This is a genomic window from Brucella gallinifaecis, from assembly GCF_006476605.1.
GTDB lineage: Bacteria > Pseudomonadota > Alphaproteobacteria > Rhizobiales > Rhizobiaceae > Brucella > Brucella gallinifaecis.
Genome location: NZ_ML636800.1, coordinates 115,343 through 173,013 on the forward strand (window position 1 = coordinate 115,343; position 57,671 = coordinate 173,013).

Genomic DNA, 57,671 nt, shown 5'->3' on the forward strand with positions numbered 1-57,671 from the left:
CTTCAAGGAATTCTTCCTTGCTGATTTCGCCTGCTGCATATTTGCGGCGCGATTGCCATATCACTGTTCCAGAGCCGACGAGCTTACCTTCATGCCAGCCATCGAGCATTGGGCCGCCTGAAAATACGATTGCAGGTATATCGACGGTTGAAGCTGCCATTAACGCAGATGGTGTAGTCTTGTCGCAGCCTGTTGTGAGTACAACGCCATCAAGCGGATATCCGTAGAGGATTTCAACCAGCGTCATATAGGCCAGATTTCGGTCAAGCGCTGCTGTGGGTCGTTTGCAGTTTTCAAACAAAGGATGACTGGGAAACTCAATGACAATGCCGCCAGCATCACGGATACCGTCGCGGATCCGCTTGGCCAGATCGAGATGATGGCGATTGCAGGGGTTGAGATCACTTCCAGACTGGGCAATGCCGATGATCGGTTTACCAGAGCGCAATTCTTCTGGAGTGGTGCCGTAGTTCATGAAACGCTCAAGATAAAGCGCTGTCAGATCCAGATGATCGGGATTATCAAACCAATCCTGCGAGCGTAACCGGCGCTGCGTTTTTTGATCATCTTTCATTGCGCTTCCTCATTGCCATGATTGTTGAGCCTCTCCAGATATAGCAACAAGCCTGAATGGTCTTTTTCCCCATCACCGGCATCAACGAAAGCCTGATACTCATTACGAATGTCTTCCGTTAATGGCAGTTTCAGGGAAAATTTTTCAGCCATTGCGACTACGGCATCCAGATCTTTGAGTTGCAAACGTGAAGGTCCGCCCGGCTCAAAATTACGCTCTACCATGCGTTTTCCATGCAGATCCAGAATGCGGCTTTCTGCAAAACCACCGCGAATTGCATCGCGAAATTTGCCCCGATTCGCGCCACCGGCTTCTACCAGCATCATGGCTTCGGCAATGGCTCCAATTGTAATCGCAACAATCTGCTGGTTCGCAAGCTTGCAAATCTGCCCGGCGCCCGATGGTCCTACATGCGTAACACGGCCAAGAGCTGCAAACACATCTGCCAGTTCTTCAATAAGTGCTTCTTCGCCACCTGCCATAAGCGCAAGGGTTCCAGCTTCTGCCCCTACGGTCCCGCCAGAGACGGGGCAGTCGATATAATGAATACCCATTTCATGCAGTCGCTTTGCATGTTCACGCGCAATCGGCGGAGCGATAGACGACGTATCGATAACAACTGCACCCGCTTTAAGCGCGGCTGCAACACCCCCGTCAAACAAAACAGAGTTTACAGCCTTGCCATCGGAAAGCATGGTGAAAATGATATCGGCGTCCTGGATCGCCTGAACAGCGCTCGCAGCGATAATCGCGCCATTCTTGGCCAATGGTACTGCCTTGGCAGGGTCTCTATTCCAGACTGAAACACTAAAACCTGCCTCCAGCAGACGCCGTACCATTGGTCCGCCCATAAGTCCTGTACCCAGGAAAGCAATTGCGCGTGTCAAAGGGAGCCTCCAAGCTCATCTTCAATATGAGCATGAATGATCTGGTCAAATGAGGTTTCTGCCTTAAAACCGAGTTCGCGTGCGCGTGTGGCTTCAAAACCGGGTGCCCATCCCGCACACATTCTTATGATCATTTCATCCGGTTCTTTCCGAATAAGCGCAACGGCCTTTTCGCCAGCGATACGTCGCAAGGCGTCGATCTGCTCTCCTACGGTTACGGAAAGACCTGGCATAAATAGATTGCGGCGCGGACCGAGATTTTGAAGATTCATCGTTGCAGCATGGATCAGGAAGCCAACGGCAGAGCGTGGCGACGTATGCCAGTGACGAACGTCTTCAGATACTGGCAAAACGGCTTCCTGTCCGATCAGCGGTTCACGCAAGATATTGGAGAAAAAGCCTGATGCAGCAGCATTTGGTTTGCCAGGGCGAATACAGATTGTGGGCAAACGTATGCCGATGCCATCGAAAAAGCCGCGCCGCGTGTAATCAGACAGCAGTAATTCACAAATTGCCTTCTGCGTGCCGTAGCTGGTCAGGGGCGTAAGATGGAAATCATCCGGGATAGGGAAGGGTAGCGGAGCGCCGACAACTGCAATTGATGATGTAAAGACGATGCGAGGATAATATCCGTCTTTATTATGGGCATGACGAACTGCATCAAACAAAAGGCGCGTACCGTCAAGATTGATCAGATATCCTTTGTCAAAATCAAGCTCTGCTTCGCCTGAAACAATGGCGGCCACATGGAAGATAATATCTGGACGGGTTGCGATCAGTTTTTCAGCCGTTCCATGAGCAGAAAAATCAACGCTTTCAAGTTTCGCTTCGCCGCTAAAACCTGCCGGTGCTTCCGGTTTTATAACATCGACCAGTGTCAGTGTTTTGATAGGCTTTCCATCAAGGCCACCATCTTTGACAAGTCGCTGTGATAGTTTGCGGCCAACCATACCGGCTGCACCAATGATCATAATATGCATTGTCTACTCCTCCACTACATATCTTATTCGATTCTGCTGATACGAGAACAACAAGAACGAAAAATATTTGTAGGGTTGTCTGATAACCTTATATCGTGCAATTGAAAACTAAAATAATGAAATTGCTATCTGCTTTATCAGTCAAGGCGGGATGGCGGCAGGAGAAATGATGCAACAGGAAGTCAGAAGTGCAAGTGCCGCAAATAAAGTGTCAGACCATGTGCAGGCGTTGATTATTGAGCTTGGAGCGGACCTTGTTCTTGCCGGTGATGATATGGATCGCTATTGCCGTGACTGGCATGGGGATGTGAGTAGCAGCGCTGTTGCGGTACTGCGTCCTCGTTCCACAAAAGATGTGTCTGCTTGTGTAAAAGCTGCCATAAATCGCGGGCTTTCTATTGTCCCTCAAGGTGGCAATACAGGTCTTGTGCTTGGCGCAATACCGGATAGCCCTGAAACGCAAGTTGTGATCAGTCTGGAACGAATGACAGCTATACGACGGATTGAGGTTGATGACTTCTCTGCTGTGGTGGAAGCTGGTTGCCTTCTGTCTGAATTCAAGGACAAAGTTGAGGCGGCCGGGATGTTCTTTCCGCTTGCCCTGGGTGCACAAGGTTCTTGTCGTATTGGTGGCAATGTATCCACCAATGCAGGCGGTATCAACGTCTTGCGCTATGGCATGACGCGCGAACTTGTACTTGGTGTGGAGGTCGTGCTGCCGGATGGTTCAATTTTTGATGGTCTTTCGACTTTGCGTAAGGACAATCGCGGCATAGATGTAAAACAGCTGTTTATTGGTGCTGAAGGAACCTTGGGTATCATTACGGCTGTTTCCGTTAAGCTTATGCCTTATCCTGCACAGGTTGCAACAGCATTACTCGGTCTGAACTCTCTTGAGGAGGCCATAACGTTATATCGTCGTGCGCGATATGATTGCTGTGACTTGATGTCGGCTTTTGAATTTATGCCGCCCATTGCTTTCACTTTGGCACGTGAAGCGATGCCTGATTTGGCCATGCCATTGGACGGAAACTATCCAGCCTATGTGTTGATGGAAATTTCTGGTTCTGGCCTGATCAATATCGAGGAACTTATGCAGCGTTTCCTTGAAAACGTCATGCAGGATGGTCTTGTCGTTGACGGGGTAATCGCAACCTCTCATGAGCAGTCCCGCAAATTATGGCTGTTTCGTGAAGGCATGAATGAAGGGCAGGCCAAGCGGGGCTCTCATTTGCGTACTGATGTTTCTGTGCCTTTGTCGCGTCTGGCGGAATTTGTTCGTGAAGCAGAACTCGCAATTCATGCCGGTCTTCCAGATTGTGTTTGCGTGTCTTACGGCCATGTCGGTGATGGCAACGTGCATCTTAATGTATTGCCACCTGAGACGCTGGATCGTGAAGAAAGCGATGCTTGTATTTATGCTGCAAAAAAAATCATCAATGACGTACTGGATGGTTATGATGGCTCAATCAGTGCAGAGCATGGAATTGGCCGTTTGAAGCGTTCTGACTTTGAGAAGTGGCTGCCGGATATTCGCAGACAGTTATTAAACAGAATCAAGACTGCAATTGACCCGAAATTTGTGATGAATCCAGGCTGTCAGTTGAGCTTTCCATTGAATTTGGACATTGGAGGAGGAAGACAGACATAAAAACCGTACGTATGGAAGAATACTTCTAGTTACTTGCACCACAATCAATGTGCTTTGGTGCAGAGTGCACAAGCTTGGAATGATAGAGCGTTTTCTGTTTGATTTGAGTAACCGGAAATGCTCTATTTATTTGTTATTAAAAGAAAAAACATATGCATCGTATAGTTGCTTCATGGGCCTATGGTGCATCGGCAAAATCCAGATATTCTATTTTTGAAACAGAAATGTGAATCCTGTTTCCTGAGCCATTTAAATAGGCCTGCCTGATCTTTTCTGAGCCAGAATAATCTCTTCATCGTCTGATGTTGAAGATTATTGCTTTACGTACCTCAAAGTGAACGCTAAGGTTGAGCTGCAAGACTTTGGGAGGAGTTAAGTGCTAACTAATAATCCAGTATACAGAAACGCGAATGCGCACGAGTGTGTCTGCACTGTGTTGAGTGTAACCGCATGAATACAGTTCCATCAGAAAATCCTGCGCCACTCCTTGAGGCCGTGGCATTGTCAAAATCCTTTGGGCCGGTTCAGGTTCTTAAAGGTATTAATCTGAGCATTTATGGCGGCGAAGTTCATGCAATTATCGGTGAAAATGGTGCTGGAAAATCAACATTGATGAAACTGCTTGCCGGTAATGAACGTCCGACAAGCGGTGAAATTCATATTGATGGAAAACCTGTCACCTTTTCCGGGCCGGTCGAAGCTGAAGCACAGGGAATTGTACTTGTGCATCAGGAAATTCTGTTGGCACCGGATCTGAGTGTTGCGCAGAACATTTATCTTGTTCGCGAACTCTCAAACGGCATTGTTGTCGATGATAAATCAATGCGTGAAGGTGCGCGGGAGGCAATTCGCAATCTTGGCGCAGACATCGATCCCGATGCAATTGTTGGCAATCTTTCGATAGCCCAGCGGCAGCTCGTACAGATTGCACGTGTATTGCTCGTTCCGCATCGTGTGGTCATTTTTGACGAACCGACAGCATCACTGACACCGGTGGAAACCGAAGCCTTGTTAAAAGTGATCTGCGATATTCGCGCCAAGGGCGTTGCAGTTCTTTATATCTCTCATCGTTTACCGGAAGTGAAAGAGATTTCGGATCGCGTAACGGTTTTGCGTGATGGAACACTTGTTGCAGCACATATGGCTTCAGAGCTTCAGCCCAATGATATGGCCCGTCTGATGGTTGGGCGTGATGTGGCAAAACTTTATCCTGATCGTGCAACGGAGCGTGGCCAGGATCAGGTGCTTGAAGTGCAGGATTTTACAGTGCCGGGCTTTGTTAAAACCGCAAGCTTTAGCTTGAAAAGAGGAGAAATCCTTGGTTTTGCCGGACTTGTTGGTGCCGGACGTACGGAGCTTATGGAGGGAATTGTCGGACTTCGTCCCGGTAAGGGTCAAGTTCGACACAATGGCAAGCCAGTCAATTTCCATAATGCGCATGAAAGCCTTTCGGCAGGAATCGCCTATCTCAGCGAGGACAGGAAAGGCAAGGGTTTGCTGCTTGGCAAAGATCTGGGCATCAATCTGACCCTTGCATCGATCACCAAATTTGTCCGCGGCTTGCAGATTGACCGACGCAAAGAACGCGCGGCACTTGATGATGCGATCAAGGAATTTGATATCCGCACAGGCCGCAAGGATATTCTTGCAGGGCAGCTCTCTGGCGGAAATCAGCAAAAGCTGTTGCTTGCAAAAATGATGTTGCTCAACCCGTCGATCGTTATCATTGACGAACCAACGCGCGGTATTGATGTGGGCACAAAAGAACAGATTTATCAATTCATTGCCAATCTGGCTGATGAGGGCAAATCAATCATTGTCGTATCATCTGAAATGCCGGAACTGATCGGGATATGTGATCGAATTGTCATCATGCGCGAAGGACGGATAGCGGGAGAAGTGATCGGAGAAAAGATGACCGAGCATGACATCGTTGTCCTTGCAACAGGCGTCAGCAAAGAAGCCGCATAAAGGTAGAAGGGGAACGAATGACTGACGTATTAACTGATAAGAGCAAAACGCCAAAGACGTCTAAAGACTGGGATCTGAGGGCGATTGCGCCTTTTATCGCGCTCATTCTGCTGCTTATTCTTGGAACGATTGCCAATCCAAATTTCATCAGCATTGATAATCTGCTCAATGTTGCAACACGCAGTGCCTTTATTGCCATTATCGCACTGGGTGCTACTTATGTAATATCGTCTGGCGGGCTTGATCTTTCGGTTGGTGCTATGGCGGCATTTGTCGGCAGCATCATGATCATGTTCATGAACAGCGGTGTCATCGCCGATCCGGTCATGATGCTGATAGCGGCAGTCTTACTGGCCGTTGTAGTGGGTGCACTTTGTGGTTTGACCAACGGGCTGATCACAACGCTTGGCGGGATAGAACCGTTTATTGCAACCCTTGGAACTATGGGGATTTACCGTGGTCTGACGACCTGGCTGTCGCAGGGCGGGGCTATTACGCTGCGCAATCCAGATATTCAGGCGCTTTACCGCCCTGTTTATTTCGGTGATATATTCGGTGTTCCCATTCCGGTCATCGTGATTTTTGTGACAGCCGCGATCGCTGCTTTCGTTCTTTACCGCACCCGTTATGGGCGGCATGTAATTGCTGTTGGCTCCAGTGAAGATGTTGCGCGCTATTCAGGTATTTCGGTTAAACGGATTCGCACCATTGCCTATGTTGTACAGGGACTTTGCGTGGCTGTTGCCGTGTTGCTTTATGTGCCGCGATTAGGCTCGACATCGGCCACAACCGGAATGCTGTGGGAATTGCAGGCAATTACAGCCGTTGTTGTCGGCGGCACGGCATTGCGTGGTGGCATAGGACGTGTCTGGGGAACGATCTGCGGTGCGTTTATTCTTGAAATTGTCGGCAATATCATGCTGCTTTCCAACTTCATCAGTGAATATCTGATCGGCGCTATCCAGGGAGCAATTATCATCATTGCCATGCTGGTGCAGCGTTCACTCTCACGACGATGATAGGAACTGGTTGCTGACTTGGGACTACAGGTTTGACAGGATTGATGGGGCGGTCCGGTCACTCAGTGATAAAGCCCCCGAACAGTTGGGAGGATGGAATGAAAGGGAAATTTTTAAGCGTTGCTTTTGCAGCTCTCGCTGCCGGAGCACTTGCTATCGGAACAATGGCCTTTACTGGCATTGCAAACGCGCAGGATAAAAAAGTCACGATCGGTGTATCGATCCCGGCTGCAGATCATGGCTGGACAGCTGGTGTCGTTTATCATGCTGAGCGTGTGGCAAAACTTCTGATGCAGGAGCATCCTGGTCTTAACGTCATCGTCAAGACCTCACCGGATGCAGCCAATCAGGCCAATGCATTGCAGGATCTTGCCGTGCAGGGACTTGACGGGCTTGTCGTATTGCCGACGGATCCCGATCCACTGGTCAATGCGATCAAGGAAATCAAGGATAAGGGTACTTTTGTAGCGCTTGTTGACCGTGCACCGAGCAACAATGACAATTCCATCCGCGATCTTTATATAGCGGGCAACAATCCGGCTCTCGGTCAGGTCGCAGGTGAATATATTGCGAAAAACACCCCTGATGCTCAGGTTGTCGTTATTCGTGGCATGCCTATCCCCATCGATCAGCAGCGCCAGGATGGTTTCGACAAGGGTATTGAAGGCACAAACGTCAAGATTCTTGATCGTCAATATGGCAACTGGAACCGTGATGATGCCTTCCGCGTCATGCAGGACTTCCTGACCAAATATCCGAAGATCGATGTTGTCTGGTGTCAGGATGACGATATGGCGGTTGGTGTGCTGGAAGCTATCAAACAGGCAAACCGCGATGATATCCAGTATGTTATCGGCGGTGCTGGCTCCAAGGACATGATCAAAAAGGTCATGGATGGCGACAAGCTTATGCCTGTTGATGTACTCTATCCGCCTGCAATGGTGTCAACAGCAATGGAACTGGCTGCCAGCCACTTCTATGATCAGGTGCCTGTAAGCGGCGAATATATTCTTGATGCAACCTTGATCACCAAAGACAACGCTGAAGAGTTCTATTTCCCGGATTCTCCGTTTTGATCTTGAAATACGCGCCTGCTTTGTCGGGCGCGTATTTGCTTAAGCAATATAAGTTACAGTTTCATTTGGAGAGTTTTTGATGAAAACGATCAAAGGCCCCGGGATTTTCCTCGGGCAGTTTGCGGGCGATGAAGCACCATTCAATACATGGGAGGGCATTACCAAATGGGCAGCAGAAAAAGGCTATGCTGGCGTACAGGTGCCGACCTGGGCAAGCCAGTTGATCGATCTGAAGAAGGCTTCCGAATCTAAAGATTATTGTGATGAATTTGCCGGTGTTGCGCGTGAAAACGGTGTAGAAGTTACCGAGCTTTCGACGCATTTGCAGGGCCAGCTTATTGCGGTTCATCCAGCCTATGATGAAGCTTTCGACGGCTTTGCTGTGCCGGAAGTGCGCGGCAATCCAAAAGCGCGTCAGGCATGGGCTGTCGAGCAGGTGAAAATGGCCATCCGCGCCTCCCGCAATCTTGGAATTGGCGCACACGCAACCTTCTCAGGTGCCTTAGCTTGGCCGTTTGTCTATCCATGGCCGCAACGCCCTGCCGGTCTGGTCGAGGCTGCCTTTGATGAATTGGCGCGTCGCTGGCTGCCAATCCTTGATCATGCAGAAGAACATGGCGTGGATATCTGCTATGAAATCCATCCGGGTGAAGACCTGCATGATGGTGTGACATTCGAGATGTTTCTTGAGCGTGTGAAGAATCATGCGCGTGCGAATATGCTCTATGATCCATCGCACTACGTGCTGCAATGTCTCGATTATCTCGACAATATCGACATCTATAAAGACCGGATCAGGATGTTTCACGTCAAGGATGCCGAGTTTAATCCGACAGGACGTCAGGGTGTTTATGGCGGCTATCAGGGCTGGGTCAATCGCGCTGGCCGTTTCCGCTCGCTTGGCGATGGCCAGGTCGATTTCGGTGCTGTGTTTTCGAAAATGGCTGCCAATGATTTTGATGGATGGGCTGTTGTCGAATGGGAATGCGCACTCAAACACCCCGAAGACGGTGCGCGTGAGGGGGCCGAATTCGTTAAACATCATATCATTCGCGTGACTGAAAAAGCATTCGATGATTTCGCCGCTGGCGGCACGGATGATGCTGCCAATCGTCGTATGCTGGGATTATAAGGTACTCCAATGACCATTGAAGCAAAAAACAAGGAAACAGCCCATCCTCGCATACGGCTTGGAATGGTTGGCGGTGGTGCAGGCGCGTTTATCGGCGGCGTGCATCGCATGGCATCGCGTCTCGATAATCGCTTTGAGCTGGTGGCAGGCGCACTCTCGTCCTCAGCCGAAAAAGCGCAGGCGTCCGGACGTGAACTTGGACTGGCCGAAGATCGTATTTATTCAAGCTATAAAGAAATGGCGATCCGCGAAGCGCGGCTTAAGAATGGCATTGAAGCAGTAGCGATCGTCACGCCAAATCATGTGCATTATGATGCAGCTAAGGAATTTCTGCGCCGTGGTATTCATGTGATCTGTGACAAGCCCCTGACCTCCACTTTAGCGGATGCAAAGAAGCTTAAGAAAGTGGCCGATGAGAGCGGGGCACTGTTCGTCCTGACTCACAACTACACCGGCTATCCAATGGTGCGTCAGGCCCGCGAAATGATTGCTAATGGCGAACTGGGTGATTTACGTGTTGTTCAGGTAGAATATGCGCAGGATTGGCTCACTGAAGCCGTGGAGGAAACCGGAGCAAAGGGTGCTGTATGGCGCACGGACCCGGCACAATCAGGCCTTGGTGGAGCAACGGGCGATATTGGCACCCATGCCTTTAATCTTGCATCCTTCGTTACCGGCCTGACGCTTGAAAGCCTGGCGGCGGACCTTGACAGTTTTGTTGAAGGCCGTCGCCTTGATGATAATGCGCATGTCATGCTGCGTTTTGCCGGTGGGGCCAAGGGTATGCTCTGGTGCAGTCAGGTGGCACCGGGTAATGAAAATGCGCTGCGTCTTCGTGTTTATGGGACCAAAGGCGGCATTGAATGGGCTCAGGAAGATCCAAACCGGCTGTGGTTCACACCGTTTGGTGAACAAAAGCGGCTGATTACCCGTGGCGGCGCGGGTGTAGGCGCCTCTGCAACACGTGTAACGCGTATCCCGAGCGGCCACCCTGAAGGTTATCTTGAAGCATTCGCAACAATTTACACGGAAGCAGCTAATGCTATTGAGGCCAAACGTGACAATAGAAGTCTCGACAGCGCGGTTATTTATCCAACCGTCGATGATGGCGTCAAAGGCGTTGCATTCATTGATGCCTGTGTCCGATCATCGAACAAAAATGGCGGATGGGTCAACCTGATCTGACCTCAGGAAGGATGCAAATAATTTCGATCAGAGCATTTCCAATGCTTCGCTTTCACTGGGAAATGCTCTAACCAATTACTCTAACAACGCAATCAGCAAGCACTTGGATGTCCTTGATGCCTTGAGGATGGCGGATTGAAATTGTGCAGTCCGATCCACCTTTGATTGTCAGCAAGGTGATCGTTCTGTCGCTCCATTCCATATCTATTACATGCCCACCTCTTACACGAATACCGCTCACACGGCCTTCTGACCATTTTTCCGGCAGTGCAGGCAACAGGCGTATTTCTCCCGGTCTCGATTGTACCAGCATTTCCAGAATCCCGGCCGCACCGCCAAAATTTCCATCAATTTGAAACGGAGGATGTGCATCCATGAGATTTGGATAGGTACGTTCCGGCGATAACAGGAGATTGAGAACTTGCTGCGCCTTTGCACCATTTCCAAGTCGTGCCCATAGATTAAGCCGCCAGCCAATTCCCCAGCCAGTGGCTTCATCGCCGCGACGTTCAAGTGCAACTTGTGCTGCTTTTGCCAGCTCAGCTGTCTCCAGCGGGTCAATTTGCAAACTTGGATACAATGCATAAAGATGTGAAACATGACGATGGTCTTGTTCAGGCGCTTCGACATCCCAGTCTTCCAGCCATTCCTGCAACTGTCCGGCCTGCCCAATACGATCTGCCGGAAGGCGATTGCGAGCAGCCATGACCGCAGAACGCAGATCGACATCACATTCTAACAGAACCGATGCTTCTGCTACTGCGTCAAAAAGATCGCGCAGAATCTGTCGGTCCATGGCGGGACCTGCGCATAGCGACGAACCAAAGGGGTGGGAGTTTTCTGGAGAAAGGGATGGACAGGTAACGAGATAGTCACTTCCAGGTAAAGTAATTAATGTGTCTAAAGCAAATTCTGCCGCACCTTTGAGGATCGGGTAGATGCGTGAAAGAAGTTTCAGGTTGGGGTTAAAGCGGTAGTGATCATAAAGCTGAACGCTCAGCCATGCACCACCCATTGGCCAAAGTCCCCAATGTGGTCCATCGATTGGGCCAGTAGCACGCCACAGATCCGTGTTATGATGCAGAACAAAACCGCGTGCTCCATAGTGAACGCGAGCCATTTCTTGGCCTGTTTGCGCAATATCCTCCATCATTTCCAGAAGCGGTAGAAATGTTTCAGAGAGATTTGCAGGATCGGCTAGCCAGTAGTTCATCTCTGTATTGATATTGACAGTATATTTGCTGTTCCAGGCTGGCAGAATGTCTTCATTCCAGATGCCCTGCAAGTTAGCCGGCTGCGTACCCGGGCGCGAGCACGAAATTCCAAGATATCGCCCATATTGAACGTAAAGCGCTGCGAGGGAAGGATCATCGCCCTGCATATAATTAGCGATACGCTTGTCTGTTGTCAGCGCAGGCTCTGCCCTGGTAGATAATGAAATGGACATCGTATCAAACAGACGTTTGTGTTCGGCTATATGCGCTGCCAGCAGGGTATCATAGGGTATTTTTGCAGCGGCATCGAGCCGTGCCAGCACATCGGCTTGCGGGTTTCCGCTGACATCGTCATAACGTCGGAAGTTGGTGCCTGCATCTATGAGCAAAATAACACTATCGGCTTCCAGCACACGAACGGTTTCCGGGCCGGTATCGATTAGCCCGCCATCCGCTAACACTCTAACCCGGAACGCAAAATTCAGTGCACCTTGAATACCGTTTTGCCGACGGTTATGCCCATCATAACCAAGCGTCGCATTCACAACATCGACAGGTTCACCATTTTGTGGACTGCTTAGCAGAACACTCATCGATAAAGCACCCGGGCGATCGGCACTAAGACGGCACACCAGCACATTATGAATAGCGGTGGCAAAAACTTCGCGTCGAAACGTTATTCCCTGGCATTGATATTGCGTTTCAGCAACCGCTGTACTGAGATCAAGTTTACGGCGATAACCAGTAATGTTCATATCGTGATGCATACTGAAACGAACATCGCCGATTGGCTGATATGATGTCTGAAGGTCGGGATCAGCCATCGCGCTCTGAGTGGCCAGGCGCTCGGCATCTTGATATTTACCTTCAAGGATCAGGCGCCGAACTTCTGGCAGCGTTTCAGATGCTGAATGATTGACGGGCTGGTAAGGGCCACCATTCCAGAAAGTGCTTTCGTTGATCTGAAGCCGTTCACTCCAGTCACCACCAAACACCATGGCCCCCAGCCTGCCATTGCCAACGGGCAGGGCCTCCGTCCATATGGCAGCGGGGCGATCATACCATAGCTGGTTGGCTGTCATTGATAGAATTCCTTGCGAAAAATAAGAGGATTAAGCAACACATCTCATCTTGCCTATCGTTCTCATGCGTCTGTGATGAGGGTGTTAAGCGCGGAAAACGGGCATAAGACGTGGCAATGTCGGCTGTGATATCGAGTGTCAGCGTAGGCGGGCACCGGATTGGGGATCAAAAAGGAAAGCTTTTTCAGGCTCAAATCCAGTTTGAATGATATCTCCTGCGTTGACTGTGCGGTTGTCGCCAAGATTGACAGTCAATGCTTCATCACGGCTGATGCCTGCATAACCGTAAGAGCTGCCGCCCAGACTTTCAACGACATCAATCCTGATTGGAAAGCTGGTTTCAGCATCAGTTGAAAAATGTTCCGGGCGAATGCCGATCGTAACGGGGCTGCCTGCCTTGACGGGCGCATTGACTGGCATTTTGAGTTCAACATTGTCGAATTCATCAAGACGGATTGTGACATGGTTCTGTGCTTTTGCGATAATATGGCCGGGCAGAAAGTTCATGCGTGGCGAGCCAATGAAACCAGCCACAAACATGTTGTCTGGATCATCATAGAGCTGCATGGGTGAGCCGGATTGTTCGACGCGGCCAGCTCTTAGAACCACGATCCGGTCGGCAAGTGTCATCGCTTCCACCTGATCATGCGTTACATAGATCATGGTTGAAGACAGTGATCTGTGCAGTTCTGCAATTTCCAGTCGCATCTTGACACGTAACTCGGCATCCAGATTGGACAAAGGTTCATCGAACAGAAATACAGAAGGATCCCGGACGATCGAGCGGCCAATAGCAACGCGTTGGCGCTGCCCGCCGGAAAGCGCTGCAGGTTTGCGGTCCAGCAAAGATTCTATACGCAGGCGCTTCGCCGCATTGTTAACACGCTCGGTGATTTCAGCCCGCTTCATGTTTGCCATGCGTAACGGAAATCCGATATTATCGCGGACGCTCATATGCGGATATAATGCATAATTCTGAAACACCATGGCCACACCGCGTTCCGTTGGCGTGGCATCATTGATGCGGCGGCCATCGATGCATATGTCACCTTTGGTGATTGGCTCAAGCCCTGCGATCATGCGCAGCAGGGTTGACTTGCCGCAACCAGACGGACCAACGAAAACCGTCAGCGAGCCGTCATCAAGGGCAAGGTCAACACTGTCAATGACCTTAACAGTTCCATATTGTTTTCCTACACTCTTCAGCTCAACCGTAGCCATATTTTTCTCCTCTGATCACCCTCTGGATGAATATGCCCTTCATTCCTGATTACGGGCTATTGGCTTACCGCTTGAACCACGCAGAATGATATCGCAGTCGAGTGTTCGGGATCGTATGTCCGGTACATCGCCTCCCAGTAAGCGTGACATGACGTAGGATTTAATCGAATTGGCAATCTGGGGGACAGGCTGTGCTACAGCCGTGACGCCGCCATCATAAAGACGAAACAATTCGACATCATCGAAACTGACAATCGCCAGGTCATCAGGTGTTGATAATCGATGCTCGCGCATCCATTCCAAAACCCCCATAGTCATCTGGTAGTTGGCGCAATAGACCGCAGTTGGTGGTTCTGAAAGAGACATAAGTGTCTGTACGGCGTCGTAGCCGCTTTCCAAAGACCAGTTGCTTTGTTGCAGATATTCTCCGCGCAATGCGATACCATGCGCTTGCAGCGCCCGTTCATATCCTTCCCGGCGTTGAACACCTGATGAATCTGTGGATGCACCACTTATATGAGCAATCCTTTTATGCCCTGTTTCAATCAGGTGGCTAACTGCCCGGAAACTTGCATTCGCATTATCAACGAACACGCGATCAACTTTTGGTCCTGCTACATCATTATTATAAATGACGACTGGAATGTTCAGGTCGATTAGATGTGCAACGGATTGTGCAGCATCCGGTGAGCCGGCCATAATGAGTGCGTCAATCCGCTGGCCTGCAAAAAAGTCTATTGCATTTCGTAAAAGTCCGGCATCGCTATCGTGGCAATAGGTGATTATCGAGCAGTTTTCCTGACGGAAGACGCGAACAAGATGATTGAGCAATTCCGCATGAAATTCATCAAAAACCGGTACCAGCAAGCCAATCAAACCAGTCCGTACATTTTTCATGGCGGCGGCGATAGCATTGCGCTGAAAGCCCAGTGTTTCAATGGCGCGTTCTATTTCCTGCCGGTTGGATTTGCGAATTTCCATATTATTCAAATAACGTGACACAGTGCCAACAGCGACGCCAGCCAACTCGGCTACATCATTTATTGTTGCGCGTTTTTTACGTTCGTCAGATGCCATATGCCTGCTTCCACAATTGTCGTTCTGCTTCATTCTTTGCCGCCTGAGCGGTTTTTAGCATCAGCGTTAAAAAACTTCTGGAATAGGATGAACACAACCAGCGGAACAGCCATGGTAACAATTGCAGCAACAGATTGTTGATCAAGATTAGGTTCAAAAGAACCAGCAATGCGTGCCAGCAAAACCGTCAGCGGTATTTCTGTTCGAAGATAGAGCATAGGCAGCAGCATCGAATTCCAGCACCAGAGGAATTGAAGAATGCCAACTGTTGCCAGCGGAGTAATCGAATTGGGCAACACAACATGAAAGAATGTGCCAATGGGCGAGCATCCATCGACCTTTGCAGCTTCTACAAGCTCTTTGGGAAATTCCTGCATAAAGCTTTGAACGAGGAAAATCGACCAGGCAAAAGACAGGCCAACGAATGGGATGAGCACAGCCCAGACATTATCAATCATGCCAAGTTCGCGCCATAGCGTAAAAAGCGGTATGATGACGACCTGTTGCGGTAGAACAAATGAATTCACGATGAGCAGCAGCAACAAACGCCGCCCTGGGAAGCGTAAAAACTGAAAGGCATAAGCCGCAGCCGGTGCAAGAAGCAGAGTGAGCACTGTCGCAAGGCCAGTCAGTTTAAGAGACGACCAAAAGGCCGAGGCAAGTGGATATTTTGTCCATACCGTATGCCAGGCATCAAACGTGAAACGAACGTTATGAAGCGACCACCAGCCGCCCGCTGCGATGTCAGCCGCGGGGCGTAACGAAGTCATCACCAGACCGATCACCGGAATTATCCAAAGGAATGCCATTGTGCCAACAAGAAGTGGCACCCACCAGGGAGCACGTATATTCATTTCGCCTCTCTGGTGCGCTGACGCACTAATGGAATGGAAACGAAGAGTACTGAAGCCAGCAAGATTACGGTTGCCGCTGCACCATAACCGAGTTTGAACTGCATCATTGACTCACGGAACATAAAATAGCCCACGGTTTCAGTCGAGCGGACGGGGCCGCCTCCGGTGAGGACGAAGATCATATCGAAGGCTCTCAGAGAGCCTAGCAGATTAATGAATATTGCAACCTTGAGACCGGGCATCGAGAGAGGCAATATGATATGACGCATCATTGAGACCGGTTTGGCGCCATCAATATATGCCGCTTCCAGAACGCTTTTCGATATTGTCTGAATGGATGCAAAACACGTCATGAGTGGCAGACCGACCTGTGTCCAGGCATAGGCAACAATCACGCCACCCAGTGCGGTCGATACGTCTCCCAGCCAGGCACGTGTCAGTGTTTCAAGCCCGATGGCGTTCAGGATTGCATTCAGCATTCCACTTTCGCCGGGACGATATATACCAAGCCAGATGAAACCACTTACAGCCTCAGCGATCCCGTAGGTCATGAAGATCATGACCCGGAATGGTAACGTTATCCGCGGTGCAAGCGAACACATCACAGCCAGTCCCCAGCCAATGCCCACTGAAAGGACCGTGGTCGCCACGGTCCAGATCAGTGTCGTCCATAAAGCCATACGAAAGCTGGCATCTCCGGCGAGCATCACATAGTTCTTCAACCCTGCCCATTTTGCAGGTGACAAACCACGAATCTCATAAAAGGAAAGACGTATGGTTTCAAAAAGCGGGTAGACTACCGCCCATGTGAACAGGATGACTACAGGCGCGAGAAGGATAAAGGCTGCCCCTCTCTCCGTGTGCAGGATGTGCCTGATCCTGCTGCTCCACGGTTTAACGGTCAAGGCGCTCATCAATACAGCCCTTTAGCCTTTTCTTCGATTGCTGCCGTTACGATATCAATATTGGCATCACTCGGGTCCTGAAGAAAGCGCTGCAATTGAACACGATATTCGTCACCAAGATCACCCGGCAGGCTGTCGCCCAGCACAAAAGCCGCTTCGGCACCAGACACAAAGCTATTGGAGGCCTGCACTGCGGGAAGATATAGTGTTGTGTCCGTGGCCTTGGACGGAGATGCCAGTCCTGCCTTGGCAATAATTGCGCTGCCTTCTTCGCTGAGTGTAAAATCTATGAAAGCATCGGCAGTTTCAGGATTGCTTCCGGTAGAAAGCGAAACAAATTCCTTGGCATCTACGCTGGTGGCATTGTCGTGACCAAGCCCCATGGCCGGGAATTGGAACAACCCATATTGCGAAGGATCCAGCTTATAAATAGAATCTGCACGGTTAGAGACCCACATTCCCATCTGGAACATGCCGCCCGTACCTTCTTTTAGCACTTTATCGGCAGCATTATCCCATTCCATGCCCAGCATGGTAGAAACATCGCCGCAACAACCAGCATCCAGCAATTCACGCCATTTACGCAATGCGGCCTTTACGTTCTCGTCGGTCCAGGGCACTTCATGCGCGGCTAGTTTTTTAGAAAAATCTGCACCGGCTTGACGCAAAAGAAGTGTTTCAAAAACCTCTGCATGTGCCCAGAATTTGGCTGGGATTACCCATGCTGTGACGCCAGAGGCATTGAGCTTTTGAATCGAATCCAGAAGTCCGGCCCAATCTTGCGGAACATTTTCAATGCCAGCTTTTTTGAAAGTCTCTTTATTGTACCAAAGTCCGCTACGATCGCCATACGAGAAGGTTATACCGTAAAGATCTCCTGAGACTGTACCGAGATCTTTCCAGGTGGAATCCAGTTTATCATTCCATTTCATAGCGTCATATGACTTGCTCATAGGGCGCAATAAACCAGCATCAACAAGCTCAGAACGGAATGAAGGCCAGGTATTCACCATCAGGTCAGCGCTTTCACCGCCCAATAAAGCTGTCCGCAGGCCGCCTCTGGGATCGCCGGACCATGTAACCGGAATTTCTTTTACCGTAACATCCGGGTATTTTTCCGTGAAGGCTTTCTGAAGTGCACGAACCGTATCGAGATCTGAGCCAGACATCCATTGAAGAATGACAAGTTCACCTTCCGGCTGAGCATGTGCAGCAACCGAACTTGCAAGCAAGATCGCCAAACTGCTCGCTATCAGATTTTTACCGCGCGGATTAGCAGACAAACTGCGGACTACGCTGCTTATATTCATCGGGTTCCTCCTCCCATGAGCTATTTATATAATGTATTTATCTAAAATGAAACGTTGTCAACTAAATTGAATATTCTGGAGAAGAGAAATTTCTGCAAGCAGGTTTTTTTGATAATATCAGGGGCGATCCGCCTTTCAGACATGTCAGGATGTGATCAAACTCAGCGGCGAATATATTGATGACCTCTAGGGTCCTGACCCTAAGATACTCGCTAGAATCATTCTGCTTTCAGTTATAAATCGCCGGTTTGGTGCGAAGCACTAGATTGATAATCAGCCTTGGAAGCTTCCCATTAATTATGGGCAGGGCTATTCAATGCTTGTCACACTTGTCCCCAAGGATAATCGTGTATAGCTTGAGATAAACATTCATAAAAAGAGGAAGTTTATGAGCCTGGAATCGGTCAAGGCGTTCTTTGCTGATAAAGCACCGGATATTGAGGTTATCATATTGCCAACCAGTACCGCGACTGTTGCGCTTGCGGCTGAAGCGCATGGTGTAGAGCCGGGGCAAATTGCCAAGACATTATCCTTTACATCTAAAGGTCAGACCATTCTTGTGGTAACGCGCGGCGATGCGCGTATTGATAATCGTAAATTTAAAGATAAGTTTGGAAGCAAACCACGTATGCTGGATGCTACGAGCGTCCTGAATGAAACCAGCCACCCTGTTGGAGGTGTGTGCCCATTTGGTTTGCCTGCGGCTCTGCCTGTCTATTGTGACGTATCACTTCAAGCCTTTGATGAAGTTGTACCTGCGGCAGGTGCAACGAACAGCGCAGTAAAAATCGCTCCGCAACGGATGGCCGAACTCGCTTCTGCTGAATGGATCGATGTTTGCCAGCAAGCCGATAAAGGCTAGACATCCAGGGGCAGGACCTAAAACTTTTCACGCTTAAGATGCAAAGATGAAAATGCTCAATCTGTGCGTTTTGGAGGTATCTTTTCAAAAGCCCATTACTATTTTTTCTGAATGCGTACCGTTTTTAATGTCATATTGAAAAGAAGCGTTTTTTCCCTTTAAAGATGATTAATTTTGTCATATACTTAAGAATAATTCTAAAAAAGAATCGAACTAAACGCACGCGCCTGGCACATATCGTCTAAATAGCCGTATTCATTCGGACTATTGGAGATTGTGGTGTAATAAAAGCAAAGCTTTTTGATAGGACAGTCCAGTCTGAAAGCTAGAGGATGTGCTGAAAGGAATAATAAATGCGTCTTACTCGTCAGACGAATTATGCCATTCGCATGCTTATGTATTGTGCCGCTAATGACGGCAAACTGAGCCGCGTTCCTGAAATTGCTCGCGCTTATGGCGTATCAGAGCTCTTTCTGTTTAAGATTTTGCAGCCATTGGTCGAGCATCAACTTGTCGAGACTGTCCGTGGGCGCAATGGCGGTGTTCGCCTGGGACGCGCTGCCAAGGATATTTCATTATTTGATGTTGTCCGCGTAACAGAAGAAAATTTCTCCATGGCTGAATGCTTCGAAAACGATGCAACAGAGTGCCCATTGGTTGATAGCTGTGGTCTTAATTCTGCTCTGCGCGAAGCGCTCAATGCATTCTTCGGTGTCTTGATGAAATATAGCATCGCCGATTTGGTTAAGTCCCGGACGAATGTTCGTACGCTGCTAGGGCTTGATGAAGATATTGAAATAGAACGCGTCGCCAGCTGACAAGCTGATGATTTATAAATTGGTGAAAGGTTGAAAACAAACAGGTTTTCAACCTTTTTTCTTTCGTCATATACTCAAAGCGATGCGGCAAAAGCCGATTGGGGCAGCACAAATGGGACGCCTTTTGCAGGTGGAATACCGACCCGCAAACTGCATTCATAAACCCGCTCAAGCCGTTCATCAGTCAAAGCATCTTGCGGTGTGCCAATTGTATCTAGTCTGCCTTTGTGCATGACAGCTATACTATCTGCAAACATGGCTGTCAGGTTCAAATCGTGAAGAATGGCAATGACCCCGCCACCTGCCGCTGCAAAATCCCGTGCAATTTCCATCACAGCAATCTGATGTTTTATGTCGAGACTGGAAATCGGCTCATCAAGAAACAGATAGCGTGGTTTTCCATCTACAACAGGCTTCCAGACCTGGCATAAAACGCGAGCCAGCTGTACCCGCTGTTGCTCGCCGCCGGACAATTCCTGATAAAGTCTGCCGCTAAAACCAGCGAGATCAACCTTCTCCAATGCAAGATCAGGCAGTCTTTCCTGCTCTTCACCTGTTACGCCACTAAATCCACCCGTCAAACCGATATGGACAATCTCACGAACCGTAAATGGAAATGACAACGCACTGGCTTGCGGAAGCACAGCACGACGTGCCGCCATGCGCCATGGCTTGATGCTGCTGAAATCTTCACCATCGAGATATGCTGAGCCAGTATAAGCAATATCTCCAGAAAGTGCGCGCAACAATGTTGTTTTACCAGAGCCATTAGGACCGACAATTGCCGTAACTTCACCCGGGCGTGCAATGAAGTTGATATTCTCGAGAATGGACTTGCTGCCGATGGATACGTTTAAATTTGTGGTTTTAATCATCACGGCCTCATAGATCCAGAACGCCGCGCTGACGCAGCAATATCCAGAGGAAAAAGGGAGCACCACAGGCGGCGGTGATAATGCCAATTGGCAGTTCCGCAGGTGCAACAATGGTTCGGCTGACGGCATCTGCCAGCAAAAGTATAATCGCGCCAAGCAATGCTGCCGAAGGCAATAAATAACGATGGTCCGGGCCGATACTCAAGCGCAGCATGTGCGGCACGACAATACCGATAAAGCCAATACCGCCCGATATCGCAACTGTCGCCCCCGTTGCAGCAGCAACGGTTACTATCGCAACATTCTTGATACGCTGAACAGGAATACCGAGATGCCCGGCCGCTGCCTCGCCCAGCGCAAGCGCGTTAAGACCACGTGCCAGAAATGGTGTTGCAAGAAGGACAACCGCAATAATCGGCCCAGCCGTGCCGATCTTTCCCCATGTTGCACCGGCAAGCGATCCAAGCCCCCAGAAGGTCAGATCGCGCAATTGACGATCATCAGAAATATAAATGAGAGTGCCTGTGGCAGCTCCCGCCAATGCACCAAGCGCGATACCAGCCAGCAACATGGTTGCAACTGATGTACGACCACGCCGTGTTGCCACACGATAAAGAACAAGCGTTGTAATAAGGCCGCCAATGAATGCAGCCAGAGGCAATGCATATAATCCAAGCAAAACATAAAGTGGCGCAAATGCTGTTCCCCCCAGAACGATCATGGAAACAGCACCAAGACTTGCACCCGCAGAAACACCAACCAGTCCCGGATCAGCAAGCGGATTACGGAAAAGCCCCTGCATCACAGCGCCCGACACTGCGAGTGAGGCACCCACCAATATGCCGACAATAATGCGGGGCAGGCGGATTTCCATAATGATAAGGTGATCACGCCGAAATGCTTCTGCACCTTCCTGTGAGCCAAGAACATATTCACGCAATACAGTCAAAACAGATGCGTCAGACGCACCCGCAGTAAGACTGAAAAGCGCTGTCACACACAGAGCTATTGCCAGAATTACAATAGCAAGACGTGCTCGGGCAGAGCGATCACCAACATGTTTTACTGCTGCTTGATCAGGCGCGACAAAGCTTCCGGGTTTTACCGCATGATCATGGCTGGTCATGTATATATGTCCTTATTATGCATCTGTGCGGCATGCTTTTGTATCTGCAATCACGGTAGGCACAGATTTTAGTTTGCAGCCTGTGTGCCGTATAGTTTTTCAGACAGTTCACGGCTGGCTGCGCCAGTCCGCGGACCGAAACCAAGCAGATAGAGCGAATCCATCTGAACAATATTACCGCTGCGGCCAGCAGGAGAATTCGCCAAAACAGGGTTCTTGAAAAGGTCTTCTATCTGAACGCTATCCTTGCCGATATTCATCGTCAAAATCATATCGGGCGCAGCTTTTTCAATGGCTTCAACAGTCAACTGCTTATAGCCCTGATAAGAGTCGATGGCATTCACACCACCTGCGAGGCTTATGATACCATCTGCACCCGTGCCAGTACCGGACGCCATAATACGTCCGTCGCGTACACCCATGATAAAAAGCACACGTTTACGAGGGTTTTGAGTGGCTGAAATGCTCGCAGCCACTTCAAGATCACGCGATACATTTGTTGCAAGTTCTTTGGCTTTGTCTTCAAGACCAAAAGCGTGACCAATGGCTTCAATCTTTGCAATCACGCCATCGCCCGTATAGGATTCAGGGATCATGACAATCGGAACCGATGCTTTTTTCAGAACTTCCAGAGTTTCTGGTGGGCCACTGCCTTCTGACATTAAAATGCCAGTCGGATTGATCGAAAGTACGCCTTCCGGCGATAAACGGCGCATATAACCTATATCAACAAGTTCATGAACCTGCTCTGGATATGTGCTTGTCTGATCCCGTGCAACAAGCATATCACCAGCGCCAAGCGCATAAACGATCTCTGTTATCGCACCGCCAACGGATACAATCCGGGATGTATCAGTAAATTTCTCGACCGTATCCGCTTTTGCAAATCCACTCAAAGCAACGGTAGTAACCAGAACGGCCAAAGCCATATAACGGCTAATGATTGTCATATCTTACACCCTTCATGCCTGTTTCAGAAATAATCATCCCTGAAACAGGCATTGAAACGAAGGCCGAGGCCTTTTTATATTCAAGCGGCAGTAGATTGTGGCAAACGCGGCAGATTTTCTGCAATCATGCGCCAGTCAGCAAGCTCCGCATCGCCTTCATGGCGTTCACCAAAGAACTGGATAATCATCTCACCCTTGGCATCATAGACCTCAAGCGAAGTAACGTGGCCGTCCTTGGTAGGCTTGCGAACAACCCATGCATCGGCAATGTGATCGGCACGCAGATGCAAATGGAATGTCGGATCAAGCACATTAAGCCAAGGACCCATCATCTTGATTTCAGCAATTTTGCCTGTATGGATCTGAATGCAACCACGGCTTCCAACAAAGCACATGATGGGGATTTGTTCCTGCACGACATGGTTCATCATGGCCTCGACTGCCGACAGATCAACCCGCCAAGCAAAATCCTGACCGGCCAGATGCACGGCCTGATGTCGATCAACACCAAAATCTTTCAAAAGACCAACAAACTGATGCACATCGGTAAGCGCACCCCAGCGCTCCCGGAACGCTTCGCCATCAATCGTTGAAACATCCGCTTTTTCCACTTTGGTAGCGAAAGGCTTTGTTTCGATTGCAGATGTCTGATCATCCAGCAGCAAATCAGAAACAAGCTCTTCATAAGCTTCCAGATTGGATGAAGGGCGAAGATGAATTTTATGAACCGCTTCACCTGACGCATCAAAAAACTGCAGGCTGCGCCGAATATGTTCACCATCCTGCTTAGCAACAGCAAAACCATGCACCCAGTGCTTCGGGAAAATGCGAAGATCGATTTCCTTGCCGAGCGTCAATGACGCATGCGGACCCCATATCGTTTTCTCGAAAGGGCCGATTTTTTCATGCACAGCGCTTTCATTGCGCGTAAGCGCCATGACTTCACCAAGTGATGGCGCATGTTTGAGCAATGTTTCTACATCTGCGCGAATACGACGGGCAGAGAGTGAGCTTTCAGCATCTGCACCTGTATATGCCGCAATATAATCGGCTTCTGATATCCCGAGGCTTTGAGCAAAATCACGTTCGCGCATTTTCGGGTTATCTGCCCGTGCCTTGAGTATTTGCTCTGGGGAGGGCTTGGTCTGGGTCGTCATTTCTATTTGCCTACTTGTTAAGAATGAGCTTGCCTTGACGGGTAATCTTCAAACGATAGAGAGAGCCGCCATGCTCTATCGCCACTTCACGGGAGCCGTTGAAAAGTTCACGGCTGCCATATGTCTTGAGTTGCGTTTCATAAGGCTGTTCAGGAGTGTGCGACTTAACCGGGCCTGTCGTTTCTAAACGCGACTGGATTTCAGGCATGCGGCTTAAGACGCGCTCACGCGGCAACTGCACCTGCATGTCGATATGGATTCGCCTGTTCATTTCACTGCCTTTGCACCAGTAATGGAGCCATTTTTGTTGACCGAGCCGATCCCAACAATTCATTAGTTGACATAAACGATCATGTTTAATAATCACTGCCTTACTGGATTAATTGAGTCAAGTTTAAATCTCGTTTATCCCGAGCAAGCCCGAAGGTTTCCTTCCAGCCAGCATTGTTGTGCCCCCTCAAAAAGGGGGAAGTTTAACCTATTGAGATAATTAAATTTCTCGCATCTGAGTGACTGTGAGAAGTTTTCTGTGGCTTTCAGGAGAAATCAAGCGATGCCAGCAATTAACGGGGAACAAAGGCGGTCATTTCTGGCAAGCACGGGTCTTGCTGTCATCATTGCTGCAATGACGTCTGGTGCATATGCGCAGCAACAGCCTGCCGCAACTGATGCAGATGGCGTTAAACTGAATACAATCACCATTCAAAACCCAACTGCGGCTAAAGGCGACGCACCATATTCAACGCCTGCTGCAGTCAGCGCGATTTCAAAAGAAGAAATCAATCGCTATGGCGACGTAAAGCTCGATGATCTACTCCGTGATATACCCGGAACATTTACTCGTATTAACGGTTCACAGCCCGGTGTCGCAGTCAATATTCGCGGGTTTGAAGGATCCGGGCGCGTTAATACGATGATTGATGGCGTTCGCCAGAATTTCCGTTTTACAGGCCACGAAGCTTCTGGCTTTACATATGTAGACTCTAATCTTCTTGCAGATATTGACGTAAGCAGAGGTGCTGTCACAGGACTGGGTGGCGGTGCGCTCGCAGGCAGCGTCAATCTCCGCACCTTAGGTGTTGATGACATTGTGCGCCCAGGTCAGCAATATGGTGTATTGGGCCGTGCTTCATGGGGTAGCAATGGGGTCGGATTCTCGGAGATGCTTGCAGCAGGCGCCCGCGCAAATTCGATGGGTATTGCGGGAGCTATCAGCCATCGGGATTCCGATAACTATAAAAATGGTGATGGTATTGAACAAAATAATACGGGTCAGAAGCTAACTTCCGGCCTGATTAAAACTGAATTTGGTTTTGGCGAAGATCATAAACTGTCTCTGGGCGGCGTTTTTTATAAAAATGATTTTGGTGCCAATTCATATAATCAAACGATCAAAAACCAGACACTGACTGCTAACTACAGCTATAACCCTAGCGATAATGATCTGATCGATTTCCGTCTGAATGGTTATTATAACCGCCTTGATATGAACTACTTTGAAAACCTCAGTGGAGCATGGAGCGCGACAACAAGCGGGCGCGAAATCAGGGATATCGGACTGGGCTTCGATGCATCGAACACTTCTCGCTTCAACATTGATAAAGTTGCAGTAAAGTGGAATTACGGTGTTGAATATTTCCATGATAAAGTAACAGGCGAAAAGACCGGCGTTAATCCAGATAATGGACGCAGCACAGCTGGTGCTGTCTTCTCGGATACGACTCTCTCATATGGAATTGCAGACCTGACAGTCGGTTTACGCTATAACTTCTATAGCCTCGAGGGCGATGCAAAAGACGGTACATCGCTCGTTGACAAATCCTTCAATGCACTTGATCCACGTATTACTTTAGCATTCAACGCAACAAGCTGGTTGCAGCCTTATGTGACCTATTCACATTCAATGCGCAGCCCTACACTTCAGGAAACTATGGTTGGTGGCGTCCATCCTGGGAGCACTCAGGTTGGTTTCCGTGCTAATCCGGACCTTGAACCTGAAAAACAAAGGGGCTGGGAAATCGGTGCGAATATTCGCAAGGACGACCTGTTTACCGCAGGCGACAGCTTACGAATTAAAGCTAATTACTATAACATGAATGTTGAGAATTATATTGTAAGCTCAGGCTATAATGGCTGCAATCCATTCGGTCCTAACTGCCAGACCTGGTATACAAATGTCGATGGGGATTCACGCGTTCAGGGTGTTGAACTTCAAGCCGCATATGATGCAGGATTTGCATTTGCTGGTGTGACCTACACATACACGAAAGCTGATCTGCCACCGATCATGCCTGGACTGGGCGCCAGCCAATACCTCCCGGACAATATTTTCTCATTGTCAGGTGGAGCACGCTTCTTTGAACGTAAACTTACTGTTGGCGGTCGTTACAGTTATGTTTCCACTGGTGAAGTTGCGGGATATACAGGCGTGACAAAAAGCAATGAGAGCTATGGTCTGGTCGATATTTTCGCAAATTATAAGTTCACCGACAATATCGACTTAACACTCAAAGTTAACAACCTATTCGATAAGTCTTATACGCCTTTTCTCAGCACATCAGGATCAGGTCAGGGACGCACATTCCTCGTAGCGACACAGTTCCAGTTCTAAACATATTCGGGAGATTCAGGTCTCCCGAATATCACTCGTCGTATCTGTGATACCCACTCATCTCTGACCGCTGAAGTGGTGTTCATATTCCAGGATACGATGCGGCGAGTGCGGACCCTACCACCGCACTCGCCCACATTTGTCAGAATACAACAACGCAACTTCTGTTAGGATATTCTGCGACCCGTTTTATAGCCAATCCCTTTTTGAAAGAGAGGATCAGCAATGTTTATCGCAATGAACCGCTTCAAGGTAGTTATCGGTAATGAGGCCGAGTTTGAAACCGTATGGCGCAGTCGCGACTCACAGCTATCAGAACTTCCTGGCTTTGAAAGCTTTCATCTTTTGCGTGGCGCAACAAATGAAGAAGAAGGCTATACGCTTTATTCGTCACATACCGTGTGGAAAACACGTGAAGACTTCGTATTCTGGACAAAATCTGAACAGTTCAGAAATGCGCATCGCAATGCAGGCAACACCAAACCGCTCTATGCTGGCCCACCTCAGTTTGAGGGATTTGAAGCAGTTGAAGGCATTTAGACCGTCTTGAAGTGTCTTTTTCCACATGATGTGACGAAATGGCGCACAACTCATAAACAGGGCAAATTAAGCCCTGTTTTTCTTTATGTAAAAGCCTAATTAATGTTTAAAGATGGGCCCTTAACTCATATTTAGAATAATTCTAAGTTGTTGATTTTTAGAACGTTTCAAAAACATAAAATTTGACTCAATGATCTATTTCCGATCATAACCTGACTGAAATTGGTCAGTTTTAAAAGACTTATCCAAGACTACCTTTGATGTTTGGGCCTTTAACCCTAGCAATTGGAGGAACCTTTGTTTGGTTCAGCACGGCTAATAGCCACTACTAAAGTAAATTTTCGCACAAAAACTGCGATTTTTAACGTTGGCAATAATAACGACAAGAGAATCTCGCGTCGCCTTATAGGTTCTTTACAATCGCAGATCGTTGCCGATGCTGGAGTTTACTTTAAATGTTAGTCTGTAGCTGCAATGTTATTACCGATAAAGATATTGAGGCTGTCATTACGCAACTTCTTGATGAAGATTGCTGGCGTTTAATCGTGCCCGGGACAGTGTTTAATGCCATATCCAAGAGTGGTCGCTGCTGTGGCTGCTTCCCAAATGTCGTAGAAACGATCATAAGGGTTACTGAAGAATATCATCTTCGTCATAACCATATGGACGAAAACGTGGTTCTGTTCATGGACCGTGTGCGTTCTCTACGAGACAAATTCGGGAGTTCTTGGAATGAAAGGCGAACCAAAGGTCATCGAGCGGCTTAACGAGGCACTGTTTCTCGAACTTGGCGCTGTAAACCAGTATTGGTTGCATTATCGTCTGCTGAACGATTGGGGTTTCACGCGTCTTGCGAAGAAAGAACGCGAGGAATCCATTGAAGAAATGCAGCATGCGGACAAAATCATCGACCGCATTATTTTTCTTGAAGGCCACCCAAACCTTCAAACTGTTGCCCCTCTGCGGATCGGCCAGAATGTCAAGGAAGTGCTCGAAGCCGACCTTGCTGGTGAATATGACGCCCGCACTTCTTATAAGAAATCACGCGAAATCTGCGATGAGCTTGGCGACTATGTTTCCAAGCAGCTTTTCGATCAGCTTCTGGCTGATGAAGAAGGGCACATTGATTTTCTCGAAACCCAGCTCGAACTTCTCGAAAAAATCGGCGAAGAACGCTACGGCATGCTCAATGCCGCACCGGCTGATGCAGCAGAGTAGTTCAATTTAAGAAAATACATTAGAGCGCATTTTAATCTCATTGAATCAGATTAAAATGCGCTCAAAATCTTTATTTTGAAGTAGATATCTTTTTTCAAAGCGCATTTAACACTTTGAGGAATTTGTTCTAATTGTAAGCTGCGACTATATGATGAGCAACTAGCATCATCCTTCAAAGAATATTTCAGGAAATGGGGCAGCCACCTTAATCATAATAATGGATGCCTCGCTTTACCGATCTTGAGCTATTCATAAAGTTCGACTATTAGGTGTTTTGTACACCCTAATTTCAACGAACCCGGATGTTTCGTCGTGGATTTTGAGAACTATGATATTGTAATTGTTGGTGCCGGTTTTTTTGGCGCTACGATAGCTGAGCGCGTAGCCAGTCAACTGGGGCATAAAGTTCTCATTCTGGATCGCAGAGATCATATCGGTGGAAATGCCTATAGTGAAAATGATGCTCAGACGGGTATCGAAGTGCATAAATATGGTGCCCATCTTTTTCATACACCCAACAAGCTGGTTTGGGATTATTTAAACAATTTTACCAAGTTTACAGATTACAAGCATCGCGTGTACACGTCTTATAAAGATCAGGTTTACTCGATGCCGATCAATCTGGGCACTGTGTGCCAGTTTTTTGGCCGCCGCATGTCGCCACAGGAAGCGCAACAATTAATCCTGGAACAATCGCGGGAACTGGGTGAGAATAGACCAACGAACCTAGAGGAAAAAGCGATCTCTCTGATTGGTCGACCGCTCTATGAAGCATTTATTCGCGGTTATACTGCCAAACAATGGCAGACTGATCCGCGTGAACTCCCAGAGCATATTATTACGCGCTTACCTGTTCGCTATAATTTCGATAATCGCTACTTTAACGATGCCTATGAAGGTCTTCCTGTTGATGGATACACGGCGATATTTGAGAAAATGCTAGCTAATCCGCTAATTCACATCCAGACAGGTGTCGATTATTTTGAAGTCAAAGATCGAATTCCTGCTGGAACGCCCGTTGTTTATACGGGACCGATTGATAAATTTTATAATTATAGAGCTGGTGAACTTGGATGGCGTACCATTGATTTTGAACCTGAGATTCTGCAGATGGGAGACTATCAGGGTACAGCCGTCATGAATTACGCTGATGAGAATGTTCCTTTCACACGTATTTTGGAATTTAGGCACTTCAACCCAGAGCGTGACTATCAAAAAGAAAAGACGATTATCGTTCGGGAATATTCACGTTTTGCACAGCGGGATGACGAGCCGTATTACCCAATCGATACACAAAAAGACAAGAAGACTTATCTCGCATATAAAGAAATGGCTGATGCTGAAAGCGACGTTATTTTTGGTGGTCGTCTAGGTACGTACCGTTATCTTGATATGCATCAGGCAATAGGCGCTGCTTTGAAATGCTATGAGGCGACAGTTAAACCGCGTTTGACTTTAGGCTAACCGGCATGTCGGTATGATTAGACATAGCGATTGAGTGGAGGAACTCAGTCGCTATGTTTATATAAGTGTAAAATATTTTAAAGGAAGGCTTTGATTTGTCTGTCGCAATGGCCGTACTAACGTGCAACCGTCCAGATGATATTAATCGTCTTCTGAATGTATCGAAACAGTTAAAGCCGGAATTGGAATCGATCCATCTTGTTGATGCTGGCCAGAGTGGAAAACCGGACTATAATGGCTCCGACCTGATATATCACAAGTCGGAGATAAACTTGGGCGGTGCAGGCGGTTTTTCGTTTGCTATCCTCTCGGCACTAGCATCTGGTGCTGATTGGGTTTGGATTATGGATGATGATGCTTGCCCGATAGACATGGATTGTCTGAGATTACTTTTGGTTGGTGCCGAAAAGCATAATCTTGATGTAGTCTCTCCTTTGATCGTCTCACCACAGGATATCCATAGTACGGCATTTCCGTTCAAGATTAATGGTCGATTAACGATAGACCGCAAGGCCGTGCAAGAGCGTGAGTTTATTCCAAATTTAGCGCATTTTTTTAATGGGGCGCTCGTTCGGCGTGATGTCTTCTTCAGGATTGGACTTCCAGACATTAGGCTTTTTATTCGTGGTGATGAAGTGGATTTCTTACTAAGGTTGAGACGAGAAGGTGTGCGCTTTGGCACACTGACGACGGCTTTAGTGAGTCATCCTCCTGTCTGGGGAGAGATAGCTTCAATCATTGAAGACCGGCTTCAGTTGCTGATTCCAGAAACGAGTTTCAAAAAGTATTATTTTTTCCGCAACAGAGGGTATCTTGCTCGTCGACATCGCCGACCTCTGAGTTTTTTTGCGGATATTATCTTATACCCTTATTATTTTCTGATAAAAAATAAGTTGGATTGGCATGGCTTGAATGAATGGTGGCATGCTTTCTATGATGGGCTTCGTTATCGATTTGGTCGAAAGTTATAATTGTTTAAATGAGAGTACTATAAGGGAATGGTTACAAAGAACAAAGACAATCAAAATGTGGCTATCATTATAGTAACCTATAACAGACATGTTTTTTTGGAGGGGCTTCTAAATAGTATTGTTTCACTTGAGTGTAAACCAAAGTTTGTCATTATTGTAGACAACAATAGTGGGGAGCATACTAAAGATACTTTAAGAAATTTCTCTTCGAAAGATCTGGATTTTGAATTAATAGTAAAAAGTCTCGATGCCAATATTGGTGGTGCAGGAGGCTTTTCTGTTGGTGTACAAGAGGCCATGCAAACCACAGCGGATTGGTTTTGGCTCATGGACGATGATGTTATTGTTCTTCCTGACGGCTTGGAAAAGATGATGCGGTGGTCAGGACAGTTCAAATGTTTTCATGCAGGCAGGCAGGATCCTAACGGAAATCATTTTTTTTGCGAACAATGGGTTAGTGATAGTCTTGCAGTTCAGATACCATTTTTTAAAGATCCATATCAAGGAAAAGGATACTTCCTAAGCAATTATGGCTGCTTTGAAGGAATGATGGTGCACCGCAGTATCGTGGAGCTGATTGGAATACCTGATCCGCGATTTTTTATTGTTTGGGATGATGCGATCTATGGGTGGCTTGCTTCAAAACATACTGATGTTGCATTTATTGCTGATGAATGCCTTCAAAAAGTAAGGAAGCAGAGGCAGGTAAGTCTGGGTTTGAGGCATCTGAATGACTCTAGTAATATTTCCAGATATTATGCGATCAGAAACAGAAGGCTTATCAAAGAGTATTATAAGAAGTATAGAAGTTACATTCCGTTTCTTTTTGAATTTGGATCTATCCTAGTGTTTAATAAAGAGTTTATACGAATGTTAATCGTTGAAAGAAGTCTAAAAGGATTTCCGAGTCTTGTAAAAGGGTTATTCGCAGATAATATATGATTTTAAACTATATTGGGTTTGCTGGAAGTTCAAATTTGTGAGAAAGTAGAGTTATTGAGCTATTCCTGACCAAGTAGAGGGATTTGGCACTGGTTATGGCTTGCCGTTTCAACTTGATTGGGCATTTGTGGCGCAAAGATGAGTGCCTTCTATTTGGATTATAGAAGGCGTCGATATATTGTCCAATGGCGTTTTTGGCGTGGACCCTTGTTTTGAACACTGTTCGCCAAATCAGCTCAGATTGAATAGTCTTGAAGTCAGTTCCTACCTTGCACTGTCATAGCAATTATCTTTGCCGATCATCGACAGTATGCGGATGGGTATGGCTCGTCGAAAGGCCGCCAACGCCAAGTCTTGCTTGAAGCGGTCACCGGTGACTTACCCATGCGTGGACTTCTGTAGGTTACATGTGAGGCGGCGAAATGCTTCCGGATAGAGGTAGCAGAGCCAATCCTGTCAAAGGTTAGAATTTCAGTCCCAACGCTTTTAGGGAAAGTCCAGTTTTCATCTTAATCAAATTTACGACAAGCGCCTACCTTGATAAACTGCTCGTTTTACTTGATTGGCTATATTCGTAAAAAGTCTACAGTGAATCTAACCGCTTCTAATAAATCCCGGCTATCGCTTGACGCATGGAAAGTCAGAACGTAATGGTGTTACGACGGTTCCCCAACCGAGAGCGAAGGGGATTAATAGGGAACACGGTGAGGACGACCCAAAAGGGACTGAGACCGTGGCTGCCCCCGCAACTGTAAGCGGATTGCCGTTCATCCTTGTGACGTTGAAACGTCATGTCACTGAGCTTGTCAAAGTTCGGGAAGGCAGATGAACAGCGGATATTCGTAAGCCAGGAGACCTGCCGTCTAACGTAGTCCATTGTCACGGGCGGGGATGCCCGGAGCAGGAGTTGGTTATGACAGCTTTTAACGTCCTCAGACGTTGCTTTTCTTTGTCATTCATATCCCCGGATATGTCCGTTCTCTTCACGCGCCGGATCACTTCCGCCGTTTGATACGGCTTTTCTCACATCATTTCGGGGATTCAAATGAAACTCATCGGCAAATTGCCGTTTGGCGCAATCTTTGGCGCTGTAACCCTTTTCACAACTGGTTATGCTGTGCAGGCAGCTGAAACGCAATATCCGCTTACGCTTAAAAATTGTGCGCGTGATGTGACGTTTAAACATGCACCGGAACGTGCGGTAGCGGTCGGACAAAGCAGTGCAGAGATTATGTATCTGCTTGGCTTAGGCGATAAAATGGTCGGCACAGCCTTGTGGGTTGGTCCTGTTCTGAAAGGTTATGAAGAAGCCAATGCCAAGGTGAAACGCCTTGCCGATAATGATCCGAGCTTTGAAAGCATTCTGGCAGAAAAACCAGACCTGATTGCCAACCAGTTTCAGTGGCAGATCGGGCCAGAGGGTGTCGTAGCAAAGGCCGAGCAGTTTGAAGAGCTTGGTGTCCCTGTCTATACTTCACCGGCTGATTGCATTGGTAAAGACAATTCGGATGGTGGTGATGGTGTTCGCCACGACGCTTTCAGCATGGATCAGGTCTATCAGGAAATTGATGAACTGGCACAGATTTTCAATGTGCAGGATCGTGGTGTAAAGGTTGTTGCTGAGCTGAAAGCACGTGAAGAAGCGGCACGCAACAAGATTGCATCTGCGGATGGCAAGCTTTCGGCTGTCGTTTGGTTCTCCAGTGCGGAACTGGACATTGATCCCTATGTTGCAGGCAAGAATGGTGCTCCGGCCTATATTCTGAAAACGCTCGGTATCAACAATATCATCGATAGCGAGGAAGAGTGGCCGACTGTTGGTTGGGAAACCATTGCCAAGGCTAATCCGACGATTATAGTTGCCGGTGCAATGGATCGTCGCCGGTTTCCGGCAGATGATGTGGCGGTAAAACGTGAGTTTTTGAAGACCGATCCGGTTGCAAGCCTCATGCCTGCTGTGAAAGACGGCTATGTCTTTGATATGGATGCACAGGCGATGAACCCGACCATCCGTACCATTGAAGGTATCGAGACGCTGGCAGACGCCATTGCAGCTTCAGGCCTGGGCAAGTGACAACACGCTCAGCCATGGTTGCTGGCAAGCCATCCAGAAGGACAAGTGGCAGGCTGTTTTTTACAGCCCTGGCGCTTGCCTTGTTGCTGGGCTCATTGTGGCTGGGCGCTGCCATCGGGGAAACCGCCATTCCTTTTGACGTGGTAGCAAAAACCATTGCCAATCGCATGTGGAATGCCGGTTATTCGATTGAGCCTATCGATGAGGGTATCGTCTGGAGCTATCGTCTCAGCCGCGCAGTGGTGGCTGCCTGCTGCGGTGCGGCTCTTGCCATGTCGGGCGTGATCTTGCAATCGCTGCTGCGAAACCCTCTTGCCGACCCTTATATTCTTGGTATTTCGGCAGGCGCGTCCACAGGGGCTGTTGGTGTTGCAATTCTCGGTATTGGTGCCGGTATGTTATCATTGTCAGTAGGCGCATTCATGGGGGCAATTGTTGCCTTTGTGCTTGTTTCCCTGCTGGCACTGAGGGCAGGGCGCGGCAATGGCACGATCATTCTTGCCGGCATTGCAGGTTCGCAGCTATTCAATGCGCTGACCTCATTCATCGTGACCAAAGCTGCAAATGCCGAGCAGGCGAGGGGGATCATGTTCTGGCTTCTGGGCAATTTGTCCGGTGTGCGCTGGCCGGATGTGATGCTTGCGCTTCCTGCGTGTCTTATCGGGCTTGCCATCTGCCTCTGGCATGCACGCGCTCTTGATGCTTTTACCTTCGGTTCTGAATCGGCTGCATCGCTTGGTATTCCTGTGCGTCGTGTCTATGTCGTGTTGATTGGTGTCAGTGCGATGATGACTGCGGTGATGGTTTCCATCGTTGGATCCATTGGCTTTATTGGCTTGGTAATTCCGCACGCAGCCCGCATGGTGGCGGGCGTAAGACATGGCCGAATGTTGCCGGTGGCCGCATTGATCGGAGCAATTTTCATGATTATTGCCGATATTATTTCCAGAATTATTATTCCGGGGCAAGTCTTGCCTATCGGGGTTATTACTGCACTGTTCGGCGCTCCAGCCTTTGCATTCCTGCTCGGGCAGAGAAGGGCAAAAACATGATGCTTTCAGCGCATAATGTAAGCTGGTCGACCAGTGGTGTCGAAATTCTGCATAATATATCGCTGGATGTAAAAGCGGGTGAATTTCTTGGTTTGATCGGGCCAAACGGGTCAGGCAAGACAAGTTTTCTGTCGCTTCTTTCAGGTGTGCGTCATAGTCGCTCCGGCGAAGTGAGGCTGAACGGTAGGTCGATCAGTGAACTCAAGCGCCGGGAGATTGCCCGTAAACTGGCGCTTGTCGAACAGCAGGCCGGAACCACTGATCGAATTACTGCCCGGCAGGCAGTGGAACTTGGTCGAACTCCCTATCTTGGCGCTCTTTCACCCTGGTCGCAGGAAGATGATGAGATTGTCGATCGTGCTTTACGCAATGTGGATATGACGCATCTTGCGGATCGTTTATGGCATACGCTTTCAGGCGGGGAACGCCAGCGTGTCCATATTGCGCGTGCACTTGCACAGGAACCTGAAATCCTGCTTCTCGACGAGCCGACAAATCATCTCGACATTGGCCATCAAATCGGGTTGCTTGATCTTGTAAGCCGCCAAAAACTGACAGTGGTTGCGGCACTCCATGATCTTAATCATGCGGCCATGTTCTGTGATCGCATAGGTGTCATGAACAAAGGTCGCCTTGTAGCACTGGGTACGCCGCGCGATGTGCTGCAAGCAGACTGTATCAGCCGTGTCTTTGGTGTCGAGGTTGATGTGGAAGAATATGGCTTGAACGGTTGCCATATTCGCTATCATGCACCTGCTAGTATGGCGGACCCGAAATTCGTATCACTGTATTGCAATTAACTAAACGAATTTCGGGTCCAAAGCCATACTAGTAAACTATTGAATCTAGTGTGGTTTACGGACTTGAAGTTCCTAAACGGGAATGCAAGACAAATGATAGGAACTTCAAATCCACCACACTAGTATCAGGTCTCATTGCGAAAGCTTGGAACCGGCCCCCAGAACAAGTTACATGTGAAATTAATTGGAGAATTTCTAGCGATTCATCTTAATCCGGAAATACTCTGACCCTGAACAATGCGCATAAATATGATTGGTATGAAAATGAGTAAACGGCTTTTCTTTGCAGCAGCAATTCTGGTTTTTTCTGCATTACCAGCGCTTGCAGAGACTTTTGAAGTTAAAATGATGAACAGGGGTGAAAAAGGTTCAATGGTATTTGAGCCTGACTTTTTGAAAGTAGCTCCGGGTGACAAAGTAAAGTTTATCGCGACCAACAAAAGTCATAATGCAGCGACCATTGATGGCATGGTTCCTGAAGGAAATCCGGGCTTTAAAGGAAAGATCAATGAAGAAATTGAAGTGACTTTTGATCAGCCAGGTTTTTACGGCATCAAGTGTTCGCCGCATTATGGCATGGGTATGGTGATGATGATCAAGGTCGGCGAAGCAGAACTTCCCAAGAGTTACATGAATGTAAAGTTCCCTCCGCGAGCAAAGGTACGATTTGAAGAAATATTTACTCAAGTTAATAGCAATAAATAGTGAGTATTTATAAGATTATACTCATATATGGTGCAGATATATCTGTGAAAAACACAAAATATGTGTTTTTTACTTAGGATTATCACGATATTGTGAGCGCCGGTGTTAACAATCTGTTTCCATTTTGTTGACAGTTTGATTATACGACACCATGTTGCATTCAGGCGAGCATTCTCTTCATTGAGAGAATGTCACTAGAATAACTGAAATAATCATATTTTGATTGTGCAGTTATTCTAGAGATTGAATGTAAGAACCATAACGGATTTGTGGGTCCGCTATGGTTCACTTTGGATGAAGTATAAATAATTGGCATACTTGTTTCTGCAAAGGCAGGTCCATAAACAAGTATGTGGCGAATGTTATATTAAAAATAAATATTGTAAGTATATTGAGCGGCGGCCTGACATTTGACAGGTCGCCGTTAATTTATGGATGCTGAGCACCGGTTACTGTGAGATAGATCGCATATAATGATTTGGTCGCCGCTATAAAAAGCCGGTTACGGCGTGGCCCGCCAAAGGTAATGTTTGCGACAGTCTGTGGTGTTCTGATTTTGCCGAGCAATTCGCCTTCTGGCGAGAAGCAATGTACGCCATCGCCCGCGCTGGACCACAGATTGCCCGCGGTGTCGAGGCGAAAGCCATCCGGCAAACCATTGTCAATTGTGCAAAACACCTTGCCGCCGGTGACACGTTTTCCATTGTCTGCAACATCAAAAACACGGATATGACGGGGCGCTGTTTCATCATGACTATAGGCACTGTCAGCCACAAAAAGTCTGGTTTCATCCGGCGAAAAGGCCAGTCCGTTGGGCTGTTCAAAGTCTGTTATAACAGCCGTTAGCTCGTTACTTTCAGGGTCAAAACGATAGACATTGCGGGTTGGCTGCTCGGGTTCTGCCTTATAGCCTTCATAATCTGCCATAATGCCGTAGGTCGGGTCGGTAAACCAGATGCTGCCATCAGAACGCACAATAACATCATTCGGCGCGTTGAGTTTTTTGCCCTGATAGCTGTCTGCAATGACGGTTATGCTGCCATCGACTTCCGTGCGGGTGACACGACGACCGCCATGTTCACAGGAGACAAGCCGTCCTTCACGGTCGCGCGTATTGCCATTGGCGAAGTTGGAAGGTTGGCGGAAGGTGGAAACACCACTGTCCGGCAGCCAGCGCAAAATACGTTGATTGGGTATATCGCTCCATAGCAGGCAGTTCATATCTCCGAACCAGATTGGCCCCTCAGCCCAGCGACAATCGCTGTAAAGTTCGTCAAGACTGGCGCTCGGCACGATCATCTGTTTGAAACGGTTATCATGAATTTCGTAAATAGAAGGATTTTGCGACAAGGAAATTACTCCGGGGAATGCTGTTTAACGCTCAGGCCTGCGGCTGCTGGCAAGGAAAATAACCGCAATGATGGTAAGCCCTGTCAGGACCAGACGCACACCGGCGCCAAAACCATAGGTGTTGAGCATTGAAACTATAAGAAACATGAAGAGCGCTGCACCCCAAATACCAGGGATATTGGAATCGCCACCCGCAACAGCTGTGCCGCCGATAATGACGACTGCAATCGACATAAGAAGATATTCAGTCCCCATATTGAGTGCAGCACCGCCTGAGAAGCAGGCCAGCAGGAAACCACAGAGCGAAGCCAGAACCGCACAGAGCAGATAGGTGATGAAGCGTGTACCATCAACCGGAACACCTGCCATACGGGCCGCGAACGGGTTTTGCCCGATTGCTGAAATCCAGCGGCCATAAATGCTTTTCTTGAGAAGAACCCAGCCCAGGACCGACAGAAGCAGCGCCACGATTGCTACATTGGGAATGCCATAGATGGACGAAGTGGTGAATTGCGCCAGCACTTCAGGAGGCTTTACGCGTAAGCCGCGATTGCTCCATATAGCCGTTGACTGGATCAGGAAGCTCATCGACAGGGTGGCTATAATGGGCGGAATACGCAGCAGTTTGATCAGCGCATAATTGCAAATGCCAATGCCAAGACCAATAAAGAGCGCCACTGCAAGCCCCGCCAGCACCATGCTGTCGTGCGAGTCCATCAATTTGAGTGCCAGTGTTGCAGCAAGGGTCATGGTTGCAGGCACGGAGAGATCGATATTCCCGGGGCCGAGTGTGATTACAAACATCTGCCCCAGACCAACGATCACCGAGAAGGATGCGAAGGTGAAGGCAGCATGAGACAGTCCTGCAGCGCCGCTTCCGCCGGTAAATAATATGGTTATGATCCAGACAGCTATGGTTGCAATAAATGACCATATCCAAGGACGATTTGTGAGAAGTGTAACCGCGTTCATTGCTTTTTCCCCTGACGGTCGAGGCGATTGAGGAAGAGGCGTAGCGCAAGAACCAGAATGAGGATTCCCCCCTGTGCACCAATCTGCCAATCGGGAGAAATGCGCATGAAGGAAAGAAATGAACCTGCAAGTGTGAGTGTCAATGCGCCAATGACGGCACCTATGGGTGAAATGCGTCCGCCTACGAATTCGCCGCCGCCCAAAATAACACCGGCAATTGAAAGCAGGGTATAACGCAGCGCGATATTGGCATCTGCCGAAGTTGTAAGACCTACAAGGGCGATACCGGCAAGAATAGCAAAGAAAGCGGCAAGTGCGTAAGTTCCGGCGCGGATGGCAGTGATAGACCAGCCTGCACGTTCGATCGAACGGTTATTGCCACCGGCACCACGCATCAAAACACCAAAGGTTGTGCGCATGACGATGAAATGTGTCACGATGGCAATCAGTATGCTTGCGACAATGGCCATAGGCACAAAGGGGGGCTTCGTTGTCATAATCCACCGTGCCCAGTCAGGTGCCTGACCACCAGGAGATGGTAAAAGCAAAACAGCCAGTCCACCCCAGACAAAGCTCATACCAAGTGTCACGACAATGGAAGGCAGATTGCGCAGGTGGATAATGGCCCCCAGTGCTGCATAGGTTGCGATTGCGGCCGCAAGGATCAGAACACCGATCACGGGATCGGTATTGAGATAGGTTGCGGCAACACAGACCACAAAACTCACGAACGTTCCCATCGACAGGTCAAGGTCGTTGACTGCCATGATGAGCATCTGTGCGATGGTTGCGAGCGCAATCGGCACTGCCAGATTGAACAACAGGTTGAGGCCGGTATAGCTCATCGCACGCGGTTGCATGTAGAAAACTGCAGCCAATAGCAGCACAAGCGAGAAAACCGGCGTGAGCAGGCGAAGAGATGAAGCGGAAAGACGCATTATTCGTGTCCTCCCTCAAAGGATGCAGCAAGCACGTTTTTTTCCGTAATTTCGTCGCCGATAAGTTCTGTCACGATTGCACCGTCCCGGAAGACATAGACGCGATCACACAATTCTATCTCGTCCATTTCGGTAGAGTACCAGACAAAGGTTCGGCCTTTTTCAGCTTCATTGCGCAGGATTTCATAGACTTCCTGTTTGGTGCCGACATCAACACCGCGCATGGGGTCATCCATCAGGATAGAGCCTGCACTCGTGGCAAGTGCACGGGCGAAAAGAACTTTTTGCTGATTGCCACCGGAAAGCGATAATATGCGATTGCCCATATCCGGTGTACGGATCTGGATTTTGTCTTTCCATTGATTGCCAAGCTGATCTTCCTGCGTCTGATCGACAAGTTTTAACGATGAAAGGCGATCAAGCGAGCTGATGGTGAGATTGTGCAGAATACTCCAGAGTGGAAATGTACCGTTCAAGCTGCGATCACCCGCTACGAAAGCAATCTCGCAATTGCGTGCCGGCAACCAGTTTGGCCGTCGAGCATAATAGAGATCAAGCAGCATTTTTGTCTGGCCATGACCGGCAAGGCCTGCAAGACCTATAACTTCGCCTTTGAAAGCCTGAAACGGCTTGATGTCGTTGGGGCGTTTTTGTGCACGCAGAACAGGCTGGCTTGTTGTATCGGTTGTTGCAATACGACGAGCGGTTTTTTCACGTTCAACGCTGCCCATCGCCTCGACAAGGCTGCGGTTTGTGAATTCGCCAGCTTCACGATTGGCGACAACCTTGCCGTCTTTCATGACGACAATACGGTCAGAGGTCGAAAGAATTTCTCCGAGCATATGTGATATGAGAATAACCGAGCCACCAGTGCTGACGAAGCTGCGGACATAAGTCATCAGCTGGGCGGCGATGCCAGCATCAAGCGATGAAGTGGGTTCATCAAGTATGACAAGCCTGGGTGATGATCCGGGTGCTGTGAAGTTAATTGCGATTTCCACCATTTGCCGCTCGGCAATCGAAAGTTCATCGACCGTTGCAGCACAATCAATTTTATGGCCGGGGAAAATTTCGTTGAGCTTTCTGGCAATGAGATCAACAGCTTTGCCGCGCCAGTTCGCACCTGTCAGGTCGCGTTGCATGATGCGGACATTTTCGGCAATTGTCAGATTGGGAAAAAGCGATAATTCCTGAAAGACGCAGCGTATGCCATGTTTGCGTGCAGTGGCTACACCATGGCCGGTTTCGCCATGATAGGAGAGAGTGCCCTCATGCGGAGAAAGCCCACCATTTATGACATTGACGATGGTGGATTTGCCTGCGCCATTATGGCCGACAAGCCCCACACATTCACCTTCATGGATTACGAGTTCAGCGCCATCCAATGCTTTTACTGCACCGAACTGCACGCGAATATTGCGTGCGGCGACAACCTCGCTTTTGTCGATTGAATGAGACATGCATCCGAACTGTATTGGAGATAAGGGAGGGCAGACATTCCCTGTCTGCCCTTTGGAAAGAAGGTTCTATTTTGCGTCAGCAATGACCTTTTGAGCATCTTCCAGCGAATATTCGACATTCGCGACGCCGCCCTTCTGCGTGTTGCCCAGTTCCTTGTCGAGCGTGTCCTGCGTGATGCTCAGGAAGGGAACGACGAGGTCTTTCTTGACTTCCTTGCCGTCAAGAATCTGCTGTGCGACCCAGAAAGCAAGTGTTGAAACACCTGGAGCAATCGAAACCGACATGGTTTCGTAACCATTGGCATCTTTTTGCTGTTTCCACCACTGCAATTCGTCTTCACGGTTGCCCATGATGATGATTGGCGTTTCACGCTTTGCAGCGGCAAAAGCCTGTGCTGCACCATATCCGTCACCGCCTTGTGTTACGACGGCATCAATTTTCGGCAGACTTGGTAAAACACCGGCGACAGCGCGTTGCGCAACATCCGCAGCCCAATCGCCATGGACAGAACCAACGATCTTGAACTTTGGATGCTTCTTTACACCTTCTTCTATGCCAGCATGTATTTCATCATCAACGGAAACGCCTGCAAGTCCGCGAATTTCAAGCAGGTTTCCGCCTTCCGGCAAGCGTTTTGCAAGATAATCGATCTGGCCTTCACCAATAGCCTTGAAGTCAACCGCAATGCGCCATGCGCAAGGTTCCGTCACAATACCATCGAAAGAAACAACTGTAATGCCAGCATCACAGGCTTCCTTGACGGCACCGTTAAGCGCTGTTGGCGATGCGGCATTGATGACGATGGCATCATATCCCTGAAGGATCATGTTCTGAATTTGTGCGGCTTGTTCCGTAGCCTGATTTTCAGCCGTGGTGAAAGCATCAGCGGCTGAAACTATGCCTGTATTGACGGCTTCCTTTGTCACCTTGTCCCAGCTTTGCAGCATGGCCTGACGCCATGAATTGCCGGCATAATTATTGGAGAAAGCGATCTTTTTTGATGATGTATCGGCAAATGCGCTGCCGCTCGCCATAAGAGCGGCCAATGCAGCAGACGCCAAAAGAATTTTCCCAAGCTTCATTTTATTCCTCCCGGTTGTAAAAATTCGTTCTACAGCGTCTGAAAACGATGCAGATCGTTTGAACTTGTAAAATGGCGCGAAGCCTCCCGCACCGCTGCTCCTCAACAGCACCAGCTCACCAATGACATTTTCTGTTGTCTTGCGAGCTCTTTTCTGGTGAAGCAAGAATGAAATAAATGTGCTGCACTGTGAAGGCTGATCAAAGCAATCATCTTGCGGGTTCTTGCATTATGATTGCGGAAACCCGCAAGACGAACCGATAGAAAAGCAGCTTATTATAAGACCGAAGCAATCTTTATTTGGGAGGAGAGCTGTTTGATGGAACTATCGCCTGCGCATCTGCTTGATCGATATCTGAATATTTCCAGATTGCTGGCAGGACAGCTCGATTTTGATTCCATTATTCAGGCAGTCGCTGCCGAGATTAATTATATCCTGCCTTATGACCACCTTGATGTTTGTATCAAGATGATTGATGGCAAGTTTCATATTGCCTATGAAAACGGGATAGACACAGCCTGGAGCGGGAACTCGCCAGCGTTGTTGTCGGGAAGCCCAATTCGCACGCTTCTGTCCGGTGAGGTTGAATATCTGCTTACGGATGATGCCCGTATTGATCCGCGCTTTCATTTTGATGGCGCTTTTTCGACACCGATCATCAAGCATGACCTCAAAGCCCGTTTGCATGTGCCATTGAAAGCCCAGGGTGATATTATCGGTGCACTGAGTTGCTCAAGTTTACAAACGGGCAGCTATTCGATGCGCGATGTGGAAAATGCGCAATCAATTGCAGATCTTCTGACGCCATATTTTTTTGCAATCCGTGCAGCAGAACAGGCAAAACGTTCGGCGATTGTCGAGACGGAAGCGCGGGCGCGTGAAGAAGGTTTGCGTTTTGGCGCCCTTAAACTCACGGAGGCTCTGGAGATTGAACGGCATCGAATCGGCATGGATTTGCATGATCAGACGCTCGCTGATCTTACGCGATTAGCGCGTCATGTCGAGCGGCTGACACGTTCGCCCGACCTCTCCGGTGAACAGCTTGAACCGTTGTTTCGTGGCTTGCAGCACTGTATGCAGGATCTGCGCCAAATCATTGAAGAAGCAAAACCTTCTGTGCTTCAGCTGTTTGGTTTTGCGCAGGCAACGGAGAACCATCTTGACCGTTCGATCCGTGAAAGTGGTGCTGTTATTAAGTGGTTTCTGGATGACCAGAGCAATGGCATGATGGAAAGTCTTGAAGAGACGGTTGCGACGTCTCTTTTCCGCATTGTGCAGGAAGCTATCAACAATGCGATAAGACATGCTATGGCCGGAGAACTCCGCGTTCGTCTGCGTGATAAGGGCGGACGTCTTCTGGTTGAGATCATGGATGATGGTATTGGCATGGAACGGCAGGTGCAGCGCATAGGGCACGGCATTGATAATATGCGCACGCGCTCACGTCTCATTTCGGCAAATTTTTCTATCAGAAAAAATGCGGAGGGCAGCGGTACATGTGTGAGCATTCATTTGCCACCGGCAATATCTGAAGCAAATGGAGGGTAAGATGCAGGTTTTGATCGTAGAAGATGATCCGTTGCATCGCACCTATCTGGGTGAAGCAATCCGCGCCGCATTGCCGGAATGCGTGGATGTGATGGAAGCGGATAATGGTTCAAGCGGTGAGAAGCTTGCACGAATGCATCGTGCTGCGCATATCGTAATGGATCTGCAAATGAGTGGGCGTAATGGTATTGAAGCCGCACGCACCATCTGGAAGGAAAATCCTGAAACCCGGATTTTGTTCTGGTCGAATTATGCGGATGAAGCCTATGTACGTGGTGTCTCGCGTATTGTGCCGGAAGGCGCTGCTTATGGCTATGTATTGAAATCGGCTTCAGATGATAAATTGCGGCTGGCATTGCGCAGTATTTTTGTCGAGGCGCAATGCGTGATCGATCGCGAAGTGCGTGGATTGCAGCAAAAAAGCCTTGGCCACACAAGCGGTTTTAGCGAAAGCGAATATGAAATCCTGATTGATATAGCCCTGGGCCTGACGGATCGTGTGATTGCACGCCGTCGCAACCTGTCGCTTAGAAGTGTTCAGAACAGATTGCAGCAACTCTATGAAAAGCTTGGAGTTTATCAGGAAAAAGGCGAGCCGGAGGAGGGGCGTTTCAACCTCCGTGCCCGCGCTGTGACGGTTGCGCTTTTGCGTAAGCTTTTGAATTACAGTGCGCTGGAGCGTGCCGAGATAGAGCTGAATGACTGGATCAGCCGACAGCCGCTCTCAGGCGAGGCTGTTTCAGATCGAGGCCGAGTTCCTTCGCACGAGCAATGACAGGTATAAAACGGCGCTGTTTCTTTTCCGCATGGTTTGAAGCAATATCGGATATGCGGTGCTTGAGATATGGATTGAGAAAGCGTTCGCGTACGCTAACAACATAGGCTTCCGCCTGTTCGCCCAGACCATCGGCGGCAAAAACCGGAAGAACTTCTTCACGCCAGAGCGCCTCAAGTTCCTTGCTGATCGTTTCATCCTGCATGGCTTCCAGCACAATTTCGTCCTTTGGACGATTGCCGGTCAACCATTGTTCAGCAATGAAACTATGTCCGAGATTAAGCAGATAGAGCTTGAGATGCTCATAAAGGGCGAGATTGTCCGTTACCACAATATCAGGATGTGTGCAGGGCAGGGTTAGTCCTTCTGCCTGTTCAATGGCCCAAATTGCATAGGGTTCAGCAATGGCGCCAACCGGGTCGACAGGCTCTGATACAATGCGGTCAACAAGGCTGTTGGCAAAGACACATGTGCTGTCAATCCATTGTGTGAAAGCTTTTGGCAAGCTCCAGCTTTCAGCAAGATCAAGTATAATCGAACGTAGTTTGTCACCATTGCGTGAGATCAGCTCACAGGGGAAAATCGACAGGGATGCGTCGGGATTGATCTGCCAGCGATGATGCAGCAGCACAAGCAATTTGGCAGGAAAGCTTTTTGGCAGACGATCTGTTTCGCTTAACAGGGATACATCGTCTGCAGCATCAAGCGCGAAACCTTTGTCTCCCGTATTGGACAGGATCACCTGAACCTGTGTGGCAAGAGTGCGGATTGTCTGCCAGTCGCTATGAGCTGAATAAGCGCTACTTACGCTTCTGGACTGATATGTCTGGTCAATAACCTTGCCATCGGCCAGTCCCCGAATGATAACCGGATAGCCGTCACCACTGTTGAGAGCCTTGATACGGCGCGAGCTTTCTGGATTATCTGTCGTCTGGACAATGGCAATTGTCCCTATCGCTTCTTGTTTTTCAAGGGCTTGTGAGATGAAAAAATCGGCATGTCCGAGCAGGAAACGGCTCGTTCCAAACTGTAGAATCGATGGCTGGATGGTCATTCATTCCTCCCTGAATTGTCAGGAAATAGCTACGTTAGCGGATAAAATTGGTCAAGCCACTCTTTGTAAACAATCGAAAGCATGGTGCGACAAAACTGACATGAATGCCAATATGTAATAATTACATGTGTTTAAGTAATATTGCACTTTTTGCGGCTTCAAAATATGGTAAGGCCAATTTGGGAGAGAGCATGAGCGAGCATATTAACTCCGCGGAACCGCGGAGACTTTACCAACAAATTGCTGACCGGGTCCGGCAACTGATCCGTGAAGAATATTTTCCAGCTGGAAGCAGACTTCCCGCCGAGCGTGAACTTGCGCAGCAACTTGGTGTGTCGCGACCTTCCTTGCGTGAAGCGCTTATAGCGCTTGAAATTGCGGGAAATGTCGAAATACGCATGGGGTCCGGTATTTATGTTGCTTCAGAGGAAACGCGGATTCCAGCGCAGGGCGGGTCCATTGGTGAAAGCCCGGTGGAAATCATGCAGGCACGCTCGCTTGTTGAAGGCAGTGCAGTGATCATGGCTTGCAGCCAGATTACCGCGGAAACGCTGGAGCGTTTGCGTGGCAATCTCGATGCGATGTGTTTACAGATTGAAGCTGAGCGCAAGCCGATTGAACTGGATCGCCAGTTTCATCTGATCATTGCTGCAGAATCAGGCAATTCAGTTATTTCACGCATTGTTCGTGATCTGTTTGACGAGCGGCACAGTCCGCTGACCGCTCAAATGCGCACCCGTTACGAGAATGTCGAAACATGGGCGCTGGCTTTGGCCGAGCATGAAAAGATTTATGCTGCACTCGAAGCGCGGGATCCGCTTCTGGCGCAGGCAGCAATGCGAACGCATCTGGATACATCGAAGCAGCGGTGGATGGAAAACGAACCTCGGGAATAGGGTTGGTAATCATCGCTGTTGCGATCTTGGGAATGAGGTCAGAATTATGAACGACAAAGCTGTCTCGGCTGTGACGCCGGTAATCCTTTTACATCCGTCCGATGATGTGGCGGTTGCGCGTATATCGGTTCGCGCAGGCGATCCGATTGGCTTTGGTGATGTGATCGCACGCAATCTGATAGGGCGCGGCCATAAAGTCGCGTTACATGCCATCCCGCAAGGCAGGGAAGTGCATAAATATGGCCAGGTGATTGGCGTTGCAACGCAGGATATTGCGGTAGGCGAGCATGTGCATTTGCACAATCTTGCAATGCTGCCGTCTGAACATGAACATCAGTTTTCGGTCGATATTGAAGAACGCGGCATGCTGCCTGAAGCAGAGCGCCGCCATTTCATGGGCTATGACCGCGGTTTTGGCGGTGCCGGTACGCGCAATTATATCGGTGTCATTTCATCGGTAAATTGCTCAGCAACCGTCTCTCGTTACATTGCGGATTATTTCAACCGTATGGGCGGTCTGGATGGCTTTGATAATGTTGATGGCGTGGTAGCCCTCACCCATGGAAGCGGCTGTGCGCTTAACACCAAATCGGAAGGTTATCGCCTGCTGACGCGCACCATTCAGGGCTATGCAAAACACCCGAATTTTGGTGGTATTTTGCTGATTGGCCTTGGTTGCGAGACCAACCAGATTGCGCCGATCATGGAACATTATCGCATGGAAGAAAGTGCGCGCCTGCGCACCATGACGATCCAGCAGCAAGGCGGCACGCGCAAGACCATTGATCATGCGATTGCCGAGATCAAGGAAATGCTGCCGCTGGTAAATGCTGCCAGGCGCACGCCGCAGCCTTTGTCAAAGCTGAAACTGGCATTGGAATGCGGTGGCTCGGATGGATATTCCGGCATTTCTGCAAACCCTGCTCTGGGCTATGCGTCTGATCTGATCGTGCGCAATGGCGGCACCACCGTTTTGGCAGAAACGCCGGAAATTTATGGTGCGGAACATCTGCTCACACGCCGTGCGGTTACGCCTGCGGTTGCGGAAAAGCTTCTCCAGCGTATCGACTGGTGGCGCGATTACACGGCTCGCAATGGTGACGAGCTGAACAACAATCCATCGCACGGAAACAAGCTTGGTGGTCTGACCACTATTCTTGAAAAGTCGCTGGGTGCTGTTGCCAAGGGCGGCTCCATGCCTCTCAAGGCCGTTTATGAATTTGCTGAAACCGTAACTGAACAGGGTTTCACCTTCATGGATACGCCGGGCTATGATCCGGTTGCCGTGACCGGACAGGTGGCGGGCGGTTGTAACGTGATCTGCTTTACCACAGGGCGGGGTTCGGTTTCGGGCTTCAAGCCGGCGCCTTGCATCAAGATCGCGACCAATTCCGAAATGTATGAACACATGAAGGAAGATATGGACTTCAATTGCGGTGGCATTGTTACCGGCGATGAAACCATCGAAGAGTCCGGCACGCGTATTTTTGAACACATTATCGCAGTCGCCTCCGGTCAGAAAACGCTGAGTGAAATCTATGACTATGGCGACAATGAATTCGTACCCTGGCAGGTTGGTGCTGTTACCTGATCTGCTTCATGCAATAAAGAATGACAGGAATTTCCGATGGTCAAAGCTCTGCGTATCGAGAGCGAAAACGTAACCCGTTTTGCTGATATTCCCGAAGCACCCCTCTTGCCCGGTCATGTCCGGGTAAGTGTGAAACATGTAGGACTTTGCGGCAGCGATCTGAATACGTTCAAGGGACTTAACCCGCTTGTGGAACTGCCACGCATTCCAGGCCATGAAATTGGCGGCGAAATCCTTGAGGCGGGCGAGGGCGTAAGTGCAGCCTATGCCAAGGGAAAGCGCGTTATCGTGCTGCCTTATACCAATTGCGGCCAGTGCTCGTCATGCCGCAAGGGTCGTCTGAATGCCTGTCGTTATAACAAAACGCTCGGCGTCCAGCAGAATGGGGGGCTGGCGGAGCAGATCGTTCTGCCTGCCGAAAAACTTATTTTGAATGATACGCTTGCACCGCGTCATCTCGCATTGGTCGAGCCGCTTTCGGTTGGTTTTCATGCAGTTGAACGCGGTCGCGTTCAGGCTGGTGATACGGTTGCAGTTCTTGGTTGCGGCATGATCGGCATGGGTGTGCTGATCGGTGCTGTGGCGCGTGGAGCGAAAGTGATCGCCATTGATCCAAGTGCCGAAAAGCGTGAACTGGCGATAAAACTTGGTGCAATACATGTTTTGCCGGGTGGGGAAGATGTTGTTGCGAAAGTGCAGGAACTCACCAATGATGACGGTGTTGATATTGCGTTTGAAGCGGTCGGCCTGCCGATTACCTTTACCCAGGCTGTCGATCTTGCCGGTTTTGCAGGGCGCGTCGTCTATGTGGGCTATTCCAAGTCGCCTGTAACCTATCAGACCCAGTTCTTTAATCTCAAGGAACTTGACATTATGGGTTCGCGCAACGCGACACTTACCGATTTTGAAGCTGTGATTGCGCATCTTGAAAAGCTTGGAGACGATGCTGACCTGCTTATTTCAAAGGTGTTTCCATTTGAACAAGCGGAGCAGGCGCTGCCCTATTGGGATGGAGATCGCAACGTTCTGAAGATCATTATTGAACGCAATTGAATCGAAACAAGTTTCTGCGCCCGAGAAGGACGGGCGCAGGAATTTTGTGGAGGAAACCGGCCCATTGGCCACTTGTAAGAACCCTAAGGGAGGACTGACATGAAAAAGTTTGTAACCGGCATGATCGCCGCAAGCATGCTGCTGGCAGGCAGCATGGCAGCTTATGCAGCCAATGTGTCAATTAAGGTTGCCTATGAAAACAATCCGGGCGAACCTTTTGATGAGGTTATGCATTACTGGAAAGACGATCTTGCCAAGCGAAGCAATGGCGAAATCACGCTTGAACTTTATCCAAGCTCGCAGCTCGGTTCCAAGAAGGATGTGACCGAGCAGGCGATGATGGGATTGAATGTCGTAACTATTTCCGACGTTGGCTTTCTGGCTGAATATGACCCCGATCTGGGTGTTCTTTATGGCCCGTTCCTGAGCGATGATCCCGCACAGCTTTTCAAGGTTTATGACGGTCCATGGTTCAAGGAAAAGAGCGAAGAACTTAAGAAGAAGGGCATTCATATTGTAATGCCGAACTATCTTTATGGTATCCGCCAGATCATTTCCAAGAAGCCGATCCATACACCTGAAGATCTCAAGGGTATGAAGATCCGCGTGCCGAACAACGTTATGCAGATCAAGACGTTTGAAGCCATGGGGGCAACACCGACCCCGATGCCGTTGGGTGAAACCTTCCCGGCTCTTGCACAGGGCGTGATCGATGGCGTTGAAAACCCGATTTCGGTCCTTTATGGCCAGAAATTCCAGGAAGAAGCCAAATATCTGAGCAAGGTCGGCTATCTGACCAATGTGGCTCTGATCGTTGGTGGTGAAGCTTTCTTTTCAACACTACCGGAAGAACAGCTCAAGCTGATCCATGAGACCGCCTATGATGCCGGTCTTTACAGCCAGAAGCTCACGATCGAAAAAGACAACGAAATGATCGAAAAGATGAAAGAAGCCGGTGTCGAGGTGATTGAAGTCGACCGTGCTCCTTTCAAAGCTTTGGCTGAAAAGGTCTATACGCAGTTCCCGGAATGGTCGCCTGGTCTTTATGAAAAGATTCAGGCTGAGCTGAAAAACTAAACTCTCCCTGTTTGGGCATGGCCATGTCGCAGCTTTTGCTGCGACATGGTACGGTCATGGAATTATTCCGATGAAATACTTTGAAAAACTGATTGAGTGGCTGGCCGCAGCACCGCTTTTAATTCTGCTCGTAATGTTTAACGTTGCGGTCGTCATGCGCTACTGGTTGAATCAGCCTCTGCAATGGACCGAGGAAATGGCCGGTCTGCTGATGATCTGGATTGTCATGCTGGGGAGTGTGGCTGCCGAACGCAGCAATCAGCACCTCGCTATTCCAATGCTGGTAGACCTTCTCTCGGAAAAGGTTCGTGATGTCGTAAATGCAATTATCTCGATTTTGTCGGGGCTGTTTCTGCTCTATGTATCCTATGCAGGATACAAGCTCTCGGTTGCAGCACAGTTTAAAGTTACCGATGTGCTTCGGGTTTCCTATTTCTGGATCGATATTGCAGTTCCCGTTGGCTTCGTGATTATCGCTGTTTACATGTTTTCGGGTGCTTTCAAGTCCTTGCGCACCGTTTTCGCAGGAGGCAAGGCATGAATCTGACAACTATCGTTCTTATTATGCTGGCACTGATCGCGCTTAACATGCGCCTTTACGTTGCCATTCTGATTGCCGTCTTTACATATTTCATCTTCTTCAATCAGATGCCGATAGCGATTGCTGTGCAGCGCTTTATCAGTCCGGCACAGAATACGTCGCTTCTCGCTATTCCATTTTTCATAATGCTCGGTACAGTGATGTCGCATACGGGTATTGCGGAGCGACTGATCAAGGTTGCGGATATTCTGGTGGGGCGTATGCGTGGGGGCATGGCACTGACCAATATCATGGTGTCTACCCTGATGGGTGGTGTGAGTGCTTCAAACCTTGCCGATAGCGCCATGCTGACCCGCATGATGGTGCCGGAAATGGTCAAACGTGGCTATGACAAGGCGTTTTCCTGTGCAGTGACCGCAGCAGGATCGCTGATCACGCCGATCATTCCTCCGGGTATTGCACTTATTATCTATGGCCTTATCGCTGATGTATCCATTGGCAAGATGTTCATGGCTGGTGTCGTGCCGGGCATTCTTGGCGCTGTCATTTTGATGATAGCAGCCTATATCACTTCGGTAAAACGCGGTTACAAACCCAGCCGTGAAAAGCGCATGAGCGGCGCTGAAGTTGCATCGACACTTGCGTCTGCCTGGCCTGCCGTTCTGCTGCTTTTTGCGATTATCGGCGGTATACGAATGAACATCTTCACACCGACGGAAGCCGGTGCGGTTGCTGTTACGCTGGTTCTGATTATCGGTTTTGTGATTTATCGCGAGATGCGCGTGTCGCATGTGGTGGATTCACTGATCGAAACCGCTAAATCCACAGCTTCCGTCATGCTCGTCATCATGGCATCATCGGCACTTGCATGGGTGTTTTCGCTGGAGCAGGCCGGTCAGTCGCTGATGCAGCTGATTTCGTCTTTCACCAGTAACCCCTATGCATTCCTGCTGGCCGTCAATGTGATCCTTTTAATCCTTGGTGCGCTGATTGAAGGCACGGCGCTGATGATCGTTCTGGTGCCGCTGCTGATGCCTACAGTCAAGGCTCTCGGTATTGATCCGGTGCATTTTGGTATCATCGTTATCATTAATCTTTCGATCGGTACCTTGACCCCGCCGGTTGGTACAGTGATGCTGATGGTCTGTAATATTGCCAAAGTGCGGGTTGCAGATTTCACCCGTCAGGCATTCAGCATGTATCTGGGGCTGTTCATCCTGCTGGCTCTGGTAACTTATGTGCCGTTTATCTCAACATTTCTGGCAAATTAGAGCGCATCTCGAAAAGTTTGAAACGGTTTTCGGACAAAGATGCGCGTTAAAACTAATATTTAGAGCGCCGATCTGATTGAAAGAAAGGTGCGGAAAAATCCGCACCTTTCTACTTTAAGGCACCAAGCAACCGCCCTTTGATAAGATGGCGATGCAACTCCATGGCTATGGTATGACTGACAAATGCCAGCCAGTGCAGCAATGAAACATACCGAATCTTCTGCGCATATGAACATTGATATAAGCGTCAATGCTGCGGACAGCTCCCCAAATTTTATTGGTATTTTTGTAAAAACCAGTGAGAATTACGCTCGACCGGGCTGGAAGGCACTTTATTTTTTACCATTGTGCCGACCCTGATTGGCGGATTATCCGCTTCATCAGATATATGGTTGAGAGCTGAAAATTATCTTGAATATATTTGCTTTTTTGAGGAATGAAGCAGCTGATCTGTGGCCGCTTTTCAGCTCTGGCCGGATAGTTCAGATATAAGTATAATCATACAATTTTACTGAAATTAAGCAAAGCTATATTCTAATAATACTATTTTGTCTGATGTCGCAGCTAATTGCATATTTGTCGCAGTCCGTTCGTATATCGGCCTTGCATAGGACTACTATTCTTCACAGGTTGGCGTGATGAACCAGATACGAAATAACATCCATCAACCGTTATATTTCGCCGCGCACTCGCATCAAAAACAATCAAGGGGATGAGCTGCGCTTGGATGAATCCGTGACTGTGGGTGGACATGTCTGGAAATGGCCTATATAAATAGATCACACCATTCGATAATCATTCTTTGCGGGCATCATATTGCCTGCAAGTTGCGCATGTCTAATTCGCGCAAGAATGAAGAAATAAAAATGATAAAAAGGAGATTAAACCCACCAGCACAGTGGGGTTAAACATAATGCATGGTATTTTATACAAGGACGAAAGTATGAAGTCGCCAGCTAAGACAAAAATAAGCTTAAACAGCGTGTTTAAAGTCTTTGGCGATGATCCGAAACTTGCAATGCAAGAATTGCTTGCAGGTAGATCAAAGGCTGAAATTCACAGCGATCATGGGGCCACAATCGGTGTGGACAACGCGACCTTCGATATTAAAGAAGGTGAAGTATTCGTAATTATGGGCCTCTCAGGTTCAGGTAAATCCACACTATTGCGCCTGCTTAATAGGCTGATAGAACCAACTTCCGGTTCCATCGAGGTTGATGGTCGTGACATTGTAAAAATGTCCAAGCGCGAGCTGATTGACCTTCGCCGCCGCGATATGAGCATGGTCTTCCAGTCCTTTGCACTGCTTCCCAATCGTTCTGTGCTCAACAATGCAGCTTTTGGCCTTGAAGTGGCCGGAATAGGCGAGGCTGAACGACATGAGAATGCGTTGAAAGCCCTTGCAGCGGTCGGCCTTGAGCCTTATGCGCATTCGATGCCTGACCAATTGTCCGGTGGTATGAAGCAGCGTGTTGGTCTTGCAAGAGCACTGGCGAGCGAGCCGACCATTCTACTGATGGATGAAGCTTTTTCAGCACTTGACCCGTTGATCCGCACCGAGATGCAGGATGAACTCAAACGCCTGCAAGCTGAACACAGCCGCACGGTTATTTTCGTCAGTCATGATCTTGATGAAGCCATGCGGATTGGTGATCGTATCTGCATCATGCAGCACGGCAAGGTCGTTCAGGTGGGTACGCCAAACGAAATCGTTTCTGCACCTGCGAATGACTATGTGCGCTCATTCTTCAGCAATGTTAATGTTTCAAGGGTTTTCAAAGCAGCTGATGTGGTGCGCGAAGACGAGTTGATCACTATTGATCCGACGCAATTGTCTTCTGCGCTTGAACGTCTTGATGCAAGTGGAGTGCCTTATGGCGTGTTGCTGGGTGCGGACCGTATTTATCGCGGTATAGTTACGCGCGATGCTCTCAGTAACGGCAGTTTCAAGGCTGAAAATGATCAGTTTGATGGGGCAGCGGCAATTCAGGCTGATGCACCGCTTTCGGGACTTCTGATGCGCGTGGCGGAAAGTCCCTGGCCTGTTCCTGTCACCGACAGGAATAATCGTTATCTTGGTGCAATCAGTAAATCGGCATTGCTTGAAACGCTTGGCCGCGCAGGTTGATCTGTGCGCCTTATTTCTCTCAGGCTTCGGGGTTGATCCCGTCACGGACCATATAAGTCCAGCCATAGGTAACTCGATCTGAAATGGACGGTAAACCATGGATTTTAATTTTAGTATCGGCGGTGGGGCAGATGTAGTCGTCAACTATATTCTCGATCATTTTACCCCCGCACTCGACATTATCGCAGCTACAATCGGCTTTGTAACAGACAGCATTCAGAACACGCTTCTTGCTATTCCGCCCTATGGTGGCGTTGCAATTCTTACACTTCTGGCCTTATGGCGTGTAAGCTGGAAGTTTGCAGTCTTTGCTGTTCTTGCCCTTGCCCTGATAATTCATATGGGGCTGTGGAGCGGCACGATGGAAAGCCTTTCACTTGTTCTGGCTTCCACCATCATTGCGGTTGTAATCGGTATTCCTCTTGGCATAGCAATGGCCCGCAGTGATGCGGTTGCATCCGTTATTCGCCCGGTTCTTGATCTCATGCAGACAATGCCTGCATTCGTGTATCTTATTCCGGCTGCTATGTTTTTCGGTCTTGGCGCTGTGCCGGGTACGATTGCAACCGTGATTTTCGCTATGCCACCAGTAGTGCGTCTGACCAATCTCGGTATTCGCCAGGTAGATGCAGAATTCGTTGAAGCTGGTCTCGCATTCGGTTGCACATCCAGACAATTGCTCTTCAAGGTACAGCTCCCCAATGCAATGCCATCAATCATGGCAGGCATGAACCAGACAATCATGCTGTCGCTTTCAATGGTGGTTATCGCCTCGATGATCGGAGCAGGCGGCCTTGGCAATACGGTTCTGACAGGCATTCAGCGTCTGGACGTCGGCAAGGGCTTTGAAGGCGGTCTTGCTGTGGTCATTCTGGCGGTCATTCTTGACCGTATCACACAGAGTTTCGGCAAAGGAAATTCAGGCGGGGTGCTGGGCTTTTTCAAGAGGCTGTCACTCATAAAAAAGACCGATGGTGAACAATCGTCAGCCTCACTTCGTAATCAACAGGCATAAAAATAACGGGAACTCTTTCAAATCAAAGGAGAAGTTATGTTAGGTAAACTGACAAAGTTAAGTCTTGCAGCAGTTGTTGCAGGTGGTATGGCTGTTGGATCAGCTTTCGCGCAGGATAATCAAACGGTGAAAATCGGCTGGGCTCCATGGTCTGATGCTGAGTTCGTTACAAAACTTGCCGCCAAACTGATCGAAGACAATCTCGGTCAGAAGGTTGAGCTGATACAGACCGATGTGGCACCGCTTTATCAGGGTGTGAGCCGTGGTGATGTTGATGCGATGTTGATGGCATGGTTGCCGGAAACGCACGCAGATTATTATAAGCGGGTTGAAGACAAAGTCGAAAACCTTGGACCTCTTTATGAAGGCGCCAAACTGGGCTGGATTGTTCCAGATTACATTCCTGAAAGTGAAATCAGCTCAATTGAAGATCTGAAAAAGCCGGAAATTCGTGAAAAGCTGAAAGGTGAAATTCAGGGTATTGATCCGGGCGCAGGTCTGACCCGTCTTTCAGAAGAGGCGATCAAGAAATATGGGTTGGATTACAAGCTCAATGTATCCAGTGAAGCTGCGATGTTAACGACAGTTGATCGTGCAACGCGTTCTGATGGATGGTTTGTAGCAACTTCCTGGAGCCCGCACTGGATGTTCGGCAAATACAAGCTTCGCTATATTGCTGATCCAGAAGGTGCCTTGGGCGGCGCAGAGCATGTGGATGCAATTACGCGCAAGGGTTTCAAGGAAGACAATCCTAAGGCCGCAGCACTGCTTGCCAAAATGAGCATTCCAATTGATGAGCTTGAAACTGCAATGTTCAATGCTCAGGAAACGTCTTATGAGAAGGCTGTCGACAAATATATTGCCGATCACCCGGAGCGGATTAAGGAATGGCTTGCTGAATAAGCAGAGCATCACAAATATGAGAAAACCCCGGCGTTTGCTGGGGTTTTTTCATGCTTGCAGAATATAAAAGGAGCAGGCTCCTCCCCAAGAACCTGCTCCTTAGGGTCAGGACCCATTAATTTTATGAGAATGGCATCTGAAATGACAAGATCTGCAAGAAGAGACATGAGGACCGGGGTGGTTCCCCCGGTTGAGCGGCTCGACGCAGCAGATCGTCACGTCATTTCGATGTCCGAAGGATGTGGCCCATCCGCCCGCCTACTTCGTCGAAAAGGCTTGAAAATGAACCACATTTCCTTCGCCTTTTCTTATCAAATCCGAACGGATAGCCTCACACCATTCCCGTCAAATTAATGAGTCCTGACCCTAATGCATCGCCTCACTGCTGAGGGTCGATGCTGATTAGCAATAACTAAACATTATCCCAAAAGCGCTATAGCAACTTTAGCGTACAATTATTTTTTTATGCAACTTTATTTTGATATCTGTAAATGGAATTATGGTGTTTTTTATCTGGGCTGAGCAAGCTGTCATATTTTGCAGTGTTTACTCAAGTCCGCACGCGCGTAGAAACAGAGTAGCTACTTCTTTTTCAATGCGTTCAAGATCCAGCGGCTCGTCTTTACTGAGCGACATCATGCTGCGGACCTGTGTTTCAAAATCAGCATAATGTTGGGTGACGGCCCAGATGTGCATTTGAAACAGCAATGGATCGACAGGTTTGATGCGACCATCATCCACCCATGACTGGATGAGCTTCACTGCATTATGGGTTGCAGAAACATGTTTCTTCCAGTGACGGCTGAGAAATGGCGCCCCATTGGCAATCTCGGTCGTGAATAGCCGCGAGGCTTTCGGATTCTTCTGGCTATATTTGAGTTTGGCGCGAATATATTGCCGGATCAGTGTTGCCGGGTCTTCCTCATTGCTAACACCGAGAAAAATATCTTCCCATTCATCAAGGATGAAGATTAGGATATCCTCATAGAGCTCTTCTTTGCTGGAAATGTAATAATGGAGCTGAGGTTTGGTCAGACCTGCACGCTGGGCAATCCCTTGCGTGGATGCACCCACCAGTCCCTTTTCTGCAAATTCATCGATAGCGGCTGTGCGAATAGCACCTTGAATGCGACGCCTGCGGTCAAGAACCCTGTCCCGGCCGGTCAGCTCATTATCGTCATTCTGGTCTTCTATTGTCATATGTACCAGCCGCTATCTAAGCATGTCATGAAAACAAGGAATTACAGCGTGACGAATGTCAGTAATCCATTCGGCATGCTGTAATTCAGGAGCTTATTGGCCCAATTGCTTCTTGATGTCGAGACCCGCGCCCTTGTTAACAAAAGCGTCGGTGGCAACCTTGGTCATGTCCAGCTCATCACCGCTGACGATACCGGATTTGCGAGCCAGTTCGTAAAACTCTTTTACCCGGTTCATATCAATGGCTCCAATGCCTTTTTCCAGCGTGTCACCGCCGTCGATAAGCTTGAGATCCTTAAGACGTGCAAGTTCAGCATCGAGCGTTTCCTTGCTCATATCTGCATTGTCTTTGAGGATCAGCTCATAAGCTTTGCTGTTGTCGCCATAGAGGAAATTGTTCCAGCCTTCGATAGAGGCCGTTACAAAACGCTGCACGAGATCCGGGTTTTCTTCAATGAGCTGCTGGCGTGTCTCAATGGTGTTGGCATAGGTGTTATAACCCTGATCAGCGAG

The 57,671-nt window shown here is 48.7% G+C and carries 52 protein-coding genes, 1 pseudogene and 1 riboswitch (2 of these 54 running past the window's edge); of the genes and pseudogenes, 30 read left to right on the top strand and 23 right to left on the bottom strand.

The features are described from left to right. The 3 genes in view from FHY56_RS00525 to denD are tightly spaced (each overlapping or abutting the next) and all read right to left on the bottom strand, a layout consistent with a single transcriptional unit that may run on beyond the window. Window positions 1-574 carry the 5' end (the start) of an IlvD/Edd family dehydratase gene (locus FHY56_RS00525; protein ID WP_140903232.1) on the bottom strand. The gene continues 1,211 nt to the left of window position 1, outside the view, so only the first 574 of its 1,785 coding nucleotides appear in the window; the start codon lies at window positions 572-574; its stop codon lies beyond the left edge, outside the window. Then, window positions 571-1,461, bottom strand: coding sequence for an NAD(P)-dependent oxidoreductase (locus tag FHY56_RS00530; protein ID WP_168927565.1), 891 nt, complete (start codon window positions 1,459-1,461; stop codon window positions 571-573). The genes FHY56_RS00525 and FHY56_RS00530 overlap by 4 nt, the downstream gene beginning before the upstream one ends. Continuing rightward, on the bottom strand, window positions 1,458-2,441 hold the full coding sequence (gene denD, locus FHY56_RS00535; protein WP_140903233.1) for a D-erythronate dehydrogenase: 984 nt from the start codon (window positions 2,439-2,441) through the stop codon (window positions 1,458-1,460). Before denD ends, FHY56_RS00530 begins: the two co-directional genes overlap by 4 nt. A gap of 169 nt (window positions 2,442-2,610) precedes the next feature. Here denD and FHY56_RS00540 point away from each other — a divergent pair, with 169 nt between their 5' ends. The 6 genes from FHY56_RS00540 (at window position 2,611) to FHY56_RS00565 (ending at window position 10,475) form a co-directional block, all read left to right on the top strand. Beyond that, window positions 2,611-4,092: an FAD-binding oxidoreductase gene (locus tag FHY56_RS00540; RefSeq protein WP_140903528.1), complete on the top strand. Its 1,482-nt coding sequence runs from the start codon at window positions 2,611-2,613 to the stop codon at window positions 4,090-4,092. Window positions 4,093-4,542: 450 nt separating this feature from the next. Continuing rightward, window positions 4,543-6,063 (top strand): sugar ABC transporter ATP-binding protein, encoded by a 1,521-nt coding sequence (locus tag FHY56_RS00545; protein WP_140903234.1) that lies wholly within the window; start codon window positions 4,543-4,545, stop codon window positions 6,061-6,063. A gap of 17 nt (window positions 6,064-6,080) precedes the next feature. Beyond that, complete coding sequence (locus FHY56_RS00550) at window positions 6,081-7,082, top strand: ABC transporter permease (protein WP_140903235.1); 1,002 nt, start codon at window positions 6,081-6,083, stop codon at window positions 7,080-7,082. Window positions 7,083-7,180: 98 nt separating this feature from the next. Continuing rightward, window positions 7,181-8,158, top strand: a complete 978-nt coding sequence (locus FHY56_RS00555) for a substrate-binding domain-containing protein (protein WP_140903236.1) — start codon at window positions 7,181-7,183, stop codon at window positions 8,156-8,158. Between the two features lie 79 nt (window positions 8,159-8,237). Then, window positions 8,238-9,290 (top strand): sugar phosphate isomerase/epimerase family protein, encoded by a 1,053-nt coding sequence (locus tag FHY56_RS00560; protein ID WP_140903237.1) that lies wholly within the window; start codon window positions 8,238-8,240, stop codon window positions 9,288-9,290. Between the two features lie 9 nt (window positions 9,291-9,299). Further along, entirely contained in the window at window positions 9,300-10,475 is a 1,176-nt protein-coding gene (locus FHY56_RS00565) for a Gfo/Idh/MocA family protein (protein ID WP_140903238.1), read from the top strand. Between the two features lie 67 nt (window positions 10,476-10,542). Here FHY56_RS00565 and FHY56_RS00570 read toward each other — a convergent pair whose 3' ends face one another. The 6 genes from FHY56_RS00570 to FHY56_RS00595 form a co-directional block, all read right to left on the bottom strand. Next, a complete protein-coding gene (locus FHY56_RS00570) occupies window positions 10,543-12,771 on the bottom strand; it encodes a glycoside hydrolase family 95 protein (RefSeq protein WP_140903239.1) in 2,229 nt (742 codons plus the stop codon). A gap of 138 nt (window positions 12,772-12,909) precedes the next feature. After that, on the bottom strand, window positions 12,910-13,992 hold the full coding sequence (locus tag FHY56_RS00575) for an ABC transporter ATP-binding protein (protein WP_140903240.1): 1,083 nt from the start codon (window positions 13,990-13,992) through the stop codon (window positions 12,910-12,912). 39 nt (window positions 13,993-14,031) lie between these two features. After that, window positions 14,032-15,102 (bottom strand): LacI family DNA-binding transcriptional regulator, encoded by a 1,071-nt coding sequence (locus FHY56_RS00580; protein ID WP_235889388.1) that lies wholly within the window; start codon window positions 15,100-15,102, stop codon window positions 14,032-14,034. Further along, the gene (locus FHY56_RS00585; RefSeq protein WP_140903241.1) at window positions 15,099-15,923 is read right to left on the bottom strand and encodes a carbohydrate ABC transporter permease; all 825 of its coding nucleotides are present in this window, start codon (window positions 15,921-15,923) and stop codon (window positions 15,099-15,101) included. Before FHY56_RS00585 ends, FHY56_RS00580 begins: the two co-directional genes overlap by 4 nt. Further along, complete coding sequence (locus tag FHY56_RS00590) at window positions 15,920-16,837, bottom strand: carbohydrate ABC transporter permease (protein WP_140903242.1); 918 nt, start codon at window positions 16,835-16,837, stop codon at window positions 15,920-15,922. The genes FHY56_RS00585 and FHY56_RS00590 overlap by 4 nt, the downstream gene beginning before the upstream one ends. Beyond that, complete coding sequence (locus FHY56_RS00595) at window positions 16,837-18,138, bottom strand: ABC transporter substrate-binding protein (protein ID WP_140903243.1); 1,302 nt, start codon at window positions 18,136-18,138, stop codon at window positions 16,837-16,839. Before FHY56_RS00595 ends, FHY56_RS00590 begins: the two co-directional genes overlap by 1 nt. Before the next feature lie 388 nt (window positions 18,139-18,526). Between FHY56_RS00595 and FHY56_RS00600 the strand changes: the two genes are divergently transcribed. Continuing rightward, window positions 18,527-19,000, top strand: coding sequence for a YbaK/EbsC family protein (locus tag FHY56_RS00600; RefSeq protein WP_140903244.1), 474 nt, complete (start codon window positions 18,527-18,529; stop codon window positions 18,998-19,000). Between the two features lie 353 nt (window positions 19,001-19,353). Next, window positions 19,354-19,818: an iron-responsive transcriptional regulator RirA gene (gene rirA, locus FHY56_RS00605; RefSeq protein WP_140903245.1), complete on the top strand. Its 465-nt coding sequence runs from the start codon at window positions 19,354-19,356 to the stop codon at window positions 19,816-19,818. 74 nt (window positions 19,819-19,892) lie between these two features. On the opposite strand, the gene FHY56_RS00610 is transcribed toward rirA, so the two are convergent. The 5 genes from FHY56_RS00610 to hemP all read right to left on the bottom strand — a co-directional run bounded on the left by FHY56_RS00610 (window position 19,893) and on the right by hemP (window position 24,197). Beyond that, window positions 19,893-20,693 carry a heme ABC transporter ATP-binding protein gene (locus FHY56_RS00610; protein WP_140903246.1) on the bottom strand — a complete coding sequence of 267 codons (801 nt, stop codon included), beginning with the start codon at window positions 20,691-20,693 and terminating at the stop codon, window positions 19,893-19,895. Window positions 20,694-20,700: 7 nt separating this feature from the next. Further along, window positions 20,701-21,819: a FecCD family ABC transporter permease gene (locus tag FHY56_RS00615; RefSeq protein WP_140903247.1), complete on the bottom strand. Its 1,119-nt coding sequence runs from the start codon at window positions 21,817-21,819 to the stop codon at window positions 20,701-20,703. A 68-nt stretch (window positions 21,820-21,887) separates the two neighbouring features. Beyond that, complete coding sequence (locus FHY56_RS00620) at window positions 21,888-22,769, bottom strand: heme/hemin ABC transporter substrate-binding protein (RefSeq protein ID WP_140903248.1); 882 nt, start codon at window positions 22,767-22,769, stop codon at window positions 21,888-21,890. Window positions 22,770-22,849: 80 nt separating this feature from the next. Further along, a complete protein-coding gene (locus tag FHY56_RS00625; protein ID WP_140903249.1) occupies window positions 22,850-23,926 on the bottom strand; it encodes a hemin-degrading factor in 1,077 nt (358 codons plus the stop codon). A 10-nt stretch (window positions 23,927-23,936) separates the two neighbouring features. Beyond that, window positions 23,937-24,197: a hemin uptake protein HemP gene (hemP, locus tag FHY56_RS00630; RefSeq protein ID WP_140903250.1), complete on the bottom strand. Its 261-nt coding sequence runs from the start codon at window positions 24,195-24,197 to the stop codon at window positions 23,937-23,939. A 282-nt stretch (window positions 24,198-24,479) separates the two neighbouring features. On the opposite strand from hemP, the gene FHY56_RS00635 reads away from it, so the two are divergent. From FHY56_RS00635 to FHY56_RS00665, 7 genes are all read left to right on the top strand, one after another. Continuing rightward, entirely contained in the window at window positions 24,480-26,537 is a 2,058-nt protein-coding gene (locus FHY56_RS00635) for a TonB-dependent receptor domain-containing protein (RefSeq protein WP_140903251.1), read from the top strand. A gap of 225 nt (window positions 26,538-26,762) precedes the next feature. Next, window positions 26,763-27,077 (top strand): heme-degrading protein HmuQ, encoded by a 315-nt coding sequence (locus FHY56_RS00640; RefSeq protein WP_140903252.1) that lies wholly within the window; start codon window positions 26,763-26,765, stop codon window positions 27,075-27,077. Window positions 27,078-27,532: 455 nt separating this feature from the next. After that, window positions 27,533-27,844 (top strand): (2Fe-2S)-binding protein, encoded by a 312-nt coding sequence (locus tag FHY56_RS00645; protein WP_140903253.1) that lies wholly within the window; start codon window positions 27,533-27,535, stop codon window positions 27,842-27,844. Then, window positions 27,810-28,295 (top strand): bacterioferritin, encoded by a 486-nt coding sequence (bfr, locus tag FHY56_RS00650; protein ID WP_140903254.1) that lies wholly within the window; start codon window positions 27,810-27,812, stop codon window positions 28,293-28,295. Before FHY56_RS00645 ends, bfr begins: the two co-directional genes overlap by 35 nt. Window positions 28,296-28,607: 312 nt before the next feature. Next, complete coding sequence (glf, locus tag FHY56_RS00655; protein ID WP_140903255.1) at window positions 28,608-29,759, top strand: UDP-galactopyranose mutase; 1,152 nt, start codon at window positions 28,608-28,610, stop codon at window positions 29,757-29,759. A gap of 95 nt (window positions 29,760-29,854) precedes the next feature. Beyond that, window positions 29,855-30,730: a glycosyltransferase gene (locus FHY56_RS00660; protein WP_210240044.1), complete on the top strand. Its 876-nt coding sequence runs from the start codon at window positions 29,855-29,857 to the stop codon at window positions 30,728-30,730. Between the two features lie 27 nt (window positions 30,731-30,757). Further along, complete coding sequence (locus FHY56_RS00665; protein WP_140903256.1) at window positions 30,758-31,672, top strand: glycosyltransferase; 915 nt, start codon at window positions 30,758-30,760, stop codon at window positions 31,670-31,672. A gap of 118 nt (window positions 31,673-31,790) precedes the next feature. Here FHY56_RS00665 and FHY56_RS18090 read toward each other — a convergent pair. After that, window positions 31,791-32,047, bottom strand: a pseudogene (locus FHY56_RS18090) (IS3 family transposase); the annotation flags it as partial. 270 nt (window positions 32,048-32,317) lie between these two features. Beyond that, a riboswitch (cobalamin riboswitch) is annotated at window positions 32,318-32,549 on the top strand. Between the two features lie 168 nt (window positions 32,550-32,717). Here FHY56_RS18090 and FHY56_RS00675 point away from each other — a divergent pair. From FHY56_RS00675 to FHY56_RS00690, 4 genes are all read left to right on the top strand, one after another. Next, on the top strand, window positions 32,718-33,746 hold the full coding sequence (locus tag FHY56_RS00675; protein ID WP_140903257.1) for an ABC transporter substrate-binding protein: 1,029 nt from the start codon (window positions 32,718-32,720) through the stop codon (window positions 33,744-33,746). Further along, window positions 33,743-34,798 carry a FecCD family ABC transporter permease gene (locus FHY56_RS00680; RefSeq protein WP_376889989.1) on the top strand — a complete coding sequence of 352 codons (1,056 nt, stop codon included), beginning with the start codon at window positions 33,743-33,745 and terminating at the stop codon, window positions 34,796-34,798. The genes FHY56_RS00675 and FHY56_RS00680 overlap by 4 nt, the downstream gene beginning before the upstream one ends. Continuing rightward, window positions 34,795-35,598 (top strand): ABC transporter ATP-binding protein, encoded by an 804-nt coding sequence (locus FHY56_RS00685; protein ID WP_140903258.1) that lies wholly within the window; start codon window positions 34,795-34,797, stop codon window positions 35,596-35,598. The genes FHY56_RS00680 and FHY56_RS00685 overlap by 4 nt, the downstream gene beginning before the upstream one ends. A gap of 258 nt (window positions 35,599-35,856) precedes the next feature. Next, window positions 35,857-36,303: a pseudoazurin gene (locus FHY56_RS00690; protein WP_140903533.1), complete on the top strand. Its 447-nt coding sequence runs from the start codon at window positions 35,857-35,859 to the stop codon at window positions 36,301-36,303. Window positions 36,304-36,732: 429 nt separating this feature from the next. Here FHY56_RS00690 and FHY56_RS00695 read toward each other — a convergent pair whose 3' ends face one another. From FHY56_RS00695 to FHY56_RS00715, 5 genes are all read right to left on the bottom strand, one after another. After that, complete coding sequence (locus FHY56_RS00695) at window positions 36,733-37,602, bottom strand: SMP-30/gluconolactonase/LRE family protein (protein WP_140903534.1); 870 nt, start codon at window positions 37,600-37,602, stop codon at window positions 36,733-36,735. A 75-nt stretch (window positions 37,603-37,677) separates the two neighbouring features. Continuing rightward, window positions 37,678-38,625, bottom strand: a complete 948-nt coding sequence (locus FHY56_RS00700; protein WP_140903259.1) for an ABC transporter permease — start codon at window positions 38,623-38,625, stop codon at window positions 37,678-37,680. Continuing rightward, a complete protein-coding gene (locus FHY56_RS00705; RefSeq protein WP_140903260.1) occupies window positions 38,622-39,563 on the bottom strand; it encodes an ABC transporter permease in 942 nt (313 codons plus the stop codon). The genes FHY56_RS00700 and FHY56_RS00705 overlap by 4 nt, the downstream gene beginning before the upstream one ends. Beyond that, a complete protein-coding gene (locus FHY56_RS00710) occupies window positions 39,563-41,023 on the bottom strand; it encodes a sugar ABC transporter ATP-binding protein (RefSeq protein WP_140903261.1) in 1,461 nt (486 codons plus the stop codon). Before FHY56_RS00710 ends, FHY56_RS00705 begins: the two co-directional genes overlap by 1 nt. A 66-nt stretch (window positions 41,024-41,089) precedes the next feature. Beyond that, window positions 41,090-42,106, bottom strand: a complete 1,017-nt coding sequence (locus FHY56_RS00715; RefSeq protein ID WP_140903262.1) for an ABC transporter substrate-binding protein — start codon at window positions 42,104-42,106, stop codon at window positions 41,090-41,092. Window positions 42,107-42,421: 315 nt separating this feature from the next. Here FHY56_RS00715 and FHY56_RS00720 point away from each other — a divergent pair, with 315 nt between their 5' ends. After that, entirely contained in the window at window positions 42,422-43,654 is a 1,233-nt protein-coding gene (locus FHY56_RS00720; RefSeq protein ID WP_140903263.1) for a GAF domain-containing sensor histidine kinase, read from the top strand. A gap of 1 nt (window position 43,655) precedes the next feature. Beyond that, on the top strand, window positions 43,656-44,429 hold the full coding sequence (locus FHY56_RS00725) for a response regulator transcription factor (RefSeq protein WP_140903264.1): 774 nt from the start codon (window positions 43,656-43,658) through the stop codon (window positions 44,427-44,429). Here FHY56_RS00725 and FHY56_RS00730 read toward each other — a convergent pair. Then, window positions 44,362-45,483 carry a mannitol dehydrogenase family protein gene (locus FHY56_RS00730; RefSeq protein WP_140903265.1) on the bottom strand — a complete coding sequence of 374 codons (1,122 nt, stop codon included), beginning with the start codon at window positions 45,481-45,483 and terminating at the stop codon, window positions 44,362-44,364. The genes FHY56_RS00725 and FHY56_RS00730 overlap by 68 nt on opposite strands. A 191-nt stretch (window positions 45,484-45,674) precedes the next feature. Between FHY56_RS00730 and FHY56_RS00735 the strand changes: the two genes are divergently transcribed. The 9 genes from FHY56_RS00735 (at window position 45,675) to FHY56_RS00775 (ending at window position 55,958) form a co-directional block, all read left to right on the top strand. Then, the gene (locus tag FHY56_RS00735) at window positions 45,675-46,379 is read left to right on the top strand and encodes a FadR/GntR family transcriptional regulator (RefSeq protein ID WP_140903266.1); all 705 of its coding nucleotides are present in this window, start codon (window positions 45,675-45,677) and stop codon (window positions 46,377-46,379) included. A 46-nt stretch (window positions 46,380-46,425) separates the two neighbouring features. Next, complete coding sequence (locus FHY56_RS00740) at window positions 46,426-47,970, top strand: UxaA family hydrolase (RefSeq protein WP_140903267.1); 1,545 nt, start codon at window positions 46,426-46,428, stop codon at window positions 47,968-47,970. Window positions 47,971-48,006: 36 nt separating this feature from the next. After that, window positions 48,007-49,023 (top strand): zinc-binding alcohol dehydrogenase family protein, encoded by a 1,017-nt coding sequence (locus FHY56_RS00745; RefSeq protein ID WP_140903268.1) that lies wholly within the window; start codon window positions 48,007-48,009, stop codon window positions 49,021-49,023. A gap of 99 nt (window positions 49,024-49,122) precedes the next feature. After that, entirely contained in the window at window positions 49,123-50,100 is a 978-nt protein-coding gene (locus FHY56_RS00750; protein WP_140903269.1) for a C4-dicarboxylate TRAP transporter substrate-binding protein, read from the top strand. Between the two features lie 70 nt (window positions 50,101-50,170). Further along, window positions 50,171-50,641 carry a TRAP transporter small permease gene (locus tag FHY56_RS00755; RefSeq protein WP_140903270.1) on the top strand — a complete coding sequence of 157 codons (471 nt, stop codon included), beginning with the start codon at window positions 50,171-50,173 and terminating at the stop codon, window positions 50,639-50,641. Continuing rightward, window positions 50,638-51,912 (top strand): TRAP transporter large permease, encoded by a 1,275-nt coding sequence (locus tag FHY56_RS00760; RefSeq protein WP_140903271.1) that lies wholly within the window; start codon window positions 50,638-50,640, stop codon window positions 51,910-51,912. The genes FHY56_RS00755 and FHY56_RS00760 overlap by 4 nt, the downstream gene beginning before the upstream one ends. Window positions 51,913-52,855: 943 nt before the next feature. Then, the gene (gene proV / locus FHY56_RS00765) at window positions 52,856-54,040 is read left to right on the top strand and encodes a glycine betaine/L-proline ABC transporter ATP-binding protein ProV (protein WP_140903272.1); all 1,185 of its coding nucleotides are present in this window, start codon (window positions 52,856-52,858) and stop codon (window positions 54,038-54,040) included. 97 nt (window positions 54,041-54,137) lie between these two features. Continuing rightward, window positions 54,138-55,055 (top strand): ABC transporter permease, encoded by a 918-nt coding sequence (locus FHY56_RS00770; protein WP_140903273.1) that lies wholly within the window; start codon window positions 54,138-54,140, stop codon window positions 55,053-55,055. A gap of 36 nt (window positions 55,056-55,091) precedes the next feature. After that, complete coding sequence (locus FHY56_RS00775; RefSeq protein WP_140903274.1) at window positions 55,092-55,958, top strand: glycine betaine ABC transporter substrate-binding protein; 867 nt, start codon at window positions 55,092-55,094, stop codon at window positions 55,956-55,958. A gap of 546 nt (window positions 55,959-56,504) precedes the next feature. Here FHY56_RS00775 and FHY56_RS00780 read toward each other — a convergent pair. Both FHY56_RS00780 and FHY56_RS00785 read right to left on the bottom strand, forming a co-directional pair. Next, window positions 56,505-57,158, bottom strand: a complete 654-nt coding sequence (locus FHY56_RS00780; RefSeq protein ID WP_140903275.1) for a TetR family transcriptional regulator C-terminal domain-containing protein — start codon at window positions 57,156-57,158, stop codon at window positions 56,505-56,507. 93 nt (window positions 57,159-57,251) lie between these two features. Next, window positions 57,252-57,671 carry the 3' portion of an ABC transporter substrate-binding protein gene (locus FHY56_RS00785; RefSeq protein WP_140903276.1) on the bottom strand. 591 nt of this gene lie beyond the right edge of the window, so only the last 420 of its 1,011 coding nucleotides appear in the window; the start codon falls outside the window, past its right edge; it ends in the stop codon at window positions 57,252-57,254.

Excerpts from the sequence above, each read along its gene's own strand:
- FHY56_RS00685 (WP_140903258.1), top strand. The coding sequence starts at position 34,795 with ATGATGCTTTCAGCGCATAATGTAAGCTGGTCGACCAGTGGTGTCGAA.
- FHY56_RS00565 (WP_140903238.1), top strand. The coding sequence starts at position 9,300 with ATGACCATTGAAGCAAAAAACAAGGAAACAGCCCATCCTCGCATACGG.
- FHY56_RS00760 (WP_140903271.1), top strand. The coding sequence starts at position 50,638 with ATGAATCTGACAACTATCGTTCTTATTATGCTGGCACTGATCGCGCTT.
- FHY56_RS00730 (WP_140903265.1), bottom strand. The coding sequence starts at position 45,483 with ATGACCATCCAGCCATCGATTCTACAGTTTGGAACGAGCCGTTTCCTG.
- FHY56_RS00585 (WP_140903241.1), bottom strand. The coding sequence starts at position 15,923 with ATGAATATACGTGCTCCCTGGTGGGTGCCACTTCTTGTTGGCACAATG.
- FHY56_RS00695 (WP_140903534.1), bottom strand. The coding sequence starts at position 37,602 with ATGATCGTGCCGAGCGCCAGTCTTGACGAACTTTACAGCGATTGTCGC.
- FHY56_RS00640 (WP_140903252.1), top strand. The coding sequence starts at position 26,763 with ATGTTTATCGCAATGAACCGCTTCAAGGTAGTTATCGGTAATGAGGCC.
- FHY56_RS00675 (WP_140903257.1), top strand. The coding sequence starts at position 32,718 with ATGAAACTCATCGGCAAATTGCCGTTTGGCGCAATCTTTGGCGCTGTA.
- FHY56_RS00710 (WP_140903261.1), bottom strand. The coding sequence starts at position 41,023 with ATGTCTCATTCAATCGACAAAAGCGAGGTTGTCGCCGCACGCAATATT.
- FHY56_RS00550 (WP_140903235.1), top strand. The coding sequence starts at position 6,081 with ATGACTGACGTATTAACTGATAAGAGCAAAACGCCAAAGACGTCTAAA.
- proV (WP_140903272.1), top strand. The coding sequence starts at position 52,856 with ATGAAGTCGCCAGCTAAGACAAAAATAAGCTTAAACAGCGTGTTTAAA.
- FHY56_RS00590 (WP_140903242.1), bottom strand. The coding sequence starts at position 16,837 with ATGAGCGCCTTGACCGTTAAACCGTGGAGCAGCAGGATCAGGCACATC.
- FHY56_RS00700 (WP_140903259.1), bottom strand. The coding sequence starts at position 38,625 with ATGAACGCGGTTACACTTCTCACAAATCGTCCTTGGATATGGTCATTT.
- FHY56_RS00705 (WP_140903260.1), bottom strand. The coding sequence starts at position 39,563 with ATGCGTCTTTCCGCTTCATCTCTTCGCCTGCTCACGCCGGTTTTCTCG.
- FHY56_RS00665 (WP_140903256.1), top strand. The coding sequence starts at position 30,758 with ATGGTTACAAAGAACAAAGACAATCAAAATGTGGCTATCATTATAGTA.
- FHY56_RS00635 (WP_140903251.1), top strand. The coding sequence starts at position 24,480 with ATGCCAGCAATTAACGGGGAACAAAGGCGGTCATTTCTGGCAAGCACG.
- FHY56_RS00560 (WP_140903237.1), top strand. The coding sequence starts at position 8,238 with ATGAAAACGATCAAAGGCCCCGGGATTTTCCTCGGGCAGTTTGCGGGC.
- FHY56_RS00715 (WP_140903262.1), bottom strand. The coding sequence starts at position 42,106 with ATGAAGCTTGGGAAAATTCTTTTGGCGTCTGCTGCATTGGCCGCTCTT.
- FHY56_RS00740 (WP_140903267.1), top strand. The coding sequence starts at position 46,426 with ATGAACGACAAAGCTGTCTCGGCTGTGACGCCGGTAATCCTTTTACAT.
- FHY56_RS00575 (WP_140903240.1), bottom strand. The coding sequence starts at position 13,992 with ATGGCTACGGTTGAGCTGAAGAGTGTAGGAAAACAATATGGAACTGTT.
- hemP (WP_140903250.1), bottom strand. The coding sequence starts at position 24,197 with ATGAACAGGCGAATCCATATCGACATGCAGGTGCAGTTGCCGCGTGAG.
- FHY56_RS00775 (WP_140903274.1), top strand. The coding sequence starts at position 55,092 with ATGTTAGGTAAACTGACAAAGTTAAGTCTTGCAGCAGTTGTTGCAGGT.
- FHY56_RS00770 (WP_140903273.1), top strand. The coding sequence starts at position 54,138 with ATGGATTTTAATTTTAGTATCGGCGGTGGGGCAGATGTAGTCGTCAAC.
- FHY56_RS00725 (WP_140903264.1), top strand. The coding sequence starts at position 43,656 with ATGCAGGTTTTGATCGTAGAAGATGATCCGTTGCATCGCACCTATCTG.
- bfr (WP_140903254.1), top strand. The coding sequence starts at position 27,810 with ATGAAAGGCGAACCAAAGGTCATCGAGCGGCTTAACGAGGCACTGTTT.
- FHY56_RS00755 (WP_140903270.1), top strand. The coding sequence starts at position 50,171 with ATGAAATACTTTGAAAAACTGATTGAGTGGCTGGCCGCAGCACCGCTT.
- FHY56_RS00570 (WP_140903239.1), bottom strand. The coding sequence starts at position 12,771 with ATGACAGCCAACCAGCTATGGTATGATCGCCCCGCTGCCATATGGACG.
- FHY56_RS00645 (WP_140903253.1), top strand. The coding sequence starts at position 27,533 with ATGTTAGTCTGTAGCTGCAATGTTATTACCGATAAAGATATTGAGGCT.
- FHY56_RS00625 (WP_140903249.1), bottom strand. The coding sequence starts at position 23,926 with ATGACGACCCAGACCAAGCCCTCCCCAGAGCAAATACTCAAGGCACGG.
- FHY56_RS00780 (WP_140903275.1), bottom strand. The coding sequence starts at position 57,158 with ATGACAATAGAAGACCAGAATGACGATAATGAGCTGACCGGCCGGGAC.
- FHY56_RS00620 (WP_140903248.1), bottom strand. The coding sequence starts at position 22,769 with ATGACAATCATTAGCCGTTATATGGCTTTGGCCGTTCTGGTTACTACC.
- FHY56_RS00750 (WP_140903269.1), top strand. The coding sequence starts at position 49,123 with ATGAAAAAGTTTGTAACCGGCATGATCGCCGCAAGCATGCTGCTGGCA.
- FHY56_RS00580 (WP_235889388.1), bottom strand. The coding sequence starts at position 15,102 with ATGAAGCAGAACGACAATTGTGGAAGCAGGCATATGGCATCTGACGAA.
- FHY56_RS00555 (WP_140903236.1), top strand. The coding sequence starts at position 7,181 with ATGAAAGGGAAATTTTTAAGCGTTGCTTTTGCAGCTCTCGCTGCCGGA.
- FHY56_RS00600 (WP_140903244.1), top strand. The coding sequence starts at position 18,527 with ATGAGCCTGGAATCGGTCAAGGCGTTCTTTGCTGATAAAGCACCGGAT.
- FHY56_RS00615 (WP_140903247.1), bottom strand. The coding sequence starts at position 21,819 with ATGACCAGCCATGATCATGCGGTAAAACCCGGAAGCTTTGTCGCGCCT.
- FHY56_RS00595 (WP_140903243.1), bottom strand. The coding sequence starts at position 18,138 with ATGAATATAAGCAGCGTAGTCCGCAGTTTGTCTGCTAATCCGCGCGGT.
- rirA (WP_140903245.1), top strand. The coding sequence starts at position 19,354 with ATGCGTCTTACTCGTCAGACGAATTATGCCATTCGCATGCTTATGTAT.
- FHY56_RS00610 (WP_140903246.1), bottom strand. The coding sequence starts at position 20,693 with ATGATTAAAACCACAAATTTAAACGTATCCATCGGCAGCAAGTCCATT.
- FHY56_RS00735 (WP_140903266.1), top strand. The coding sequence starts at position 45,675 with ATGAGCGAGCATATTAACTCCGCGGAACCGCGGAGACTTTACCAACAA.
- FHY56_RS00745 (WP_140903268.1), top strand. The coding sequence starts at position 48,007 with ATGGTCAAAGCTCTGCGTATCGAGAGCGAAAACGTAACCCGTTTTGCT.
- FHY56_RS00690 (WP_140903533.1), top strand. The coding sequence starts at position 35,857 with ATGAAAATGAGTAAACGGCTTTTCTTTGCAGCAGCAATTCTGGTTTTT.
- FHY56_RS00540 (WP_140903528.1), top strand. The coding sequence starts at position 2,611 with ATGCAACAGGAAGTCAGAAGTGCAAGTGCCGCAAATAAAGTGTCAGAC.
- denD (WP_140903233.1), bottom strand. The coding sequence starts at position 2,441 with ATGCATATTATGATCATTGGTGCAGCCGGTATGGTTGGCCGCAAACTA.
- FHY56_RS00545 (WP_140903234.1), top strand. The coding sequence starts at position 4,543 with ATGAATACAGTTCCATCAGAAAATCCTGCGCCACTCCTTGAGGCCGTG.